Source organism: Streptosporangium sp. NPDC048886 (assembly GCF_055586905.1).
Map to the genome: position 1 here is coordinate 1 of NZ_JBVJHH010000047.1, position 57,151 is coordinate 57,151.

Below are 57,151 nucleotides of genomic sequence, written 5' to 3' on the forward strand. Positions count from 1 at the left end.
TTGATGTAGGTGTCCATCGGATCGCCGGCAGGACAGGGGGCGCCCCCGAGGGTGCACTCGTACCAGTCGTCGTCGACGGCGGCCATGGCCACCGGGAACGTCGTCGCCGGGTCGGCGAGGAAGACCGGGTCGGGGCTGTAGACCAGCGCCGAGCCGTCCAGGCTCACCTGTGCCCTGCCGACCCGGACGGCGCCGAGGTCGGCGTCCGCGTCGGCCGCGGCCGCGTCCAGCAGCGCCGCGGGCCGGATGTCGAGGCTGTGCTTGCCGTTGTCGCTCTTCAGCGCCGGCTGTCCCTTGGCGTTCTTGCCGAAGGAGATGCCCTTGGGCAGATCCACGGGGATGCGGAAGGTCACCGGTCCGGCGGGGCGTTCCCGGATGACGATCTGCTGGCGGAACCCGGTCGCGGTGGCGGTGACGACCAGATCGACGCCCTTGCCGTACACGGAGGAGTAGGTGGCGGCGGGGTCTTGGGGGTGGGAGAGGCGGGAGGGGTGGTGGGGGGTGGCGTGGGGCCCTGGGCGGTCGCGGGTGCGCTCATCAGCGAGAGCGGCATGGTCAGGGCCGCGATCAGGGCAGCGCGGCGGCGCGTCCGGCTGGATGGGCCGGACGCTGTTCGTGATGGGTTCACTCGAGCCTTTCGAACGTATGTGGCAAAACGGAGTGATCATCACACGTGTTGCGATCTTGAGTAAAGATCCTTTTTCGGTAACGGGAAGAGTGGGTTCCGTCACCGCCGGATCTGTGGAGCCGGTAGGGGGTTTGCGGCGTGGTCACTGACCTGGGGCCGGTGTATCTCCACGACCCGCGCCGTTCCTGATGCTCCAGTGACATTTCGCGATCATGGTTCGGATCTGCGCCGGTAGTGGCAGTATCGGGCGGCGGCTTGGTGCCGACGGCGCCAGTCCGACCAGCGCAGGGCATCGGTGAGCGAGTGGTGCCGGGTCAGCAGCAGGGTGGCCGGCAGCCGGCGGATCTCGGACAGTGTCAGCGGGATGCGATCGTCTGTGGTGCTGGGCGGCGGCGACGGCCGCCAGCAGGGTCAGGGCGAGCCGGTCAGGATGATGTGCCGGCGCCCGGCCGTCCAGCCGCGTACCTGGTAGTGGTCCAGTCCGACCTGGCCCTTGGCTGCCTGGAAGGACTCCTCGACCACCCATCGAATTCCGGCGATCTTGACCAGAGCCATCAGAGGAACACGCCGATCCGGCAGTTCTCGATCCGGCCCGCGGTGCCGCTGTATTGCCGCTGCACCCCGGCCGAACCGGCCGGCGATCCGGGCCATCGACTCGTTGAAGATGACCATCCAGCCACCAGGATCCACGCTGTGGTCCGCGGCCACCGCGTGATCTTTCGTTGTCCTCACAGACTCCGAATGATCACGCGATGGCCGTTGTCATGTGCTCCCAACGCCTCAAGATCGTGACCTGTCACTGAAGTACTAGCCCAGCGCGTTGAGGTAGCGGCGCATCCGGCGCTTGGCCCGGTAGCCGACGCGCAGCACGTTGGGCGGGACCTCCACGCGCAGCCGGGCGCGGCGCCGGGCGGCGGCGTGCTGGGGGCCGTCGAGCAGGGACCGGGCGGGGGCCAGGCGTCCCGTCCGGACCTGGGCGACCAGCGTGACCAGCTGGGACACCCAGTCGCTCGCGCCGCGCGGATGGAAGTAGTTGGCCCGGCGCCAGCTCTCCTCCGGGGTGCGCAGCCGCCCCTCGGACAGCTCCTCCAGGGTGCCCAGCAGCCCGCTGCCCTCGAAGACCAGGTTGATCATCTCGGCGCTGACCCCGAAGTCCGACAGCACCAGCAGGGGCACCGACTGGGCGATCGCCTCCAGCGCGGCGGTCGAGCTGACCGTGACGAAACCGGCCGCGTGGGCCAGGTGCTCGTGCATGGGCCCCACGGCGAAGCGCACGGCGCCGGGGCGGACCCGGCCGTCGTCGGCCAGCGACTGCCACAGGCGCTGGTAGTGGTGGCGCTCGTTGTGGGTCTGCCGCTCGGTGTCCAGGGCGCGGAGCTTGACCACCACGTCGAGGTCCGGCCGCCGCTCGGCCAGCCCGGCCAGCGCGAGCAGGATCCGCTCGCGCTCCTCCCTGCGCCTGGGCACCTTGGCCTGGGTGGCGAACACCAGCCGGTCACGCGGCCCGGTGACGGGGACCTCCTGGGCGCCGTGCAGGAACGGCAGCCGGGCCAGGCCCACCGCCCCGCCCCCGCCCAGCTCCCGGCCGATCGCCGAGAACTCCTCGACCTCCCGCTCGCTGTGCAGGACGAACAGGTCGCATCCGCTGCGGAACACCCACGCCTTCTGGGTGGCCGGGACGGAGATCCCCGGCAGTCCGGAGACGAACACCGGTCTCGGGGTCAGGCCGGCGAGCACCTCGCTGACCAGCACGTCCACCACCGGTCCGGTGCAGGCGACCAGCACCACGTCGGGTCCGAGCCGCTCGGCTGCCCGGCGCAGCGCCCGGGCCGACAGCACGGGCGGGTCGGCGGCCGCGTCCGGGACGGCCGCGTGGATCTGGGCCGGGGAGGGCGTGATGGGCGTGCGGATCACCGTCAGCTCCGCCGTACAGCTCGAAGGCAGGTCCGCGAGCAGGTAGGCGGCCCACTTCAGGTAGGAATCCGAGTCGGCCACGGCCAGGATCTTCACCCGGTGACTCCAGTGTCGTGATGGGCGAACATTGACAGATGGGAACGGAGTGAGGGGGCCGCCTGGGCGGTCCACCACTCGTCGGGGACCTCCACCGTCTCCACGGTCACGCCCCGGGCCGACAGCAGGACCCGCAGGGAGGTGACCGCGGTGGACGGCAGGCTCAGCACCCGCTGTTCGGCGGCCAGCCCCCGCAGGGTCATCTCGGCGGGGATCCCGCCGTCGTAGACGGTGATCCCGGGCTGCTCCCCGACCCGGGCGAGATCGTGGGGGTCCTCCCTGCGGTGCGGGAAGTAGGCCACCGGCCCGGACGAGCCGAGCCCGGCCAGCCAGGTGAAGTAACGGTCACGGTGGATCAGGCCGTTGCGGACCAGCGAGGTGCCGAGCACGACGGTGCGCTCCTCGGGGCGCGGCCTGCGCAGGGGCTGTGACCGGAGCCAGGCGAAGTCGTGGGTGACCAGCTCGGCCCCCCTGTCCCGTACGGCCCGCGCCAGCTCGGCGGGGACGGGCAGCGCCGTGAAGATCGACAGCCGGCCGGACCGGGCCGCGGCGCGCAGCCGCAGGCCGGCCGCCGTCCCCAGCGCGCTCCTGAGCCCGGCCCTGAGCGGGCCGGCGGTGGCGCGGGCCCGCAGCAGCGGCGTCCAGATCCGCCCGGCGAGCAGCTCCAGGAGCCTGATGGTGGCCAGGCCGTCGTCGACGATCACGATGCGTCCCGGCAGGGCGGTCAGCCAGCCGGCCTGCACCCTGCCGGAGAACGCGTCGCCGACCGCCCATGTGGTGCCCCGGCGGGGCCTGGGCATCTCGGGCCCGGGGGCGGCCAGCTCCAGCCCGTCGGGAGGGCCGAGCCGGGAGATCTCGCGGCGGGTGAGGACGAGCGGTCGCAGCCCGGCGCGGGGCACCACCCGGGCACGGGCGCCGAGCAGCCCGGCGTGGTGGGCCTCCACGGCGCAGAGCATCTGCAGCGGGGACTCCACCCAGGCTATGGCCGAACCCTGCTCCCGCGCGTGGTCTCGACCGTGCTCCACGCCGGGCGATGACCCGTTCACGACGGCCTCAACCTAACCCGGATGTCTTACATGGCCGGGAACTGCGGGTGAACACCTGAATATGCCCACTTGCGCACTCCGCGGAGACAGATCTACCGTGGTGTACGGAACCGTTTCGTACACTCAGCCGCACCCCAGAGGAGCGAACATGTGGACTCCCGACGACATCCCCGACCTGACCGGCTCCACCGCCGTGGTCACCGGGGCCGGCGGCGGCATCGGGCTGCCGACCGCGGCGCAACTGGCCAGGCACGGCGCCCGGGTCGTCATGACCGTCCGCGACCTCACCCGGGGCGAGGCCGCGGCGGAGACGGTCCGGTCGCAGGCGCCGGGCGCGCGGGTCGAGCTGAGCCGGCTGGACCTGGCCGACCTGGGCTCGGTGCGGGACTTCGCCGCCGCCTTCGACGGGCCCCTCGACATACTGGTCAACAACGCGGGGGTCGGCATGATCCCCCGGCAGACCACCGCCGACGGCTTCGAGATGCAGTTCGGCACCAATCACCTGGGACACTTCGCCCTGACCGGGCTGCTGCTGCCGCACCTGCTGGCCCGGCCCGGCGCCCGGGTCGTCACGGTCTCCAGCGACGCGCACAGCCTGGGCCGGATCGACTTCGACGACCTGGGGCTCGAACGCCACTACGGGCGCTTCACGGCCTACGGCAGGTCGAAGCTGGCCAACCTGATGTTCACGCTGGAGCTGCAGCGCCGGGCGGGGGGACGGTTGCTCAGCGTGGCCGCGCACCCCGGCGCGACGGCCACCGGCATCATGAAGCTGGGCGTGCTCACCAGGCCGGTCAACACTCTCATGCGGCTGGCGATCCAGTCTCCGGACAAGGGTGCGGTCCCCTCCCTTTACGCCGCCACCTCTCCCGAGGTGGCCGGGGGCCTGTTCGTCGGCCCCGGCCCGCGACCGCTGACCCCCTCGCCCAAGGCGCTGGACGAAAGTGTGGCCCGGCGACTGTGGGAGACGTCGGAGGAGCTCACGGGCGTACGATTCAAGGCGATCACACAGCACTCGTGACCCACCGGAGGCACCTTGCGTCTCGACCCCAGGCGAGAGCGGGCGATTCTCGACGCGACCGTGGAACTGCTCTCCGAAGTCGGGTTCGACCGCATGTCCGTCGACCAGATCGCCAGGCGGGCCAGCGCGAGCAAGGCCACGATCTACCGCCGCTGGCCGGGCAAGGAGGCCCTGGTGGTGGACCTGGTCCGCAACCATCTGGAGATCGACGTCGCGCCGCCGCCCGACACCGGGTCGATGCGCGGTGACCTCGTGGCGGTGGTGGCCGGGTTCTGCCGGATCCTGGAGCAGCAGCACAGCCTGGTCTTCGGGCTGGTGCCCGCCCTGCTCACCACCCCCGCCCTGGCGGCCGCCCTGCGCGAGCACGTGCCGCGGCCCGACATCACCGGCACCACCCCGCTGCTCGACCGCGCCCGCGAGCGGGGCGAGCTGCCGGGGCCGGTCGATCCCGGCGAGATAAGGACGGTCACCGAGGCCCTGGTCTGGCACCGGCTGCTCATCACCGGCAAGCCGCTGGACGAGGGCTTCGTCGAGGAGACGGTCGACCGGGTGCTGATGCCGCTGATCCACGCCTGGGCCGGCCCGAAATAATGATCAAAAAGGGTGTTTTCGCAGGTAAAGCGGCCCTCTTTTAAAAGATCTACGATGATGGTGGAGCCCTGGGGCGGAGCGGGGACGGCACGGCGGCCCGCCGGCGGCGCCGCCGCCCGCGAACGCCTGTCACACAGGCGTTTCCCGCTCCGCGCCGGCCGGCGGGCGCGGGCTGGTCGATCTTGAGGATGACCAAGTCTTCCCCCCCGGATCGGGCGTATTCCCAAGTCAAGGCAATGTGCCGCACTTGTAATCGTTTGTCCGGTTCACGTAGCTTCTACTCATTCCTGGTGAACGCCTAGGTCAACCGAGGCCTACACGTTGCCATCACATTGCCCGACCGTGCTCCATCGGAACGGATCACTCCGCCGGTGAGCACGGCCGCCGAATCCGCGAATCTCGCGGAACCGGGGAACCACGTTCTTGGGGTGAATCGGCGCCTCCGCGCGCCGTAGGGCACTTCCCAGCCCGAACCCGTCAGCTAACCCGGTAGGCGGCATGAGAAGCGAAGCAAGGAGTTACACCCCCGCATGGCCAAGAACCGCCTCACCCCCAAGACCCGTCACCTGGCCCGCATCGTTCTGGGCGCCTCCATCGCCCTGGGCGGCACCGTCGTAGCAGTCCCCGCCGCCCTGGCGGACACCCCCGGGCAGGCCCCCGTCGCCGCCCCTCCGGTCGAGGCCTCCAAGACCGCCAAGACCTCCAGGACTCCCCTCCAGGTCCAGGCCGAGCGCCTGCCGAAGGTCACCGCCGCGCAGGTCCTGCACATCGCCGCCAAGCAGGTCGGCGTCTCGGAGAACGCCCAGGGCGGCGGGACGAAGTTCCAGTCCTGGTACGTCTCCTCCGTCCGCGCCAAGGAGACCGTCGCCCGTGACGGCGGCAACGTGCGGGCCTACGCCAACGCCCCCTGGTGCGCGATGTTCGTCTCCTGGGTCGGCGAGCAGGCCGGCATCCGGCCCACCATGGGCTGGGACGCCTACACCGTCGCCCACGCCCAGTGGTTCAAGGACAACAAGCACTGGGGCACCGTCGCCAAGCCCGGCGCCGTCGTCTACTTCGACTGGAACGGCGGCAAGCGCATCAGCGGGATCGACCACGTCGGCTTCGTGAAGAAGGACAACGGCGACGGCACGATCAGCACGATCGAGGGCAACACCGGCAACGGCAAGGTCGAGCAGCGCGTCCGGCCCAAGTCCCAGGTCGTCGGCTACGGCTACCCGGTCTACAGCGGCTGACACGACAGACGCGCAGGCCGTTCCACGGCCACGGGTTCACAGCCACGGGAAGGGGCCCGGCTCATTCGAGCCGGGCCCCTTCCGGCGTCCGCCCACCCCGGCGGCGAGGCCCGCCGAAGCCACCGGATCCGCCGGCGCCCAGGACCCGTCGGGCCGGCCCCACCGTTGATCATCTCAGCGCGCGGTGGGACACCGCCCGCCCGCCGGCGAGGCGGCCTCCCGCACGAAATGTCCTGACGTGTCACCATTTGATGGGAGCGCTCCCAAACAGCTATCTGGGGAGATTGTGAACTACATGCCTGTTCATCCCCCCTGAGCGGCCCAGATGTAACGGTTGAGTTTCGGCATATTGACGTCCCGGTTGCCTATCGTCCACTCTTCGTGGGAGCGCTCCCAAAACGCATTGAGGAAACACCCCATCGCCGGCCGCGTTTGTCGGGGACCGGTCCGCGATGTCACCTCCCACCGATTCGGGCGACCACCTGAGAGGGGTCCGGAATGTTGAACAACAAGCGGCAGGGCAAGCTCGCCGCGGTCGCGGTCATGGCGGCCACCGCCCTGGCGATCACTTCCTGCGGTTCGAGTGAGCCCGCCAAGCCCGCGGCCGGCGGCGGCAGCTCCGCGCCGGCCGCCGAGCCGGTGACCATCACCGTGCACACCTTCGGCGGCGGCGAGAACTTCGGCTACGACAAGGCCGTGGAGACGTGGAACGCCGCGCACCCGAACATCCAGGTCAAGTACCAGAACCTGACGGACCGCTTCGAGGACGTCTACCTGCCCCAGCTGCTCCAGCGCCTGCAGGCCGGCAGCGGCGCGGCCGACATCATCGCCCTGGACGAGGGCGCCATGGGCCTCATGAAGGCCCGCCCGCAGTTCTTCACCGACCTGGCCGAGTACGGGCTGGACAGCCGCAAGGCCGACTTCCCCGCGGCGAAGTGGGACAACGGCATCAACGCCGACAACAAGCTGTTCGCCCTCGGCACCGACATCGGCGGCATGACCATGTGCTACCGCACGGACCTGTTCAAGAAGGCCGGGCTGCCCACCGACCGCGAGGAGGTCGGCAAGCTCTGGCCGGACTGGAACGCCTTCATGGAGGTCGGCAAGAAGTTCCAGGCCGCCAACCCCGGCAAGGGCGACCCCAAGTTCCTCGACGGCCCGAACACCCTCTACAACGTGATCCTGTCGCAGGAGGCGCCGAAGAACGGCAACGTCTCCTACTTCGACAAGGGCAACCAGCTCGTCATCGAGAGCAACCCGGCCATCAAGACCTCCTTCGACACGGTGAAGAGCTTCAGCGAGGCGGGCCTGACCGCCAAGCTCGCCTCCTTCACCCCGCCGTGGAACGCCGCCATCAAGAAGGGCGGGTTCGCCACGATGGGCTGCCCGTCGTGGATGCTCGGCGTGGTCTCCGGCGCGGCCGGTGACGCCGGCAAGGGCAAGTGGGACGTCGCCGCGGTGCCCGGCGGCGCCGGCAACTGGGGCGGCTCCTACCTCGCGGTGCCCAAGCAGAGCAAGCACCCCAAGGAGGCCGCCGAGGTCCTGAACTACCTCACCGGCAAGGAGGGCCACGTGATGGCCTTCCAGGAGGCCGCGGCCTTCCCGAGCTCCATCCCCGCCCAGCAGGATCCGGCGGTCAGCGAGCTGAAGAACCCCTTCTTCAACGACGCGCCCACCGGCCAGATCTTCGGCGCCTCCGTCAAGGATCTGCTCCCCACCTTCCTGGGTGAGAAGCACGCCCAGGTGAAGACGTCGGTGGAGAAGGTCCTGGAGGGCATGGACCAGGGCTCGATCCCCTACGGCGAGGCCTGGACGAAGTTCACCGAGGCCGGCGTCAAGGCAGCGGGCTGATCCCCGGCCCGATCCGTACGGGCCCGGCGGCGGCGACCCCGCGGCCGGGCCCGTCGCCTGCCCTTGAGCTGAAAGGCTGATCCATGACCCTGCACGTCGACACCCCGGCTCCGGCCCGGCCCGGGGCCGGTCGGCCGTCCGGCCACCGGGGCCCGGGACGGGGCGGCGGGCTCGCCAGGTTCGACCTCCGGGCGACCCCCTACTTCCTCGTCTCCCCCTACTTCCTCCTCTTCGCCGTCTTCGGCGTTTTCCCCCTGGGCTACACCCTCTGGGTGTCACTGCACGACTGGGAGCTCGCCGGGGACAAGAGCTTCGCCGGACTCGACAACTACATCGACCTGATCACCGACGAGGCCTTCTGGAACGCGGTGGTCAACACGCTCGGGATGTTCGTCATCTCGACGGTCCCGCAGCTCGTCCTCGCCCTGGTCCTGGCCAACGCGCTCAACAAGCGCATCCGGGGCCGGCTCTTCTTCCGTCTCGGCGTGCTGCTGCCGCTGATCACCTCCGTCGTCGCCGTCGCCGTCGTCTTCACCCAGCTCTACGGGCGCGACTACGGCATGGTCAACTGGTTCCTCGGACTCTTCGGGGTCGACGCGATCAACTGGCAGAACGAGAAGTGGTCCTCGTGGGTCGCCATCTCCACGATGATCGACTGGCGCTGGACCGGCTACAACGCGATCATCCTGCTCGCCGCCATGCAGACCATCCCCAAGGACCTCTACGAGGCCGCCGCCATCGACGGCGCCACGGCCCGGCGGCAGTTCTGGCAGATCACCATCCCGATGCTGCGCCCGACGATCATCTTCACGGTGTTCATCTCGACCATCGGCGGCCTGACGCTGTTCACCGAACCGGTCATGTTCGACGGCAACCCGACGATGGCCGGCGGCACCGACGGCCAGTACCAGACCGTGGCGATGTTCATCGTCAAGGAGGCGTTCCGCGACTTCGACTTCGGCTACGCCGCGGCCGCCGCGTGGCTGCTGTTCGCGCTGATCCTCATCGGCACGCTCATCAACTACTCCTTCACCCGCCGTATCGGGGGTTCCAAGTGACGGCGATCCAGACCCGGCGCTCCGCACGGCCGGAGGCCCGTAACCGCATCTGGGACGCCGGCCCGCTGACGAAGGTCGTCCTGGCCCTCGCCCTCGTGCTGTCGGCCTTCCCGATCTACTACATGTTCATCATGGCCACGCGGACCAACGAGGAGGCGATCGACGTCCCGCCGCCGATGCTGCCCGGCGGGCACCTCGGCGAGAACATCGAGCGGCTGCTGGCCACCGAGGACGCCTACTTCCTCACCGGCCTGGTCAACTCGGCCGTCGTCGCGGTCACCGTGACCCTGTCGGTGGTGCTCATCTCCACGCTGGCCGGCTTCGCCTTCGCCAAGCTGCGCTTCAGGGGCAGCAAGATCCTGCTGGGCCTGATCCTGGTGACGATGATGGTGCCGCTCCAGCAGATGGGCGTGGTGCCGCTGTACGAGCTCATGGTCACCCTCGGCTGGACCGGCCAGCTCAAGGCGGTGATCCTGCCCTTCCTGGTCAACGGGTTCGGGGTCTTCATGATGACCCAGTACGCCACCCAGGCGGTGCCGGACGAGCTGGTCGAGGCGGCCCGCGTCGACGGCGCCTCCACCATGCGGATCTACGCCAACGTCATCCTGCCCGCGCTCCGTCCCGGCATGGCCGTGCTGGCGCTGCTCGTCTTCATGCAGACCTGGAACGAGTTCATGTGGCCGTTGATCGTCCTGAACCCGGACAACCCGGTGGTGCAGACCTCGATCGCCGCGCTCAACCAGGCCCACGGCACCGACTACGTCATGCTGTTCACCGGCACAGCGGCCTCGGTCCTCCCCCTTTTCGTTGTTTTCGTCGCGTTCGGTCGTCAGATCGTCGGCGGCCTCATGGAAGGTGCGGTCAAGGCGTGACCACGCAAGAGACGCAGATTCAGACTCCGGATCTGGTATTCCCGACAGACTTCGTCTGGGGCGCGGCCACCTCCGCCTACCAGATCGAAGGCGCCGTCTCCGAGGACGGCCGCGGCCGGTCCATCTGGGACACCTTCGTCCGGCAGCCCGGCCGGGTGGTCAACGGCGAGAACGCCGACGTCGCCATCGACCATTACCACCGTTACCGCGACGACGTGCGGATGATGGCCGGTCTCGGCCTCGGCGCCTACCGCTTCTCCATCTCCTGGCCCCGGGTCCAGCCCGACGGCAGCGGCGCGATCAACGCCAAGGGCCTCGACTTCTACAGCCGGCTGGTCGACGAGCTGCTCGCCCAGGGCATCGACCCGTGGGTGACGCTCTACCACTGGGACCTGCCCCAGGCCCTGGAGGACGCGGGCGGCTGGCCGGCACGTGACACGTCGAAGCGCTTCGCCGACTACGCGGCGGCCGTACACGGCGCGCTCGGCGACCGGGTCCGCAACTGGAGCACGGTCAACGAGCCGTGGTGCGCGGCGTTCCTGGGATACGCCTCCGGTGAGCACGCCCCCGGCCGGCGCGAGCCGGCACAGGCGGTGCACGCCGCCCACCACCTCCTCCTCGCGCACGGCCTGGCCGCCTCGGCCATGCGCGCCCAGCGGCCCGGCAACAGGATCGGCGGCTGCGTCAACCTCTACGCGATCTCCCCGCAGACCGACTCCGAGGCCGACCGGGACGCCGCCCGCCGCATCGACGGCCTGCAGAACCGCTTCTTCCTGGACGCCCTGCTGAAGGGCGAGTACCCGGCCGACGTCCTGGAGGACCTGGCCGAGGTGACCGGATTCGTCCAGGACGGGGACATGGAGCTCATCTCCGCCCCGCTGGACATGCTCCTGGTCAACTACTACAGCCGCTTCACCGTCTCCGGCACCCCGGGCGGCGCGGCGTCGGCGGCGGCGGCTCCCACCGGGAGCGGTTCCCCGTGGGTCGGCAGCGAGCACGTGTCGTTCGTCGAGGGCGGGCGGCCGGTCACCGCCATGGGCTGGGAGATCGACGACACGGGTCTGCACGAGCTCCTGCTGCGGGTGGCCCGGGAGTACCCGCCGGTCCCGCTGGTCATCTCCGAGAACGGCGCGGCCTTCGACGACGTCGTGGCGGCCGACGGGGTGGTGCACGACCGCGACCGCCTGGACTACATCGACGCCCACCTGCGCACCTGCCACGCCGCGATCGAGGCCGGGGTGCCGCTGGAGGGCTACTTCGCCTGGTCGCTGATGGACAACTTCGAGTGGGCCTGGGGGTACGGCAAGCGTTTCGGGCTGGTGCGCGTCGACTACGAGACCCAGCGCAGAGTTCCAAAAGAGAGCGCTCTCTGGTATGCCGGGACAATCAGGCGTGGAGGCCTGAGCGGTCCGGCAGAATAAGAGGCCGACGGATCTTTTATGGGGGCGAAGAACATGAACGGCGACCGTCGTCCGACGCTTGAGGCGGTCGCGGCCCTGGCCGGCGTCGGCCGCGGCACGGTGTCGCGGGTCATCAACGGCTCGCCGAAGGTGAGCGAGAAGGCCCGCGACGCGGTGCAGCAGGCGATCCAGGAGCTGGGCTATGTCCCCAACCGGGCGGCCCGCGCGCTGGTCACCCGGCGCACCGACACGGTCGCGCTGGTGGTCTCGGAGTCGGAGCTGCGCGTCTTCGACGAACCCTACTTCGCCGGGACCATCCGTGGCATCGGCTCGGCCCTGTCCGAGACCGGTCTGCAACTCATCCTGGCGATGGCCCAGTCGAAGCAGGACCACGAACGGCTGGAGCACTACCTGACCGGGCAGCACGTCGACGGCGTGCTGCTCATCTCGCTGCACGGCGCCGACCCGCTGCCGGGGCGGCTGGAGGCGATGGGCGTGCCGACCGTCATCGGCGGCCGCCCCGTCGGCCTGACCCCCTACAGCTACGTCGACGTGGACAACCGGGCCGGCGCCCGGCAGGCGGTCAAATACCTGCTGGGCAAGGGTCGCCGGCGGATCGCCACCATCGCGGGCCCGCAGGACATGGGGGTGGGCGTGGACCGGCTCGCCGGCTACCGCGACGCGCTGCTGGCGACCGGGATGACCGAGATCGTGGCCTACGGCGACTTCAGCGAGGAGAGCGGCATCACCGCCATGCGCAAGCTCCTGGCCGAGCACCCCGGCCTCGACGCGGTGTTCACCGCCTCCGACCCGATGGCGCTGGGCGCGATGCGGGTGCTGCGGGAGGAGGGCAGGACGATCCCCGAGGACGTCGCGGTGATCGGCTTCGACGACTCGCCCGCGGGGGCGCACTCCTCCCCCACGCTCACCACCGTGCACCAGCCGACCGAGGCGATGGGCCGCCAGATGGCCCATCTCCTCATCGCCCGCATCAACGGCGAGCATCTGGAGCAGCCCGTGGTGATACTGGACACCCACCTGGTGGAGCGGGCCTCCGCCTGACGGGGGCGGCCCGCCTGTGTACCTTCGAGCTGTTGACCTTCCCCTACCTCTACCTCCCTCCCCCGGCGAAAGGACTCTCGTGTCCCGGCAGTTCACCCTCCGCAGCGGCGTCATGCACGCCGAGATCACCGAGCGGGCCGCGGCCCTGCGCGTGCTCCGTCACGGTGAGCGCGACCTGGTGACCAGCTGGCCGGCAGAAGGGCCGATCCCCTACTACAGCGGCACCCTGCTCGCCCCCTGGCCCAACCGGGTCGCCGGCGCCTCCTACACCTTCGGCGGCCGGACCCACCGGCTCGTGGTGAACGAGGAGGACAGGGGCAACGCCCTGCACGGGCTGGTCGCCCAGGCCGGCTGGGAGGCGGTGGAATGGCTCGCCGTGGAGGACGAGCACGGCTTCGTACGGCTGGCGCAGACCATCGCCCCGTCCCCCGGCTACCCGTTCACCCTCGCCCTGCAGGTCCTCTACTCCCTCACCTCCGGCGGGCTGACCACCACGCTGACCGCCGAGAACATCGGCGACGGCCCCGCCCCCTACGGCTGCGGCCCGCACCCCTGGCTGCTGGCGGGCGACTCCGTCGAGGACTACGAGCTGCACCTGCCCGCGACCAGGGTGCTGCTGGTGGACGACCGGCTGCTGCCGCGCTCCCTGGAGGACGTCTCGGGCACGCCGTACGACTTCACGGCCGCGCGCACGGTCGGCGGCACCGCCGTGGACCACGCCTTCACCGGCCTCGTCCCGGACGCCGACGGGCTGGTCCGGGTGCGGGTGAGCGGCCCGGACGGCGGGGTCGAGATCAGCTGGGACGCCGCGGCGCTGCCCTGGGCCCAGGTGTGCACCGGGACCGGGCTCGGCCACCGCGGGCTGGCCGTCGAGCCGATGACCTGCCCGCCGGACGCCTTCAACTCCGGCACCGACCTGGTCGTGCTCCAGCCCGGAGACAAGATCGAGACCTCCTGGACGATCTCCGCCATCTGAGGTGCCGCGATGGACAGCAGGACCAAGCGCCCGCTCACTGCCACCGAGCTCGACGCGCTGGCGCGGCGGGCCCTGGGCAGCGGGGTCACCGCCTCCGCGGAGCTGACCGACGGCTTCGCCAACGCCGTGTGGCGGCTGACGCTGGAGGACGGCCGCGAGGTGGTGCTCAAGCTGTCGCCCCCGCCGGAGCTGGAGCAGCTCCGCTACGAACGCAACCTCCTGCGCACCGAGGCGATGGTCTACGCCCTGGCCGGACCGGCCGGGGTGCCGGGTCCGGAGCTGCTGTGCGCCGGGTTCGACGATCCGGTGCTGGGCGGCGACTACCTCATCCTGTCCGCCCTCGGCGGCGTGCCGTGGAACCGGGTCAGCCCGGCGGAGGCCGACCAGCGCGCGCTCCGCCGGGAGCTCGGCGGCCATCTGGCCCGGCTGAACGCGGTCACCGGCGACGTCTACGGCTACCCGCACGCCGGTCTGACCGGCGGCACCTGGCGGGCCGCCTTCCTGACGATGACCGGCGCGATCCTGGCCGACGCGCGCCGTTACGCGACGCCGCTGCCGAGGCCGGCCGCCGAGATCTCGGCGGTGATCGAGGCGAACGCGGGCGTGCTGGAGGAGGTGACGGCGCCGTCCCTGGTCCACTTCGACGTGTGGCCGGGCAACGTCTTCCTGACTCCCGGCGACGCCCCGCGCATCCAGGCCATCATCGACCACGAGCGGGCGTTCTGGGGCGACCCGCTGGCCGACTTCGTCACTCCGACGATCTTCGGTGAGCTGGACGAGGCCGACGAGATCGTGGCGGGATACCGGGAGGCGGGCGGCGTGGTGGAGTTCACCGACTCCGCCCGGGCCCGGCTGGCCCTCTACCGCCTCTACCTCGCGCTGATCATTCTGGTGGAGAACGGTCCCCGCCAGTATCCGGAGGCGGACTACGCCCCCCTCCGCGACCGGAGCACCGCCTCCCTGGTCAGGGCGCTGGAGCAACTGTCCGGCTAGCCCGTGCGGACGGCGGCGCCGGGCGGGACGGGCCCCGTCCGGCCGACGGCCCGCGGGACGGGCCGGCACCTGGCCGGGGCCCGGCCCCGGAGGTCAGGGCTCCCGAGAGAGCCGGAACATCTCCGACTCCAGGTCGAAGAAGCGCCGGGTCCGGCCGAGGGCGGTCATGCCGAGTCGGCGGCAGACGGCCATGGACGTCGTGTTGTCCGGCATCGTCAGGGCATAGACCTCCTCCAGCCCGGAGGCGAAACCGCGCTCGACCGCGCCCCGGGCCGCCTCGGTCGCGTAGCCGTTCCCCCAGGAGTCGGGGTGGAAGTGCCAGCCCACCTCGACCTCTCCCTCTCCTCCGGGGATCGGCCGGAACAGCACGGTCCCGGCGGCCACCCCGGTGTCGCGGACCTCGACCGCCCAGGAGCCGAAGCGGCGGTCCCGCTCGTGGAAGGCGCGCCAGCCGTCCACCGCCGGTGCCGCCTCGAAGCTGAAGAAGGGCGGCAGCCACCGGGTGACCTCCCGGCGGGAGTAGAGGTCGGTCATCCGGTCGAGGTCGCTCTGGTCGTGGGTCCACAGGCGGACGGTCAGCCGCTCGGTCTCGTAAACGGTCATGGGGCCAACTCTCGCCCAGCCGGGCCGCCGGGCGCATCACCCGTCAGGCGGACCCGGCGGGGCCGGCGACGAGCGGGAACCGGTGTGCCGATCAGCTCAGCTCGTGTCCTGTGGTGGCGTCGACGTGGCCGGGGACGGGTCCGTGCCTGTCGCCGACGCTCATCGTGCCGGCCGGTTCGAACATCAGGATCGAGGCTCCCTCCGGGGAGAAGGGTCTGTGCTCGACGCCGCGCGGCACCACGAACACCGCTCCCGCGGGCAGCGTGACGACCCGCTCTCCGGCCGCCGCGCGCAGGGCGATGCGCAACTCGCCGTCCAGTACGAGGAAGAACTCGTCGGTCTCGTCGTGGGCGTGCCAGATGTGCTCGCCCGCCACCTTGGCGATCCGGACGTCGTAGTCGTTGACACGGGTGACGATCCGCGGGCTCCAGAGGGCGTCGAAGGCACTCAGCGCGGTCGTCAGGTCGATGGGTTCGCTGGTCACATGCCCATCGTCGGGGCTGGCGGCCGGCCCGCGCGAGTGCTAGGAATCGCATATGCCGCATGAATCCTCGCATCCGAGCCACCGGGTCGTGGTGATCGCCGACGAGGGTTCCAACCCCTTCGAGCTGGGGGTGGCCACCGAGCTGTTCGGGCTGCGCCGCCCGGAGCTGGACCGCCCCTGGTACGACTTCACGGTCTGCACCCCGCGGCCCGGCGTCCGGATGCACGGCGGCATGTTCACGCTGTCCGGCACCGCCGGACTGGAGGCGGCGGACGACGCCGACACGGTGATCGTGCCCAACCGCCCCGACCCGGAGACGGAGCCCTCACCAGCCGTGGTCGAGGCCGTACGGCGGGCGGCCGGGCGTGGAGCGCGGCTGGTGAGCTTCTGCACCGGGGCGTTCACGCTGGCGGCGGCCGGCGTCCTCGACGGCCGCCCGGCCGCCACGCACTGGCGCTGGGCCGAGCTGTTCGCCGCCCGCCACCCCGCGGTGCTGCTGCGGCCGGACGTCCTGTTCGTCGACGACGGGGACGTGCTGACGGCCGCGGGGAGCGCGGCCGCGCTGGATCTGGGCCTGCACCTGATCCGCCGCGACCACGGCGCCGAGGTGGCCAACTCCGTCAGCCGCCGCCTGGTGTTCGCCGCCCACCGTGACGGCGGCCAGCGCCAGTTCGTCGAACGCCCGGTGCCCGCCGTGCCCGACACCTCGCTCGCACCCGTTCTCGCCTGGGCCCTGGGGCGGCTGAACCGGCCGCTGACCGTGGCGGGGCTGGCCGCCCACGCCGCGGTCAGCCCGGCCACCCTGCACCGGCGCTTCCAGGCCGAGCTCGGCACCACCCCGCTGGCCTGGCTGAGCGCCGAACGGGTGGCGCTGGCCTGCAGGCTCATCGAGCGCGGCGAGCTGCGGCTGGACGCGGTCGCGCGGGCCAGCGGCCTGGGGACGGCCTCGAACCTGCGGGCCCAGATGCGGCGGCGGACAGGGCTCAGCCCCACCGCCTACCGCCGCCGGTTCGGACCGGCCGGCAGGTGAACGACCTACCGCCGCCGGTTCGGACCGCCGGCAGGCGAACGGCCCCCGTCAGGCGCGGGGCAGCTCGGCGAGCATGATGGGCGTGGTGGTGGGCTGCTCGGAGCCGCCCGCCGGTTCGACGGTCAGGCCGACCCGGTCGTCGCCCCGGAGCGGAGTGGCGGTGACCGGGACCGTGACACCGCCCGCGGCCCGCTCCAGCAGGCCGGCCGGCCGGACGCCGTCGGGCCCCATCAGCCACAGCTGGTAGACCCGGGAGGCGGGCAGCGGGGGGAGCCCCGTGGCGGTGAACACCATCTTCCCCTCGGAAGGTGACATCACCGTCGTGCCGGTGCCGCCGGAGGAGACGGGGTGCCTGACCGTCCTGGCGTCGGGTGCGGCCATCACGGCCACGACCTGCCGGAGCGTGTCGCGCTCCCGCCGGGCGTCGACGGCGACGACGCCGAGAACCACCGCGGCGGCGCTCGCCACCGCGACCAGGGCCACCGCGACGCGCCCCCGCCAGGCGGGGCGGGACTCAAGCCGTATCACCTCGCGGGGCCGCGGCCCGGTGCCGGCCGCCGGCAGCGGCGGCTCCTGGCGGACCTCGGCGATCTGCGCCATGACGCGGGCGCGCAGCGTGGCGGGCGGGGCCTCGGCGGCGGCCACGGCCAGCCGCGCTGCGGTCTCCGACAGGCCGCGCACCTCTATGGCGCAGGCCTCGCACCTGGCCATGTGGTCCTCGAAGAGCGCGACCTCCCGCTCGGGCAGCGCGTGCAGCGCGTAGGCGCCGGACAGGGTGTGGAGGTCCTCGTTCATCGTTCCACCCCCATGCAGTCGCGGAGCCGGACGAGCCCGTCGCGCATCCTGGTCTTGATCGTGCCCAGTGGCACCCGGAGCAGCCCCGCCACCTCCGGATAGCTGTAGCCACCGTAGTAGGCGAGGGTCACGGCCTGCCGCTGGAGCTCGGTCAGGCCGCCGAGGCAGCGGCGCACCCGCTCCCCCTCCAGCCGGGTGGTGACCGCCTCGGAGACCTGGTCGTAGGCGACCTCCCCGGACATCCTGGAGGCCTTCTCCTCCCGGTCGGTCGCGGCCTGCGCGGACCGGACCCGGTCCACCGCGCGGTGGTGGGCCATGGTCATCACCCACGACAGCGCGCTGCCGCGCGCCCGGTCGTAGCGGGAGGCGGTCCGCCACACCTCGACCAGGACCTCCTGCGTCACCTCCTCGGCCTGGGCCCGGTCGCGCACCACCCGCCGGGCGACGCCGAAGACCGGACCGGCCAGCAGGTCGTAGAGCTGCTCGAAGGCCCGCTCGTGCCCCAGCGCCACCTGGGCGAGGAGGTCCTCCAAGCCAGGTCCCCCGCCGGGGGCCGGCGCCCCCGAGGGCTCACGTTCTGTCCTCACACCCGCCTATTCGACACCGGGCAGGGATCGGATTGCCGGAAAACCTGTTCACTTCGAGAACTCTGTGCCAGTATTTCATTAGGTGATGAATTATGGATGAGAACACATGCGTGATCGCCGGGGGCGGCCCGGCGGGAGCCGTGCTCGCCCTGCTGCTGGCACGGTCCGGCGTCCAGGTGACGCTGCTGGAGAAACACGGCGACTTCCTGCGCGACTTCAGAGGGGACACCATCCACCCCTCGACCCTGCAGGTCCTCGACGAGCTGGGCCTGGCCGGGGAGTTCGGCCGACTGCCCCACCGCAAGGCGCACACCATGTCCCTGCAGACCGACGAGGCCACGGTGCCGATCGCCGACCTGTCCAGGCTCCCGGGCAGATACAACTACATCGCGTTCGTGCCGCAGTGGGACTTCCTCAACCTGGTGACCGGCGCCGCCAAGCGGTATCCCACCTTCCGCCTCGTCATGAACGCCGAGGTGGTCGGCGTGATCCGCGAGGGAAACGCGGTGCGCGGGGTCCGCTACCGCGACGCCGGCGGCGAGCACGAGCTGCGCGCGGCGCTCACCGTGGCCGCCGACGGCCGCCACTCCGACGTGCGCCGGGCCGCCGGGCTCGTCCCGGTGGAGCACGGCGCGCCGATGGACGTGCTGTGGTTCCGGCTGCCGCGCGAGCCGGCCGATCCCGCCCAGCCGTTCCTGCGGGTCTCCGCCGGCCACATGATGGTGGCGATCAACCGCGAGACCTACTGGCAGCTCGCCTACCTGATCCCCAAGGGGGGCTTCGACGCCCTGCGGGCCCGGGACATCGACGCGCTGCGCGCGCCGGTCGCCGAGCTGCTGCCCTTCCTCAAGGAACGGGTCGGGCTGCTGTCGGGCTTCGACGACGTGAGCATGCTGTCGGTCGCGCTCAACCGGCTGCGCCGCTGGCACCGTCCGGGCCTGCTGGTCATCGGTGACGCGGCGCACGCGATGTCACCCGTCTTCGGCGTCGGCATCAACCTGGCCGTGCAGGACGCGGTGGCCGCGGCCAACCTGCTGGCCGGGCCGCTCCTGGCCGGGGCCGGGATCCCCGAGTCCCTGCTCGCCGCGGTCCAGCGCCGCCGTACCCCGCCCACCGTGGTCACCCAGTTCGCCCAGCGCGCGGTGCAGGCCCGGCTGATCCGTCCCGCCCTGTCCGGGGACGCCGGTCCGGTGCGGGTGCCGCGCGACATCTCCCGCATCCCGGTGATCGGGGCCCTGGCCCGCCGTTTCATCGGTTTCGGCGTGCTTCCCGAGCATGTCAGGACTCCGGCGGTGTCTCAGCATTCATAAAGTCCTTCTCAGTCCGTGGACAATCGGGTCGGTCCGCACAGCCGGTTGCAATAGCCTGGTATGTCGTGAGCATCAACCTCGATTCCTGGCGGCAGCTGCCTGCGGCGCAGCAGCCCGAGTGGCCCGACCGCGGCGAGCTGGACAAGGTCGTCGCCGAACTGCAGGGGCTTCCCCCCCTGGTCTTCGCGGGGGAGTGTGACAACCTCAAGGCCGACCTGGCGGCCGTGGCGCGGGGCGAGGCCTTCGTTCTGCAGGGCGGTGACTGCGCCGAGACGTTCGCCGGAGCCACCGCCGACGACGTGCGCAACAAGCTGAAGACGCTGCTGCAGATGGCGATCGTGCTCACCTACGCGGCGAAGGTGCCGGTCGTGAAGATCGGCCGGATGGCCGGGCAGTTCGCCAAGCCGCGTTCCAAGGGCACCGAGACCCGCGACGGCGTGGAGCTGCCCGCCTACCGGGGCGACATGGTCAACGGCTTCGACTTCACCCCCGAGTCCCGCGTCCCCGACCCGTGGCGGCTGCTGCGCGCCTACCACTCCTCCGCGGTGACACTGAACCTGGCCCGCGCCTTCACCAAGGGCGGCTACGCCGACCTGCGCCAGGTGCACGCCTGGAACCAGGACTTCGTGATCGAGTCCCCGGCCGGCAAGCGTTACGAGCAGCTCGCCCGGGAGATCGACCAGGCGCTGGCGTTCATGCGCGCCTGCGGCGCCGAGCCGGAGGAGTTCCACAGCGTGGAGTTCTACTCCTCCCACGAGGCGCTGATCCTGGACTACGACCGGGCGCTCACCAGGATCGACTCCCGGACCGGCGAGCCGTACGACGTGTCGGCGCACATGGTCTGGATCGGCGAGCGCACCCGCCAGCTCGACAGCGCGCACGTGGAGTTCTTCTCCCGGATCCGCAACCCGATCGGCGTGAAGCTCGGCCCGACGACCACGCCGGAGGACGCCCTCGCGCTGATCGAGAAGCTGAACCCGGACAACGAGGCCGGGCGGCTGACGTTCATCACCCGGATGGGCGCGTCGAAGATCCGTCAGCACCTCCCCGAGCTGGTGGAGAAGGTCACCGCCAGCGGCGCCCAGGTGGCGTGGATCTGCGACCCCATGCACGGCAACACCTTCGAGGCGCCCAGCGGGCACAAGACCCGCCGCCTGGACGACGTCCTGAACGAGGTGGCGGGCTTCTTCGACGTCCACCGCGAGCTCGGCACCCACCCCGGCGGCATCCACATCGAGTTCACCGGCGACGACGTGACCGAGTGCGTGGGCGGCGGCGCGGAGATCGTCGAAGACGACCTGGCGCTGCGCTACGAGACGGCGTGCGATCCGCGCCTCAACCGGAGCCAGTCGCTCGACCTGGCCTTCCGGGTGGCCGAACTCTACCGCTCGGTCTGAGCCTCCCGCCGGACCTCTCCGAGGGCTCACATGCGAAAGCCCCGCGCCGTCACCGGTTGCGGGGCTTTTCTGGCTCGGGTGTCAGTTCTTCTGCACGCCCATCTCGTTCGCGAGCTCGGTCCGGATCGCGTCCATGTCGAGCGCGCGGACCTGGCCGATCAGGTCCTCGAGGGCGGCCTCGGGCAGCGCGCCGGGCTGGGCGAAGACGACGATGCCGTCGCGGATGGCCATGATCGTCGGAATCGAGGTGATCTCGAAACCCTGGGCCAGCGCCTGCTCCGCCTCAGTGTCGATCTTGCCGAACTTGATGTCGCCGTGCTTCTCCGACGACTTCTCGAAAATCGGCCCGAACGTGCGGCACGGCCCGCACCAGGCCGCCCAGAAGTCCAGCAGGACGATCCCCTCGTCGGCGATCTCGTTGAAGTTCTTCTCGGTTACCTCGATGGTCGCCACCGTTGGCTCCTCTTGTCTCGTCCGCCGCTTGTCTACGGCTTTCCTGTCGCGTCCGTACGGCTCGCATAACCACTTACCCCCGCCCGGCATTCCATCCACCCCCACGGCCCCCCAGACCTCTCCGGCGACGCGAACAGGGAACGCACTTTTTACGTGTTCATTCAAACGTGATAGATGTTAGGAACCTGATCGATCGCCACCGGGGCCGGGGCGGGACGGTCTCACTGCCGTACCGACTGGGGAGTCCTCGTGAAATGGGTTGTTTTCGGCTACGCCGGGGTCATCAGCTTCCCGCCGCCCGAGCACGCCGGCGCTCTGCTGCCGCAGACCGTCGACGTCGCGCCGGAGCGGTTCTGGCCCGCCTACTGGGAGGACCGGCGGGCCTACGAACTCGGCGCGGTGGACGCCCGCCACTTCTGGGCCGGGGTGTGCGCGCGGCTGGGCAGGACCGCCGACCTGGATCTCATCGAGGTGCTGTCCGCCCTCGACCTCAGGGCGTGGACCCATCTCAACCCGGACACCATGACGCTCGTGAAGGAGCTGGCCCGCCGGAACGTCCCGCTCGCGCTGCTGTCGAACACCCCGGTGGAGCTGGCCCGCCTGATCGACGGCCGGCCCTGGGCCCGCCTGTTCCGGCACCGGTTCTTCAGCGCCGACCTGCGGCGGGTCAAACCCGACCCGCAGGCGTTCCGGCAGATGTGCGAACGGCTCGGCGCGCAACCGGGCGATCTGCTGCTCGTCGACGACAGGCCGGAGAACGTCGCCGCGGCCGAGGCCGTCGGGATCGAGTCCGTGCTGTTCACCGACGCCCTCCGGCTCCGTTCCGACCTCGCCCGGACGCCGGCCGCGGGGGCCGCTCGGTGAACCACCGGAGGCAGCCGCCCGGGCCGGCCGGGGCTCAGCCGGCCTCGACGCGCAGCACAGTGATGGCGTACTGGGCCGCGATCTTCTCGAAGGGCATGATCACCAGGGTGCCGTTCCGGTAGCGGACGCGGGCCTGGCTGCTCTCCCCACCGGCTTTCTGCCACAGGTCGGCGACCGGCGTGGCCTTCCCCGTCGTGGGGTCGAGCCTGGTGAGCCGGGGGACGGGCTCGTTCCTTCCGCCCGCCTCCATGACCAGCGCCCCCTTGTCGTCGGCGTCGACGAAGGTGAGCATGTTGGCGCCGGTGCCCGAGGACTTCCACAGCTGCCTGCCGCTCGCCAGGTCGAAGGCCAGCACCTCGTCACGGCTGATCCCGCCCCCCTCCGTGTTCTCCGGGAAGGTGGCCATGTAGAGCACACCGCCGCGCACCAGGGCGCGGAACTCCTTGTAGCCGCCGTCGATGTAGATCGTGTCGTTCAGCCGCAGGAGATCGGCCTTGGTCCCGGTGTCGAACTCGCGGAGCTTCCTGCCCTTCTCGTCCAGCACGAGGATGTAGGACTTGTCGCCGCCTCCCCACGCCGCCACCACCGGGTCGGCCGAGAGCAGGTGCTCCGGCCCCCCGTCGTCGTCGGTGATCCGGTGCTCCCCCTTGAGGGCGCCGGTCTTCCCGTCGAGCACGACGACGCTGTCACCGCCCCGGTAGCAGTTCAGGTTGGCCACCACCTGCTTGGGCGAGGCGACGACCTCGGTGACCGTGCAGACCTCCGAGGCCTTCGACGTCCACTCCTTCTTCCCGTCGGAGAGCCGGTAGGCCGACACCTCCTTGTCGGTCCGCACGACCGCCAGGTCGCCGGCGAGCGCGAGGCCGGGAGCGTGGAGGCTCCGGGTCCGGTCGTCCTGCGACGCCGGCCCCGGGATCCTGACCTTCCAGAGCACTTTGCCGGACTTGGCGTCGACGCCCGCCAGGCGGTCGCAGACCTTCGTGGTGCCGTAGGCGAAGGCGCCCCTGCCGCCCGCGATCTCGGGGGTCGCCGCGCACAGCTGCTCCCCCGGCGACGGCGTGCCCCAGACCCGCTTGCCGGTCTTGAGGTCGTAGGCGAGCACGCCGTCCTTCTGCACCCGGATCGCGGCGGTCTCGCTCACCCAGGCGCCGAAGGCGATCGAGTTGTCGGTGCCGATGACCTCGGTGTCGGCGGTGGTGAACGGCACCTGCCAGTCGCCGTCGCCCCCGCCGGACCCGCCGAACCCCCCGGAGACGACCCAGGCGGTACCGCCGCCGAGGCCGGCCAGCAGGACGAGGGCCAGCGCCACGAAGAGCACCGTCCTGCCGGTCCTCCGCTTCGCGGGGGGCTGCTCGGGCCGCCCGCCGTGCTGCCCGGGCGGCTGCGGCGGGTACTGCTGCGCCCCCGGCGGGTACGGCTGCTGCTGCCCTGGCGGGTGGGGCTGCTGTCCGGGCGCCCCCTGCGGGTAGGGCTGGCCCGCCTGCGGGTACGGCTGCTGCCCAGGCGCCCCCTGCGGGTACGGCTGCTGACCCTGCGGGTACGGCTGGGATCCCTGCGGGTAGGGCTGGCCCGCCTGCGGGTACGGCTGCTGACCCTGCGGATACGGCTGCGGCCCCGGCGGGTACGGCTGTCCCGCCTGCGGATGGGGCTGCGGCCCCGGCGGCGCCTGGTGGGGCTGGGGATATCCCTGGGGAGGGAGGTTGTGCGGGTCTGTCATCTCGTCTCTTCCCCGATCAGCCGAGCTGGGCCCGGACGTAGTCCGCCCATTGCCTCTGGAACTGGGCCTCGCTGACGCCCAGGACCTTCCGCAGGGCATCTGCGCTCTCGTCACCCCGGTAGTGCGCGGCGACGAAGTCGACCAGCTTCCGCTCGCCGTACCTCTCCTCGATCAGCCGCATCGCCAGGTGCCCCATCAGGTAGTTGACGCCGGTCATGCCCTGCACGTCCCAGAAGATGTTGTTCGGGATCCTGCCCCTGAACGGCTCGGGGAGCTGCCCGGCCAGGTAGGCGCGGCCCTGGTCGTAGCGGATGTTGGCGCTGATGGCGCTGCCGCGGTTGGCGACGTACTCGGCGAACCCCTCGACGACCCAGTTGTCGAGTCCCAGCAGGTCGAATTTGCCGCTGTCGAGGCTGGCCATCGCCGAGTGCGCGAACTCGTGCCGGAAGATCTCCGCGATGCCCTCGGAGGTGTCGAAGAACGGTGAGGTGGTGTCCATCACGACCCGGCTCGCGCCGATCTTCACCCCGGTCGCGGACCTGCTCCAGGTGGGCATCGGGATGGAGACCCCGGCCTCGGTGGCCTTCGTCTGGCGGAACAGGTTGCCGAGCTGCCCCTTGCCCTTGGCCAGCGCGACCACGAAGCCCTTGGGCACCGCCTCGCCCCGCTGGCCGTTCTCCGCCACGAAGTTCAGGTCGTTCACCGCCGCCCGCTCGGCGATCGGGGCGATCCTCTCCGCCTGGGCGGCCATGGACGGGTGGGCCAGCACGATGGCGCGCTCGGTCTTGACGACCGCGACGCTCGGCCAGATGTCCCATGGTCCCGGGTAGTAGACGGTCTTGGACTCGCCCAGCGGCGCCGGTGCCCCGCCGACCTTGGTGACCCTGAGCGGGGCGTCGACTCCGCTCTTGGTGATGGTCCAGCGGTACCACTCCGAGACCGGGCGCAGGTCGACCCCCTCGAACTGGTGGACGAAGGCGACGTCGAGGGTGAAGGTCACCCCGCGGCCGAAGCTGTCCTGCGTGCGCCCCTGCTGCTGCAGGGTCTGGTAGGACATCTGGGTGAGCGGCAGCTTGCGCAGATTGTTGAAGACCCTGGTCTGCTGCTGGATCAGCCCCGCGGTCTTGCTCTCGAAGATCGCCGTGTACGCCTTGAGGTCCCCGGCGTTCAGCGCTTCGGTGTGCCCCCGCAGGAGCTCCTGCAGGTCTTTCTTGGTCACCACCACCGAGTTCGGGTCGGCGGCGACCGCCTCCTCCCCGAACGGATCGGGGCGTTTGTCCGAGTTCAGCACCAGCCCCACCACGGTCCCGGCCCCCACGGTCAGCACCACGGCGAGGACTCCGAGGGTGATCCAGAGCCCGGTCCTGCGACGCCGGGGCGGGGGGGACGGCGGAGGTGGCGGCTGCTGCTGCCACTGCGGCTGGTATGGCGGTGGCTGCTGCCACTGAGATTGCTGCGGTGGCTGCTGCCACTGAGGTTGTGGCGGATACTGCCCACCGGCCGGCCCCGAAGTCACCCGTGCCCCACAAGTACCAGGAGTTACAGAACGCCCAAACCATACCGTCCAACCCGGAACCCGGAAGAAAGCCGGGCCGGCGGCCCCGAGGCCGCCGGCCCGCGCCGGATGAGTCCCCAGGTCAGCCCCTGCCCCCCGGCAGGGTCAGCCCGATGACCACGGGGTCGTGGTCGGAGGAGCGGAACGCGTCGGGCCGGTAGAGACCCGGCGGGTTGTACTCGGTGTTGTAGTCGAGGATCCGGCTCTCGTCGGAGTTGATGTGCCAGATCGTCGCGCTGGTCACCCGCTTGAGCAGGTCCGCGCCGGCCATGGCGTGGTCCAGCTCGCCGCTCTGGCCGTCGAAGAGGTAGCTGTAGCGCAGCGGCGCGGGGACGAACTTCTTGGTCACGCTGGTCAGGCCGCCGGCCTCCAGGGTGTCGATCGGGTCCTCCTCGCCGTAGGCGTTGAGGTCGCCCAGCACCAGCGGGTTGGGCAGCTCGAGGCTGTCGATCAGGCCCAGCGTCGCCTCCGCCTGGCGGACCCGCTCACCGTTGTAGCAGCTCTGGCCGTCGCCCTGGTCGGCGTCGGGGCCGGTGGCGTCGGCGTCGCAGCCCTTCGACTTGTAGTGGTTGACGATCATCGTGAACGGCTGGCCGCCCTGGACCCGGCGGAAGGTCTGGATCAACGGGGGCCGCCGGAAGACCGGGTCGGTGGACGACTGGGCGGCCCCGACGAGCTGGAGCCTGCCGGGCTTGTAGATCATCGCCACGTGGATCAGGTCCGTGCCGGGATAGGGGTGGGCGAGCGCCGCGTAGGTGCCCGCGCCCACCTCGGCGTTGAGCGCGTCGACCAGGGCCTGGACCGCGGTCTGGCCGTTGTTCTGGACCTCCATCAGGCCGACGACGTCGGCGTTCATGCCCTTGAGCGCGGCGACCAGCTTGGCGAGCTGGCGCTGCTGCTCGGCGGGGTTGCTCGCGCCGCGCGAGCCCAGGGTGGTGAACCAGTTGAGGGTGTTGAAGCTGGCCACCTTGACGTTGCCGAGCACCGGGAACGGGGCGGACAGGCGGGGGTTGGTCCGCAGGAAGTCGACCGGCCTGGTCGGCTGGAGCCGATACTTGCCGAAGCCGTACCCCAGCACGCCGGTGACGCCGAAGGCGGTGTCGCCCAGCCGGACGGTGCGCGGGTCGGTGTGGGGGATGACAGCGGGGTTCTCCCTGGTCGAGCCGTCGTCCACGAGCAGGCTGCGGCGCGCGTTCCGGGCGGCGTCCACGCCGGAGCGGTCGGTGGGCTGGAAGACGCGGCCCTCGGAGGAGAGGGTGAGCTCCCCGTAGCGGCCCAGGTTGTAGTGGTCGCTGACGGTGAGCGGCTCGGGGAAGGTGACGAGCATGCTCTCGACCGGCTCGAAGGTCGCGCCCTCGGCGCGGGGCAGGCTCTGCCGCGCCGGGGGGACGGTGCCGGCGCCGCAGACGTCCACAGCGGTGACCGGCGACAGCTCCGTCCAGCCGTTGAACTCGACGACCTTGCCGGTGACCAGTACCCGGTCGCCGGCCTTGACGTCCTTGAACGAGCTGCGGGCGAAGGCGAACAGGCCCTCGGAGGTGGCCGGGTCGGCGTCCGGGGTCGGGTCCTGGAAGAAGAACCCGCTGAGCTGGTCCGTCCCCTGGAAGTCGCCGGTCACGACACCCTCGACGCGGACGGTCTGGCCGGCCAGCGGGCTGACGTCACCGCCGCCCTGCACCTGGGCGATCTGGTGGGTGGCCGGGGTCTCACACGGGTCCCCCGGTGACGTGGGGGTCGGCGTGGGCGTGGGCGTCGGCTCCACGGTGGGCGTCGGCTCCACGGTGGGCGTCGGGGTGGGGGTGGGCTCGACGTCGCCGCAGGGCGCCGGGGTGGTGGCCCGGTTGCGCGGCGCGGGGGCCGCGGCCTCCACGTCCGCGCCGTTGACGTCGGTGTCGGCGCAGCCGTGGTCCTTGCGCAGCCCGGCCGTGGTGCCGGAGAGGGCCGGGGCGGCGGTGCCCTCGAAGTAGTTCGCGGTGCCGTATCCGACGAGGTCGGCGATCAGCGCCGTCTGCTCCGCCGTACAGGGGGTGGAGCCGCCGTTGCAGGCCAGTCCCTCGGCCGAGCGGACCAGGACGACCTTGCCCGCGGTGCCGCTCATGTTGATGGCGCCGGTGCTGTCCGGCGCGGGCAGCGGGGCTCCGTTGGCGCCGCCGGCCAGCTGCACCAGGTGGTACTGGCCGGGTGCCAGCGTGCCGGACAGGGGCACGACCGGGTTGGCGCCGAAGTTGCCGGTCCCGGTGGCGCTGCCGTACTGGAGCGACCACCCGTCCAGCGCGACGGGGGTGGAGGCGCGGTTGAACAGCTCGACGAAGTCGTTGGCGAGCGGCGCGCCGCTGTTGCCGCCACCGCCGTAGACCTGGCTGATGACGACGGTGCCCGGCCCGGCCAGGGCGGGGGCTGAGGTGAGGGCCGTAACGCCGGCGGCGGCGACTCCGAGGGCCACGAGGGCGGCGGACGCCCTGGATAAAGCACGCATGACCGGGAGCGTAGAGCTCCATGGAACGGCGGACACTTACCTATAAGTGGATAGAGGATGAAATCGGTAAATCTTGACACTTCATGTCGATCGGACGGCATCAGTTATGGCTTGCCTTGACCTAGATCTCGCTTCGCGGCCGTCTGTGGGTATCACTCGTTCATGACGACTCTCGACGTGGGCTGGGTGACCTGCGCTGCCTTCCCGAAATGTGCCGGTTCGGCGCGGCAGCCGTACGGGCGGTGCCTGGCCCACCTCGACGGCGGCGAGCTCGACGAGGTCATCCGGGGCCTGTCCCCCGGCTCCGCGATCGACCTGCGGGGCACCACCGTCGGCGGGCAGTTGCTGGAGCGGATCCTGGCCGCCGCGCACGGCCGCCTGGGCCGGGCCAGGTTCGATCGGGCGATCTTCCCCGAGGAGGTCAGGTTCGGCGGCGTCGTGTTCGGCGGGGACGTCTCCTTCGACCACGCCCGCTTCCACCGGCTCGCCTCGTTCCTCGACGCGCGTTTCGCGGGGAACGTCTCCTTCCGGGAGGTCCGCTTCTCCCGGGAGCTGTCCCTGCACGGTGTGAGCGTCCTCGGGCACGCCGCCTTCGACCGGGTCTCCGCCGGCCGGGACGCGCTGTTCGGCGCGGCCCGCTTCGGGCGGACCGTCTCCTTCGAGAGCGCGGAGTTCCACGGCTTCGCCACCTTCGACGGCACCCGGTTCACCGGTGACGCGACCTTCCGGGGATGCCGGTTCGGCCGTGCGGCCTCCTTCCGCAGGGCCGAGTTCGGCGGGCTCGCCGGATTCGACGCGGCACGGTTCTGGGCGGGCTGCTCCCTGACCCCGGCCGCGGTCGGCCGCCGGCTGAGCCTCGCCGGGGCGTGGGCGGGCAGCGGTCTCGACGTGGCGGCCCGCGACTGCGCGGTGGACCTGCGGCGGCTGCGGGTGACCGGCAGGCTGACCGTGCGCCTCGACGGCGCGGACGCCGACCTGGAGGACGCGGCGCTGCGCGGCCCCGCCACGGTCAGCGGGCGGGGCGCGGCGCGGGTGACCTCGCTGCGCGGGGTGGACTCCGAGGAACTGGAGCTGACCTGCGTGGACCTCAGCGTCTGCGGCTTCACCGGGATCCGCCATCCCGAGCGGCTCCGGCTGACCGGCTGCGCGTTCGCCACCACCCCGCGCGGCGTGCGGTTCGCGCTGCGCTGGCCGCCGCTGCGCTGGTGGACCCGGCGGCGCACCCTCGCCGACGAGCACGACTGGCGCGGCTGGTCGGGGCCCGGCGTCGACGAGCACGACTGGCGCGGCCGGTCGGGGCCCGACGCCGACCCGCCGGCCCCGCACCGCCTGGCCGTCCTCTACTCCAGGCTCCGTACCGGGGTCGACGACAAGGCCACCGCCGCCGACTTCGCCTTCGGCGCGATGGAGATGCGCCGGGCCACCAGCCGCTCCTCCGGCCGCTGGCTGCTGTCGCTCTACTGGATCCTGTGCGGGTACGGCCTGCGGATGGGCCGCGTCCTGGGATGGTCGGCCCTGGTCGTGGCCCTCACCGCGGCGAGCCTCCTGATGAGCTCCGCCTCTCACGCCGCCCGCCGCCCGGCCGCTCCCCGGGCGCCCTCCCCGTCGATCCACCTGTCGCCCTGAGCCGTTCCCACGGCGAGCGGCCGTCGGCGGCCGCGCCGCCTCCGGGACGGCCTCAGGAGGGGACGACCGCCAGGGAGGGCGACAGGGCGATGCGGTGGACGGCGCCGTCGGGCCAGGTCAGGGTGGCGTGGTCGGCGCGCACGTCCAGGACGGGTGCGGCCCCCTCCCCCACCGGGTCCGGGCCGAGGACCGCCGCGCACGCGAGGATGGCGCTCTCGCCGGAGGTCACGGCCTCCAGCACGGGGATGCGGGCCGGGGCGCCGAAGACGGTGCCGGCGGGCGAGACGAGGGGCTCGGCCTCGGCGAAACCGGCGACGCCGAGCAGGGCGCTGGTCAGGCCGTCGCCGGGGACCACGGCCCAGCCGGTCTGGCGGACGGGGGTCCCGGCTGGGGCGGTGACGCGGTGGACGCGGGCCTCGACCGGGCCGTGGACGACGCTCAGCGACTCGATCAGGGCGCCGGGGGCGGGGCGGTGGGAGGAGGCGGCCCAGTCCGGTCCGGCGCCCAGCGGGGTGAGACGGCCGCGGGAGGTGATCCGGCCGTCGAGGACGAGGCCGACGTGGTTGTCGGGCACGTCGAGGCTGGGGCCGGTCCGGGTGGAGTAGGCGGAGCGGGCGTAGAGGGGGTCGTCGGGGAGCGCGTCACCGTCGAGGGGCTGGTGGTCGGTGCCGTGGTTGACCAGCCGGACGACACCGCCGTGCCGGTGGACCAGCAGGCCGGGGCCGGGCAGGCCGGCCGCGCCGTCGCCCGGGCCGGGCTCCTCCACCGCCGTCCAGACCGGATGGTCGGCCGGCAGCAGCAGGCCGGCGAACCCCTTGGCGGCCCAGTACGGCGAGGCGGAGCCGGAGTAGTCCTGCAGGGAGGGCCCGTGCGGGCCGTGCCAGCCCAGGGAGAGCAGGCCGTCGGTGAGCGCGCCGTTGTCGAGGAAGTGGCGCAGGGCCCCGCTGGCCAGGCGGCGGGTGGCACCGGGGGTCAGCGGGGAGACGCCGAGCATCGCGCCGAGCCAGAGCGGGGCGGCGGCGGCGAACCGGTAGGTGACGGAGCGGCCCTGGTAGACGGGGGAGCCGTTGACGTCGAAGGCGCTGCCGTACCCGGACAGGAACTCCCGCAGGCGCGAGCCGTACGGCTCGGCGGGGGCCCCGGTCAGCCAGACGTGCAGGGCGGGGTAGAGGTGCATGGCCCAGCCGTTGTAGTGGTCGAGGTTGCGGGCGGGGCCGTCGGTGTACCAGCCGTCGCCGAGATACCACCGCTCGATCCTGGCCAGGCCGCGCTCGACGGCCGCGCCGGCCGCCTCCTCGTCCCGGCCCGCCGAGCGCAGGAAGTCCCCGACGGCGACGGGGAACAGCCACCAGTTGTTGTCCACCGGCGCGTGCCGCAGCGCGCCGCCGAGCCACCCGGCCACCGAGTCCCGCACGCCCGGGGAGAGCCGCTCCCACAGGTGCTCCCGGGTGAGCTGGAGCCCGATGGCGATCGAGGCCGCCTCGACCATGGGCTGGGTCCGGTCGGCTATCGGCCGCCAGGCCTCCGCGTGCCCGGGGTCGGCACCGGCCGCCATGCCCTCGCCGTAGGGCGCCAGCAGCGCGGGGTCTCCCCCGCCCGCCACCCGGAAGGCCGCGAGCAGGAACGTGCGGGCGAAGCCCTCCAGGCCGTCGCAGTCCGACCAGCTCGCCCGCCCGGGGAGCCTGATCTGGGCCCTCGCCGGGGAGAAGTGGGGACCGACCCCGGCGAGGAGGCCGTCGGCGACCGCCTCCCAATGGGCGCGGGTCCATCCGGTATGGGGGCTGAGCACCCGGTCTTCCGGAGGGAGCGGCATGGTCATCTACGGAAACCTCCGGAAAAATGGTCTGCTGTCCGGCAGTGACGCTAGGACGCTCATCCGGTCCCAGTCAAGCATGAAATGATCGAACGATCGAAAACGTGCAGAAACGAACGCGGGCCATTAGGCTGGATCCGGGATCACACCGGTTACGAAGGAGACACCCCATGCTGGCCACGGAGCGGCACGACCTCATCCTGCGCGAGGTCCGGGCGCGGGGACTCGTCCGGCTGGCCGAGCTGGCCGACCGGCTCGGCGTCTCGCCGGTCACCGTGCGGCGGGACGTGGCCGACTTGGAGGATCAGGGCCTGGTCACGCGGGTGCACGGCGGCGTCGCCCCGCCCCGCGGCCACGCCAGGCCCCAGAGGGCCGACGGCGCGGGCGCCGGGGCGCCGGACGGCACGCAGGCCGTCCCCCGCGCCGGGGGCTCCACCCCACAGGGGGCGGGCGAGTCCCTCACGCTGGGCATGCTGGTCCCCTCCGCCACCTACTACTACCCCGAGGTGATCAGGGGGGCCAGGGCGGCCGCCGCGCGGCTGGGGGCCAGGCTGGTGCTCGGCATCTCGCGCTACGAGCCGGCCGAGGAGCGCGCCCAGGTGGAGCAGCTGCTCGCCGGCGGGGTGGACGGGCTGCTCGTCACCCCGTGCCGGGCGCTGGACGCCCCCGAGCAGAACCTCACCTGGCTCGCCGACCTGGACGTGCCGGCCGTGCTGGTGGAGCGGGTGGCCGCCCTCGGCAGCGGTCTGGAGCACCTGGACCACGTCGCGACCGACCACGCCCACGGCGGCTACCTGGCCGTCCGCCACCTGGCCGCCCTCGGCCACCGGGACATCCTCTTCGTGGCCAGGCGCGACAGTCCCACCACCCCGCGGGTGCGGGCCGGCTACCAGTCGGGGCTGCGCTCGCTCGGCCTGCTGGGCGGGCCGCCGATGATCGAGACGCTCGCCTTCGAGCACGACCCCGAGGCCTTCGGCGCCTCCATCGACCCGGCGGTCGCCACGATCCTGGAGGGCGGCGCCACGGCCGTCGTCGTCCACAACGACCAGGACGCGCTCGTCCTGGTGCAGAAGCTCAGGTCGAGCGGGCTCCGCCTGCCCGGCGACGTCTCCGTGGTGGCCTACGACGACGAGGTCGCGGCGCTCGCCGACCCCCCGCTGACCGCGGTGGCCCCGCCCAAGCACGCCGTCGGCCGGGCCGCGGTGGAGCTCCTCGTGGCCCGGGTGACCGAGGGCGAGGAGCGGCCGCGCCACCACCTGGACCTGCTCCCCCACCTCCGCCTGCGCGAGTCCTGTGGGACTCTAGGATGATCTGACCGGTTTATGCACTTTCGCCCGTGTCGTAGTGTTACGCAATCATTTCGTTACTGATCAATTGAACGCTTCCTCTAGAAATCCGTTCATCGATGAACGAATGATGTCCTATCGATCGAATGAACATGAGGAGCGATCCGATGGAGCGTAAGACGTCTCGGGCCACAGCCGGACTCGCCGGCCTGCTGGCCTCGGTCGCGCTGCTGACCGCCTGCGCGAGCGGGGGCGAGGCGGGCAGGGCGACCTCCGGCGACGCCGCGCAGGCCGTCACCGAGGTGACCTTCTGGGGCTGGGCCAAGGGCACCAAGGATGTCGTGGACGAGTTCAACAGGAGCCACACCGCCATCAAGATCAAGTTTGAGGAGATCCCCTCCGGGGTGGCCGGCGGCTACGCCAAGTTCTCCAACGCCGTCAAGGCGGCCAACGCCCCCGACATCATGTCGATCGAGTACGCGCAGCTGCCCGACTTCGTCAACCAGGGCGCCGTGGAGGACATCTCCGCCGAGGTCGCCGACGTCAAGGCCAAGTATCCGGCGAACGTGCTCAGCACGGTCGAGCTCGGCGGCAAGACCTGGGCGCTGCCGATGGACGCCGCCCCGCAGGTCTTCTACTACCGCAAGGACCTGTTCGAGAAGTGGGGCATCGAGGCCCCCACGACCTGGGAGGAGTTCCGCGCCGCCGCGGAGAAGGTCAAGAAGGCCGACAAGAAGGCGCGCATCGCGACGTTCTTCCCCGACGACGGACCGGTCCTGGCCGCGCTCGCCTGGCAGGCGGGCGCCAGGTGGTTCGGCACCGAAGGCGACGCCTGGAAGGTCGCGGTCGACGACGCGGCCGGCAAGAAGGTCGCCGAATACTGGCAGGGCCTGGTCAAGGACGGGCTGGTCCACTCCCACGGCGCCTTCAGCCAGGAGTGGAACGCCTCGCTGGAGAGCGGCGAGACCGTCGGCTACGTCGGCGCCTCCTGGGGCGCGGGCGTCATGAAGGGCAACCACGCCGGGCAGTCCGGCAAGTGGGCCGTCGCACCCGTCCCGCACTGGGGCACCCCCGCCAGCGGCATGCTCGGCGGCACCAGCTTCGTGGCCGGCAAGGGCACCAAGAAGCTCAAGGCGGCGGCCGAGGTCATCAAGTGGCTGACCACCTCCGAGGCGGCCTGGACCTCCCGCCTGGCCTCCGGCACCTCCAGCGGCTTCCCCGCCGCGCCCGACCTGGTGCCGGTGGCGGCCAAGAGCTTCGACACCGCCTACTACGGCGGCCAGGACATCTACGCGCTGTTCGCGGAGTCCTACAAGACCATCCAGCCCGGCTGGACCTGGGGCCCGAGCATGACCCAGGTGTTCACCTCGCTGAAGGACCAGATGGGCAAGGTGCCCAGCGGCGGCACCACGCTGCCGCAGGCCCTCGACGCGGCGCAGGGCGCGACGCTCGCCGAGCTGAAGGGCCGCGGCCTGAACGTGGCGGGCTGACCCGCCCGCCGGCGCCTCGCGGGGCCTCCCCGCGAGGCGCGGCCCGGGCACCCGTAGAAGACGCACTCCACCACAGGCTCACCTCCGGGAGACCTTGAGAAAGGCGGGAAGGGGCACGATGTCCTCCCTCACCACCCTCGACCGGCCGGCCGCCGGGCCGGCCGGCGGCGGCCGTACCGGCCAGGGGTCCCTGAAACGCGAGGCCCGGCGGCGGCGCGGGGCGATCACGCTGTTCCTGGCGCCCTTCTTCGTGCTGTTCGCGGCGGTGCTGGTCGCGCCGCTGGGGTACGCGGTCTGGCTCAGCCTGTTCAGCGAGAAGTCCTCGGGGCTCGGGTTCGGCGGTTCGCAGACCGTCTTCGCCGGGCTGGACAACTACCTCGACACCCTCGCCGACCCGGCCTTCCGCGACGGCTTCGCGGTCATCGCCGGCTACTGCGCGCTGTACATCCCGCTGATGATCGGCGGCGCGCTGCTGCTGGCCCTGCTGCTGGACTCCGGCCTCGCCCGCGTCCGCCGGTTCTTCCAGCTCGTGCTCTTCCTGCCGCACGTCGTGCCGGGCATCATCGCCGCGCTCATCTGGATGTATCTCTACCTGCCGGGCGTCAGCCCCGTCGTCGGCGCGCTGGAGTCCGGCGGGATCCGGTGGGACTTCCTGTCCTCCGACAAGGTCCTGGGCTCGGTGGTCAACATCGCGCTGTGGGAGTGGATCGGCTACAACATGATCATTTATTTCGCCGCGCTGCAGGCCATCCCGCGCGAGGTGATCGAGGCCTCCACGGTCGACGGCGCCGGGCCGGTCCGCACGGCGCTGCGCGTCAAGCTCCCGATGATCCGGGGCGCGGTCGTGATGACGATGCTGTTCACGATCATCGGGTCGCTCCAGCTGTTCACCGAGCCGATGATCCTGGCCGACGCCAGCGCCGGCGTGGTCAGCACCTGGACCCCCAACATGTTCGCCTACACCGAGGCGTTCTCCAAGAACGACTACGGCCAGGCCGCCGCCGCCTCGCTGCTGCTGGCCGCCCTCGCCGCCGGCCTGTCCTACGCGGTCACCCGGTTCGGCGCGAGGAGGGGCGCGTGAGCAGGCCCGCCTCCCTGTCCCGGGGCGTCGTCAACGTCCTGCTGGCCGTCGCGACGGTCTACACGCTGCTGCCGCTCACCTGGCTGCTGTTCGCCTCGACCAAGACCCTGAACGACCTCTACTCCAGCCCGGGGTTCGCCTTCGCCGACTTCAACCTCGGCGCGAACCTCTCCGCCGTCGCGGAGGAGGGTGGCGGGATCTTCTTCCGCTGGTATCTCAACAGCGTCCTGTACGCGGGCGGCGGGGCCCTGCTCGGCACGCTCATCAGCGTGATGGCGGGTTACTGCTTCGACAAGTACGGCTTCCGCGGCAAGGAGAAGCTGTTCGGCGCCGTGCTGCTCGGCGTCCTGGTGCCCGGCACCGCCACCGCCCTGCCGCTGTATCTCCTGGCCTCCAAGGTGGGTGTGGTCAACACCTTCTGGGCGGTGTTCGTCCCGGTCCTGGTCAACCCCTTCGGCGTCTATCTCGCCCGGGTGCTCTCCTCCGGCTACGTGCCCGGCGAGGTGCTGGAGGCCGCCCGGTCCGACGGCGCGGGCGACCTGCGCACCTTCGTCTCGATCGCGCTGCCCATGCTGAAGCCCGCCTTCGTGACGATCTTCCTGTTCCAGTTCACGTCGGTGTGGAACAACTTCTTCCTGCCGCTGGTGATGCTCTCCGACCACAACCTGTTCCCGCTCAGCCTGGGCCTGTTCTCGTGGAACAACCAGGGGACCGCCTTCCCCGAGTTCCACACACTGGTGATCACCGGCTCGCTGCTGTCGGTGGTCCCGCTGCTGGTCGTGTTCGTCTTCCTGCAGCGTTTCTGGCGGGCGGGCATGACGGCGGGCAGCATCAAGTGATCACAACATCGGGGGGATCGATGTCTCGTCGGCCGCGGGCCGCCGTCGCGATGTCCGCGGACGTCGCCGCGCGGCTGCTGGACGGTCCGGTACGGCGGCGCCTGGCGGAGCTGGCCGAGGTGGACACCTCGCTGGTGGTCACCGACTTCACCGCGCCCGAGGCGCGCAGCGCGCTGGCCGGGGCCGAGGTCCTCTACACCTGCTGGGGCTGCCCGCCCCTGACCGCCGAGGTGCTCGCCGGCGCGCCGCGGCTGCGGGCCGTCGTGCACGCCGCCGGCTCGGTCAAGCACCACATCACCGACGCCTGCTGGGAGCGTGGCCTGCGCGTCTCCTCGGCGGCGATCGCCAACGCGCTGCCCGTCGCGGAGTTCACCCTCGCCGCGATCCTGTTCGCGGGCAAACGCGTGCTGGAGATCGCCCACCTCTACCGGCGCGACCGTGCCGCGCTCGACTGGGACCGGCGCTTCCCGGGCTTCGGCAACTACCGCCGCACGGTCGGGATCGTCGGTGCCTCCACGATCGGCCGCCGGGTGATCGAGCTGCTCCGGCCGTTCGACCTCGACGTCCTGGTCAGCGACCCCTATCTGGACGCCGCCGAGGCGGCCCGGCTGGGCGTGCGGTCCGTCGAGCTGGACGAGCTGGTCGCCGGGAGCGACGTGGTGAGCCTGCACGCCCCCGACCTGCCCTCGACCCGCCACATGATCGACGGCCGCCGCCTGGCGCTGATGCGCGACGGCGCCACGCTGATCAACACCGCCCGGGGCGCGCTGGTCGACCAGGCCGCCCTGACCGGCGAGCTGCTGTCCGGGCGGCTGCACGCGGTCATCGACGTGACCGAGCCCGAGGTGCCGCCCGCCTCCTCACCGCTCTACGACCTGCCCAACGTGCTGCTCACCCCGCACATCGCGGGCTCGCTCGGCGGCGAGCTGCGCCGCATGGCCGACGTGGCGCTCGAGGAGCTGGAGCGCTACGCCCACGGCCTGCCGTTCCGCTACGGCGTGGTCCCGGAGGCGCTCACCCGCTCCGCCTGACCCCCTGCCCCCTGCTCTCCCCCGATCTCCCCTGGTCCCCCGGACCGAGGTCCTGCCTGCCTTCTGGTCTCCCCCCAACCGAAAAGGAGCAGTCGAATGCGGTTACTCCGTCCGACCGTGATCGCCGCGGTGGCCCTGGCCTGCGCCGGCGCACTCGCGCCACCCGCACAGGCCGCGGCCGCGGCCCGCAACTTCTTCGTGGACTGCACTGCGCCGCCCGGCGGCTCGGGACGCGCCGCCGCCGAGCCGCTGACCAGCCTGGCGGAGGTCAACGCCCTCCGGCTGCAGGCCAAGGACAAGGTGAGATTCAGGGCCGGCACCGTCTGCGCCGGCCGCCTGGAGCCGGTGGGATCCGGCGCTCCCGGCCGGCCGATCACCTTCACCTCCTACGGCGAGGGCCCCAAGCCGATCATCCAGGGCGACGGCGGCGAATGGACCGTCCACCTCGTCGACAACAGCCACATCACCATCGAGAAGCTGCACATCACCAACCCCGCCGCCACCACGGCCAAGCGGACCGGCGTCCAGTACAACTCCACGACGTTCGAGCCCAAGGCCGGGCTGGTCCTGCGCGACCTGGAGATCTCCGACGTCGCCGGCTGGGGTGACAAGACCGGCGCCAACTCCGGCTGGTTCGCCTACTCGGCCGGCATCAGCGTCCAGGCCCTGCCCGAGGGCAAGGTCGGCTACATCGACGGCATCACCATCACCGGCAACCACGTCCACGACACCGGCGGCGGCGGAATCAAGATCAGCCGCAAGGGCACCGACTACCACAGGAACGTCTACATCGCCCGCAACACCATCCGCAGCGTCGGCGGCGACGGCATCGTCGTGCACGCCGCCGACCGCCCACTGGTGGAGCACAACCTGTTCGACGACGGCGGCGGCGGCAAATACCCCTACGTCAACGGCAACTTCGCCGGGATGTGGCCGATCAACTCCGTCGACCCGGTCTTCCAGTACAACGAGGTCACCCGGCAGCGGCCGACCATCTTCGACTCCACGGCCTGGGACTGCGACGGCGGGATCAAGGGCACCTGCGTCTACCAGTACAACTTCTCCCACGCCAACGCCGGCGGCTTCTACCTCGGCTGCCAGAGCTGCACCGAGTTCCCGAACTACCGGGCGACGGCGATCCTGCGCTTCAACATCGCCCAGGACGACTGCCGCATCGCCGGCAACGCGGCCGGGGACAACAGCAGCCCGCTGTGGATCCACAACAACACCTTCTTCTGCGCGAGCGAGAAGCTGAACGTCGCGGTGCCCAGCGGCCCGTCGGCGGGCACGAAGATCGTCAACAACATCTTCCACGCGGCCCAGGGGACGCTGCCCACCGGCCAGAACGTCACCTACGACTCCAACGTCTACTACGGCGGCGTCACCGCGCCCGCCGGCGACGCCGCCGCGATCACCGCCGATCCCGGCCTGGCCGCCCCCGGCACCGCCACCGGGTACGGCGACGCCTCCGGATACCGGCTGGTGGCCGGCTCCCCCGCGCTCGGCACCGGGGCCCTCGTGGAGGGCGTGGGCGGGCGCGACTACTTCGGCAACCCCGTCGGCACGAACGTCTCCCGCGGCGCCTACTCCGGGCCCGCCGTCAGCCCGGTGGTCCACGGGTCGGTGCGGGCCGCCTACAACAACGTGGGCGTCAGCTCCGACCGCAACCCCAACGTCGGCGGCCTGTCCACCTCCGGCCGCAGCTACTCCGGTCAGGGGCTGGAGGCGGCCGGGCTCCGTCCGGGGCAGACCGTGACCGCCTTCGGCGCCGATCTCACCTGGCATCCCGGCGCCTACGGCACGCTGGACAACGTCAAGGCGGCCGGCCAGACCATCGAGCTCCCCGGCCGGGGGAGCAGGCTCGTCCTGCTCGGCACCGGCGTCTTCAAGGTCCGCTCGGGTGTCTTCAAGGTGACCTACACCGACGGCACGGTGGAGGACAAGACCGTCCGCTTCGGGGACTTCTGGGACGCCACCGCCCCGGAGGGGACCGTCGTGGTCGCCCGGTCGGCCTATCACAACATCACTCAGACCGACCACCGCAACCCCGCCAGCGGCCAGACCCGGGAGTCCGGGGTGTCGGTGTTCGCCCACGCCGTCCCGCTGGACCCGGCCCGGACCGTCGCGTCCGTGACCCTGCCCGGCGGCAGCCCCCTCGCCGACGCGGGCCTCCACGTGTTCGACATGAAGATCGCCTCCTGAGATGAGAGGACCCGTCCCGGCCGCCCGCCCTCCCCTCCCCCGGCCGCGGGGAGGGCCCGTCCCGGCCGCCCGCTCGCCCCTCGCCCGGCCGCGGGTGTGGGGTGCCGTGATCGGCTGCCTGCTGGCGGCCGGGGCGGTCCTCCTCTCCCAGCTCTCCCCGCAGGTCTCCGGCGCGCCGGGGGCCGCCGGCCTCTCGGCGTCCGCCGTCCCCGCTCAGGTCCTCGGCCTCACGCCGCGGGAGACGGTGACGGAGGTGGCGGGTGAGCCGGTGGTCGGCGCCGAGGTCCTGCGGGCCGCCGACGTGCTGCGGGCCGAGGTGATCGCGGAGTTCACCGGCGCCGGCGTCCCGGCCGGGCCGGGGTTCTGGGACCGGCCGCGGGCCGGGGTCACGGCCCGCGACCGGCTGCGAGAGCGGGCGCTGGCGGCGGCTGTGCGGGACAAGACGCGCCGGATCTGGGCCCGGGAGGCGGGGCTGGTCGCCGAGGTGAGCGAGGCGGCGTTCCAGCGGGCGCTCGCGCTGGAGAACGGGCGGCGGGAGGCGGCCCGGCGGGCCGGGCGGCCGCTGCCCGGCGTGCCGGAGTACGACGAGTACACCTACGCCCAGGTGAGCGCCGCCGAGCTCGACCACGCGCTGAGCGAGCGGCTCGCCGGAGAGCTGGAGCTGTCGGAGGAGCGGCTCCGGGCCCACTACGGGAAGCTGGCCCGGCCGGGCGCGCCCTCCTTCGCCGAGGCCCGCGACAACGTGCGCCGCTCGCTGGTGAGCGAGGAGTACGCCCGGGCCCTGGACCGCAGGGTCGCCGCCCTGCTCGGCGGCCCCGCGCCGGGGTCCGGGACGGGCCCGGGGGCCGGCGCCCGCCGTACGGCGCCGCCCGCGGCCCACGGCGGAGGGTAGCCGAGACTCCGGGTCTTCTCAGGGGAGTCCCCGATGCGCCGATCTTCCGCCGGCACCAGGATGGGGGGCGACTATCCTGAGGGGGACCACGCGACTGGAGAGAACATGGCGAGCACCGGAGTCATCGACGACTACGTGACCGGGCTCAGCCGCACTCTCAAAGGCCCCAGGGGACCGAAGCTCGACATGGTCACCGAGGCGCGCGACAGCCTGCTCGACACCGCCGACGCGCTGGAGGACGGCGGGCTGGACCGGGCCGAGGCAGAGCGCGTCGCGGTCGAGGAGTTCGGCTCGATCAGCGAGATCGCACCGGGCTACCAGGAAGAACTGGCCGTCTCGGCGGGCCGCAGGCTGGCCGCCCTGCTCTTCGTCAGCGTGCCGCTGACCGCGCTCATGTGGGCCGTGATCTGGCAGATCTTCCCCATGGAGGCGACCGACCACGCCGTCAGGCCGGGCTGGTTCACTCCGGTCGCCCGCGGCCTGGACATCCTCCAGATGCTCACCGGCGTGCTGGGCGGACTCGCGCTGCTCGCGCTCGGACGGGGACTGCGCCGGATCCGGCGGCCCCGGATCGTCACCCGGTCGCTGGCCGTGCTCGTCTGGGCCATGCTGCCGGTCACGATCACGCTGAGCATGGCGCTGGTGTACGGCTCGCAGGGCCCGGTCGGCTTCTCCGGCTACCCGCCGGGCGTGGCCGTCGCGCTGGTGAGCGACGCGTTCCTGCTCATGCAGCTGTACAGCGCGGGCCGGTGCCTCAGCGTCACCGCCCGCCGGCGCCTCACCGCGTAGAACGCGGCTCCAGGACACTGCCGATCACGCCGGCGAACTCCCGCCAGGCGGAGCGCTCCCCGGCCAGAGCCGCGCGGCCCGATGAGGTCAGCCGGTAGGTGCGCCGCTTTCGCCCGCCCACCGTGGCCCACTCGCTGGCCAGGTATCCCGCCTGCTCCAGCCGGCGCAGCGCCGGGTAGACGGTGCCGGTCGGCACGTTCAGCGCGCCGCCGCTGCGCTCCTGCAGCGCCTCGATGATCGCGTATCCGTGCAGGGGGTCGTGCTCCAGCACCGACAGCAGCAGGGCGTCCATGTGCCCCCGGAGCGCGTCGGTGTTCACCCGGCCTCCCGTGCCGGGCGCGCGGGCGCCGTTCCGCCGGCCCGTTCGCTTCGCTCACTCACGGTGTCACCCTACCTCTCCTATAGACACTCTACATGTAGGTGACCTACATGTAGAGTGTCTACGCGTAGACAGACATAACAACGGAGGTGACACCATGGACGTGCTCGACCTGGCCCGGACGCAGTTCGCGGTGACGGGGAGTCTCCACTTCCTGTTCGTCGTGCTGACCCTGGGCCTGGCCCCCCTCGTCGCGATCATGCACACCCGCCACGCCGTGACCGGCAGGCCCGTCCACGAGCGGGCGACCCGCTTCTGGGGCCAGATCTACGTGATCAACTACGCGCTCGGCATCGTCACCGGACTGGTGATGGAGTTCCAGTTCGGCATGGGCTGGAGCGGCCTGTCCCACTACGCCGGAGACATCTTCGGCGCGCCGCTGGCCATCGAGACGCTCGTGGCCTTCTTCCTGGAGTCCACCTTCCTGGGACTGTGGATCTTCGGCTGGCACCGGCTGCCCAAGTGGCTCCACCTGGCGTGCATCTGGCTGGTGACGCTGACCGCCTACGCCTCCGCCTTCTGGATCATGGTGGCCAACTCGTTCCTGCAGAACCCGGCCGGGGCCGTGGAGCGGGGCGGCCGGCTGGTGCTGACCGACTTCGGCGCCCTGCTGACCAACCCCACCCTGGTCATGGCGCTCCCCCACGTGCTCGGCGCGGGCCTGTGGGTCGGGGGCTCCGTGCTGATGGGCGCCAGCGCCTACCACCTGTTCAAGCGCACCGCCGAGCGGGAGTTCTTCACGGGGTCGCTCCGCCTGGGGGTGATCACCGCCTTCGTCGGCTCGCTGGTCACCGTCGGCTCCGGCTACGCCCAGTTCGGCGCCATCTCCCAGGTCCAGCCGGGCAAGTTCAGCGATGAGCCGCTGGCCGGGACCGGGCTCAGCATGATGATCATGATCGGGCAGCTGCTCCAGCTCTTCGTCATGTTCGTGCTGCTGCCCACCGTTTACTGGCTGCCGCGCTGGCGCTGGGCGCAGTCGATCCTCATGCTCATCACCCCGCTGCCCTTCCTGACCGCGATCTTCGGCTGGCTGGCCCGCGAGGTCGGCCGCCAGCCGTGGCTGATCAACGGCAGGCTCACCGTCGCCGACGCGATGTCCCCCGGACTCACCAAGGGGATGGTCACCCTCTCCTTCCTCGGCTTCATCGGCGTGCTCGGCCTGCTCGCGGCCGTCGACTACCTCCTGATCGCCCGCACCGTCCAGCGCGGGCCCGCCGCCGCCACCCTCGGCGTGGACGGCCCCGCCGACCTCGCCGAACGCCCGCACGCGCTCAACCTGTAGGGAGACGACCATGGACATCCTCTGGACGGGCGTGTTCGCCCTCCTGCTGATCGGTTACTCCGCCCTGGAGGGCTTCGACATCGGCCTGGGCATGCTGCTGCCCGTGCTCGGCAGGACCCAGCGGGACCGTGACCGCGTCGTCGCCGCGATGGCGCCGTTCGTCCTGGCCAACGAGGTCTGGCTGGTGGCCGTGGCGGGCGTGCTGTTCGGCGCCTTCCCCTCGGTCGAAGGAGAGGTCCTGTACGGCCTCTACCCGCTGGTCGTCATCCTGCTCGTCTCATGGATCCTGCGCGACGCCGGTCTGTGGTTCCGCCGCCGCCTCGACGGCCCCGCCTGGCGGGCGGGCTGGGACTGGGTGATCTGCGCCGGCTCCTACGGCCTGGCGCTGAGCTGGGGCATGGCGCTGGCCGCGGTGGCCGGCGGCCTGTCCGGGCCGCCGCTCAGCCTGGCCGGCCTCGGCGGAGGGCTGCTGGTCGCCGCGGCGTTCGCCTTCCACGGCTGGACCTTCCTCTCCTGGCGGCTGCCCGGGCAGGTGACCGGGGCACGCCGGAGCGGCGGGGCGCTGCTGGTCTCGGCCTGCGTCGCGGCCGCGCCCGTCACCGCGCTGCTGGCCGCGCTCACCCCGTGGCTGCTGGAGCACACCGCGCCCGCCTCGACGCTAAGTGTGTTGAGTTTCATGATTGTGCCGTTCGCGCCCCTCATGGTGGGCGCGCAAGTATGGGTATGGCACACGTTCGGTCCCCGGCGTGCGGCCGATCGGATCCCGTCGTTCTTCTGAGGCTTTTCAAAGGTTCGCATGCACAAGGATCTCCTACGGCTCGCCCGGAGCGAACGTGCCGTCCGCCGTCACCTCGCCCTCTGCCTGGCCGCCGCGGTCGTCGCCGGCCTGCTCGTCCTGGTCCAGGCGGAACTGCTGGCGGGTGTGCTGTCCGGGCGGTTCGCGGCCTCGGCCCTGGTCCTGCTGGCGCTGGTCGTCGGCGTCCGGGCGGCGCTGGGCCTGCTGCAGGGCGTCGCCGCCGGCCGTACGACCACCGGCGTGAAGTCCGCGCTGCGTCACCGGCTGCTGTCGCGGCTGCAGGAGCTGGGCCCGGCCCGGCTGACCTCGCACCGCTCCGGCGAGCTGGTGACGCTGACCGGCCGGGGCCTGGACGCCCTCGACCCCTACCTGTCGGGATACCTCCCGTCGGTCGCGGTCGCGGGAGCCGTGCCGATCGCCGTGCTCGTCCGGCTGTCGGTCGCCGACCTGGCCAGCGCGGTGATCGTGCTGGTCACGCTGCCGCTCATCCCGATCTTCGGCGCGCTGGTCGGCATGCACACCAAGGCCGTCACCGAACGGCAGTGGCGGGCCCTGGCCCGCCTCGGCGGCCACTTCCTCGACGTGGTCCGGGGCCTGCCCACGCTGCGCGCCTTCGGCCGGGCCCACTTCCAGACCGGAGTGATCCGGCAGGTCGCCGACGCCCACCGCACCGCGACGATGCGCACGCTGCGGGTGGCGTTCCTGTCGTCGCTGGTGCTGGAGCTGGCCGCCTCGCTGTCGCTGGCGCTGGTCGCCGTGCCGGTGGGGCTGCGGCTGCTGTCCGGGTCGCTCGACCTGTCGACCGCGCTGCTGGTGCTGCTGCTCGCCCCCGAGGCATACCTGCCGCTGCGCAACATGGGCAACAAGTTCCACGCGGCGATGGAGGGGGTCGCGGCGGCCGACCATGCCTTCGCCGTACTGGACGGGCAGGCGGAGCCGCAGGCGCGGGACGGGCGGGCGTCCGCGGCGGGCACCGACCCGGGCGCGGCGCCGGGTGCCGCGCCGGAGATCCGGCTGGAGAACGTCACCGTGCGCTACCCCGGCCGGGAGGAGGCCGCGCTGGAGGACGTCTCGCTGGTGATCGCGCCCGGCGAGCGGGTCGCGCTGGTCGGCGAGAGCGGCGCGGGCAAGAGCACGCTGCTCCACCTGCTGCTCGGCTTCGTCACCCCCGCCGCCGGCAGGGTCCTGATCGACGGCGTCGAGCTCACCGACCTCGACCGGTGGCGCGGGCGGCTGGCGTTCGTGCCGCAGCGCCCCCATCTTTTCGCCACCTCGGTGGCCGACAACATCAGGCTCGGCGCCCCCGGCGCGACGGCCGGCCAGGTCGAGGCGGCGGCACGGGCCGCGCACGCCGACGAGTTCGTGCGGGCGCTGCCGGAGGGATACGACACGGTGCTCGGCGAGCGCGGCGCGGACCTGTCGGCCGGACAGCGGCAGCGGGTCGCGCTCGCCCGCGCCTTCTGCCGCCCGTCGACCGACGTCCTGCTGCTCGACGAGCCCACCGCCCGGCTCGACGGCCGCAGTGAGGGCGCGGTCGTGACCGCCACCCGCGACCTCGCCGACGGCCGCACCTCCGTGATCGTGGCCCACCGGCCCGCGATGATCGACCTGGCCGACCGGGTGATCCGGATCTCCGACGGCCGTGTGGTGTCCGACCGGGCAGCCGCCCGAGGACCCGGCCCGGCCGGCGGCGCCGTTCCTGCGGAGAAGACCGGGAGGTCCCTGTGAAGCGGATGGGTGGACGGCTGGCGCTGGCCGCCGGGGCGGGGGCGGCGGCCGAGCTGGCCGGGCTCGGGCTGATCGGGTCGGCGGCATGGTTGATCACCAGGGCCGCCGAGCAGCCCCCGCTGGCGGCGCTGAGCGTGGCGATCGTCGGGGTCCGGGCGTTCGCGACGAGCAAGGGCGTCTTCCGCTACGGCGAGCGCCTGACCGGGCACGACGTGGCGCTGCGCGCCCAGGCCACGACCCGGGAGCGGCTGTATGAGGCGCTCGTCCCGGCCGGTCCGCTGAACCACCGGGGAGCCGACCTGCTCAGCCGGATGGTCGACGACACCGACGCGGCGCAGGACCTGCTGGTCCGCTGCCTGCTGCCGGCGGTCGCGGCGCTGGTCACCGGCGTGGCCGCGGTCGTGATCGCGCTGTTCCTGCTCCCGGCGGCGGCGCTGACGCTGCTGGCCGGGCTGGTGGTGGCCGGGGTGCTGATCCCGGCCGGCGCGGCCGCCGCCGCCCGGCGCTGGTCGGCGCGGATCGCGCCCGCCCGGGCCGACCTGGCCGCCCGGGTCGCCGACCTGGTGCACGGCTCGGCCGACCTGGCCGCCTACGGGGCCGGCGACCGGGCGCTGGCGGCCTGCGCCGAGGCCGACGCCCGGCTGGCCGCGCTGGAGCGCCGGCAGGCCCGGGCGAACGCGGTGGCCACCGCGCTGGGCGCGCTCACCCAGGGCCTGACCGTGCTGGCGGTCGTCCTGGTCGCCCGCGACGCCGGAGCGGGCGCGGTCGCCACGGCGGTGCTCGCGCTGACCTCGCTGGTGTCGTTCGAGCCGGTGCTGCCGATGGCCGCGGCCGGAGAGCGGCTGACCGGGGTGCTGGCCGCCCTCCGTCGGCTGCGGGAGGTCCGCGCGACCCCGCCCGCCGTGACCGAGCCCGCCGCTCCCGTCGCCGTCCCCGACGGCCCGCCGACCGTCGAGGTCGACAACCTGGTGGTCCGGCACGGCCCCGGCCGCGCCCCCGCCCTCAACGGCGTCAGCCTCACCCTCACCCCCGGCCGCCGCGTCGCCCTGGTCGGCCCCAGCGGGGCCGGCAAGAGCACCCTGCTGTCGGCCCTGATGCGCCTGGTCGAGCCCGAGTCCGGCACGATCCGGCTGAGCGGGGTGGAGATCGGAGAGCTGTCGGCCGACGACGCCCGGCGGATGATGACGGGGCTGACCCAGGACCCCTACGTGTTCCAGGCGTCGTTGCGGGACAACCTGCGGCTGGCCGGCCCGGAGGCCGACGAGGACGCGCTGGCGGAGGCCGTACGGCGGGCCCGGCTGGAGCGGTGGGTGGAGCGGACCGGCTGGGACACCGTGCTCGGCGAGGACGGGCGGACGGTGTCCGGGGGGCAGTTGCAGCGGCTGGCCCTGGCCCGGGCGCTGCTGAACGACCCGCCGGTGCTGCTGCTGGACGAGCCCGCCGAGGCGCTGGACGAGGAGACCGCCGACGCGCTCATGGCCGACCTGCTGGACGCCACCCACGGCCACACGACGCTGCTGGTCACCCACCGCCTGCGCGGGCTGGAGCAGGTGGACGAGATCGTGGTGCTGGAGAACGGCTCGGTGGTCCAGCGGGGCACCCACGCGGAGCTGGTGGAGGCCCCCGGCTACTACCGCGACCTGTGGCGCTCGGAGGCACTGGTGGCCCGGCGGTAGTCCCGGACAGCCGGGAGCCGCGCCACGACACGCCACCGGGTCCGAAAAGGATGTGCCGCCGGGTCCGCAGCGACCCCGGCGGCACATCCGTCTGTGAAGACTACTCCCCGGCCTTCTCGACGAGGGTCACAGTGGCGGTCTGGGTCTGGCCGTCGCGGACGTAGGTGACGGTCACCTTCTGCCCCGGCTTGAAGCCGCGGACCGCGCCGACCACGGTGGTGCCGTCCTCGACCACGGTTTCGTTGATCTTGGTGATCAGGTCGCCCTGCTTGATCCCGGCCCGGGCGGCGGGGCTGTCCTCGACCACCTGGCTGACCAGGGCTCCGCCCGCGTCGCCGGTGACAGGGGCGAGGTTCACGCCGAGGAAGGCGTGGGTGACCTTGCCCTTGTCGATGAGCTGCTGGGCGACCTGCTTGGCGGTGTTGATCGGGATGGCGAAGCCGACGCCGATGTTGCCCTCGCCGCCGTTGGTGGCGATGGCGGTGTTGATGCCGACCAGCTCCCCGGAGGCGTTGACCAGCGCGCCGCCGGAGTTGCCCGGGTTGATCGCCGCGTCGGTCTGGATGGCGCCGCCGATGGCGGTGGGCGCGCTGCCGCCCTGCTGCCCGCCGCCCCAGCCGGGCGGGAGCTGTTGCTGCTGCTGGCCGCCGACGGTCAGCGTGCGGTTCAGCGCGCTGACGATCCCGGCGGTGACCGAGCCGGACAGGCCGAGCGGGCTGCCGATGGCGAGCACGGAGTCGCCCACCTTGAGCCGGTCGCTGTCGCCGATCGAGGCCGCGGTGAGGCCGGAGACGCCTTCGGCCCTGATGACCGCGAGGTCGGTGGCGGGGTCGGTGCCGACGACCTTGGCGGTGGCCGACTTGCCGTCGCTGAACTTGACGCTCACCTGGGCGCCCTGGCCCAGCCCGCCGGCCTCCACCACGTGGTTGTTGGTCAGGATCAGGCCGTCGGCCGACAGCACCACTCCGGACCCCTCGCCGCCCCCGTTGGCGGTCTTGACCTGGATGGACACCACCGCGGGCTGGACGGCCTTGGCGACGTCGGCGACCGTGGTCACGTTGCTGACCTGGCTGACGACCGGGCTGGTGGAGGAGCCGATCGTGGTGGTGGTGCCGCCGAAGGAGGCCACGGCGAAGGCCCCCGCCACCCCGCCGCCGACGGCCATCGCGGCCAGTGCCAGCCCCGCGCCCAGCTTCTGCGCGGCGGTGAGCGGGACCCGCTGCGCGGGGACCGGGGGCGGCGTCTCGGCCGCGTACGGTCCCGGCACCGGGTGGATCAGCGTCGGCTCCGGCCCGGCATCCCCGCCCGGGGCGTACTCTCCCGCACGCGGTGGCACCTTGCCGAACTGAGTCCAGCCGTCGTTGCCGGGGGTCGTCTCGGCCGGGGTGCCGTCCTGCTCATTCTTGTTCGGATCCATGTCTTCCCCCAACTCCTGCGTCCGCCCGTGGGTTGCCGGGCGGCGACCGGTCCTCCCGGTGACTGAAACGATGCCTCAGCCCGCGTAAGCGCAGGTTAAGAGGATGATCTCGGTTGTTCGAATCCTCTGACAGCCTGCTTATAGCGGCTGGTCAAAGCAGGCCGAACAGCCCGGAAACCGCGTGATCCCGAGGTGATCACTCCGCGGACGGGCCCGGGGGAGCAGGTCCATCCGGGCCTACCCGTCTAGAACGTGAAGCCGTGGTCGGTCTCGCCGCCCTGTACGGCCTCCAGCTCGGCCTCCAGGCCGGGCAGCAGGCGCTGGAGGGCTTCGTGCCATTCACGGTGACGCCCGGGGTGTTCCACCATCGCTCCGCACGTCCTGCACATGGGTGGCTGGGGTTGCGTCATACCGAGATCCCTCCGGTGGGCGATCGACGACACCGATCCGCGACGGGTGGAGCACCTCCCGTCCGGCACCGCCTGCCCTGACAGACGGATCCGGAACCACATTTCGCGGACCGGTCTCCCGGTGGCCGGCTCTCCGCCGTCGCGGCGTGTCTCTCGGGCCCCGCCAGGCCCGCCCGCCTCGCCCGGCCCCACCCCGTCCCGTCCGGGCGCAAGGGGCCGGGGGCTCAGGGGACGTCGGGCCAGTACTCGTCGCGCAGGAGACGCTTGTAGAGCTTTCCCGTGGGATGGCGGGGCAGTTCCGCACGGAAGTCGACGGACTTGGGGCACTTGTAGGGCGCGAGCCGGGAGCGGCAGTAACCGATCAGCTCGGCCTCCAGCCCAGGACCGGCCAGATCCATGGAGCTCGGCTGGACGACGGCCTTGACCTGCTCGCCCATCTCCTCGTCCGGGACGCCGAAGACCGCCACATCCGCCACCTTCGGATGCAAGGACAGGACGTTCTCGGCCTCCTGCGGATAGATGTTCACCCCGCCGGAGATGATCATGTAGGAGCGGCGGTCGGTGAGGTAGAGGAAACCCTCCTCGTCGAGGTAGCCGATGTCGCCGAGAGTGGTCCAGCCCCGGCCCAGCGGGTCCTGTGCGGATCTCGTCTTCTCCTCGTCTCCGTGGTAGACGAAGCGCGGACCGTCGGAGAAGTAGACCGTGCCGTGCTCACGCGGCGGCAGCTCGTTGCCGTCCTCGTCGCAGATGTGCACCACGCCGAGCAGCGGGCGGCCGACTGTTCCTTTGTGCTTGAGCCAGTCGTCCGGGCCGACGTAGAGGAAACCGTTGCCCTCGGTCCCCGCGTAGTATTCGTGGACGATCGGCCCCCACCATTCGATCATCCGCTCCTTGACCGGGACCGGGCAGGGCGCGGCGGCGTGGATCGCGCACCTCAGCGACGAGAGGTCATAGCGCGCCCGGGTCGCCTCCGGCAGCTTGAGCATCTTGATGAACATGGTCGGCACCCACTGCGAGTGCGTGACCCCGTACTTGTCGATCAGCGCGAGCGCCTGCTCGGGGTCGAACCGCTCCATCACCACGAGCGTCGCGCCCAGGCGCTGGAAGCTCATGCAGTAGCGCAGCGGGGCGGCGTGGTACAGCGGCGCCGGGGAGAGGTAGACGCTGTCGGCCGATGGCGCGAACAGGAACTGGATGAGCTGCAGCAGCGCTCCCGGCGTGTCCAGCGGGGCCCTGGACAGGGTGGGTTTGACACCCTTGGGCCGGCCGGTCGTGCCGGAGGAGTAGAGCATGTCCATGCCCTGGCACTCGTCCTCGACGGGCGTGGCGGGCTGGAAGGCCACCGCCTCCTCGTAGGAGGCGAAGCCGGGGGCGACGCCGTCCAGCATGAGCCTGAGCTCGACCTTCGGCGTCGCGGCGGTGATCGAGGTGGCGACCTCCGCCAGCTTGGCGGAGGAGACGAACACCCGCGCCCCGCAGTTGTCCACGATGTAGGCGAGCTCGTCGGGCGTCAGCCGCGAGCTGATGGCCGTGTAGTACAGGCCCGAGCGGTGCGCGGCCCAGGCGACGGCCAGGAACAGCGGATGGTTCTCCAGCATGAAGGCCACGTGGTCGCCGGGCCGGAGTCCGGTGGCGCGGAAGAGGTGGGCGAGCCGGTTGGACTCCTCATCCAGCTCGCGGAAGGTCACGACCCGTCCTGAGTCCGCCATGATCACAGCGGGCTTGTCCGGCGAGACTGCGGCGATGGCTCCCGGGTGCATGAAACCGAACATTACTCGGTTCGGTGTTCGGTGAGAAGGCGTGGCGGGGCCGTGGCTCCCGGCTGCGCGGGGGCCACGGCCCGGTGACCGGCCTCAGGCGGCGGGGGTGACGGCCCCCTTGTAGGTCTGCTCGATGAACTGCTTCACCTCGGGGCCGGCGAGCAGCTTGGCCAGCTTCGCCACGCGCGGGTCCTGCTCGTCGCCGGCGGCCACGACCAGGCCGTTGGCGTAGGGGTTGCCCTCCGCCTTCTCCAGCACCAGCGCGTTCTCGGCCGGCTTGAGACCGCCCTCCAGCGCGTAGTTGCCGTTGATGACGGCCGCGTCCACGTCCTCCAGCGCGCGGGGAAGCTGGGCGGCCTCCAGCGGCTGGAACGTGAGGTTCTTGGGGTTGCCGGTCACGTCACGCTCGGTGGCCGCGGTGCCGACCCCCTCCTTGAGGGTGACCAGGCCGTTGTCGGCGAGCAGCTTCAGCGCCCGCCCCAGGTTGGTGGCGTCGTTGGGCACGGCGACGGTCGCGCCCGCAGCCAGCCCGGCGACGTCGGTGACCTTCCTGGAGTAGAGGCCCAGCGGCTCCAGGTGGACCGGCTGGACGAGGCTCAGCTTGGTGCCCTTGGAGGCGTTGAAGTCGTCCAGGTAGGGCCTGTGCTGGAAGTAGTTGGCGTCGAGCTGGCCGTCGTCGAGCTGCACGTTCGGCTGGACGTAGTCGGTGAACTCGACGATCTCCAGGTTCAGGCCCTCCTTGGCGGCGAGCTTGTCCTTGACGAACTTCAGGATCTGCGCGTGCGGGACGGGGCTCGCGCCGACCTTGAGCACCTCCGACGCCGACTCCTTGCCCGCGGCGCCCGCGGCGGTGGTGGGCTCGGTCGAGCCGCAGGCCGTCAGCGCGACGGCCAGGGCGACGATCGCGGACGCGATCGCAGGGAACTTACGCATGATGCACTCCTTTTGGGCATGGGAGACCACAGGCCGCCGCTTGTGGCGGGGCCCGGGGGAAGGGAAGGGGTCAGTGCCGGGCGAGACGGCGGGCGACGGTGTCGCCCAGGGTCTGCACGAGCTGGACGATGACGATCAGCACGACGACGGTGACCACCATCAGCGTGGTCTCGAAACGCTGGTAGCCGTAGCGGATGGCCAGGTCGCCCAGCCCGCCGCCGCCGATCGCCCCGGCCATGGCCGAGTAGGAGATCAGCGCGACCACGGTCACGGTGAGCCCCGCGACCAGGCCGGCCATCGCCTCGGGCAGCAGGACCTTGCCGACGATGGTGGCCCCGCCGGCCCCCATGGCCTGGGCCGCCTGCACCTTGTCCCGGCCGACCTCACGCAGCGCGGTCTCCACCAGCCGGGCGAAGAACGGCGCGGCGCCGAGGGTGAGGGGGACCACCGAGGCGACGGTGCCGATGGTCGTCCCCACGATCAGCCGGGTCAGCGGGATCACCGCGATCATCAGAACGATGAACGGCAGCGAGCGGCCGATGTTGACCACGAGCCCGAGCACCCGGTTCAGCGTCCAGGACGGGAACAGGCCGTCGCGGTCGGTGACGATCAGCGCCACACCGAGCGGCAGCCCGATCAGCACGGTGAACAGCGTGGACCACAGGACCATCTGGGCGGTCTGCCAGGTCGACTCCCACAGCAGGGGAGCCATCTCATCCCACGTCATACGTCACCCTCCGTCGGCCGCAGCCCCTCGCCACCGTGTCCGCTCACTCGCCCGCTCACCGGCTCTCCTCCACCAGCAGGCCGCGCCCGGACAGGTAGGCGAGGGCGGCCTCACGCTCGTCACCGGTGAGGCGCAGGCGCAGGCGTCCGGCGGAGACGCCGGCCACCTCCTCCAGCGCCCCGCCGAGGATGTTGACGTCCACGTCGAACTTGCGGACCACCTCCGACACCACGGGCTCGTCGGCCTGTCCGGTGAAGGTGATCGTGACGGTGCCGGGGTCCGGCGCGGGGAGGGGGAACAGCTCCGCGGTGAGCCGGGACCCGGGCCTGGCGATCAGCTCCGGGATGGCCCCGGACTCCTCGATCAGGCCGTTGCGCATGATGGCGGCCGAGTCGCAGATCGACTTGACGACGTTCATCTCGTGCGTGATCAGCAGGATGGTCAGCCCGAGCTCCCGGTTCAGGCTCCTGAGCAGGGCCAGGATCGACTGCGTGGTGGCCGGGTCGAGCGCCGAGGTGGCCTCGTCCGACAGCAGCACCGAGGGACTGCCGGCCAGCGCTCGGGCGATGCCGACCCGCTGCTTCTGCCCGCCGGACAGCTGCGCGGGATGCGCCTTGGCCTTGTCCGCCAGTCCGACCAGCTCCAGCAGCTCGGCGACCCGCCTGGTCCGTTCGGTCTGCCCGACCCCCATGACCTCGAGCGGGAAGGCCACGTTCCCGGCGACGGTGCGGGAGGACAGCAGCGCGAAATGCTGGTGGATCATCCCGATCCGCTGCCGGGCCCTGCGCAGCTCGGCCTGCCCCAGCGTGGTCAGCTCCTGCCCGGCCACGGTGACGGTGCCCTCGGTGGGCCGTTCCAGGAGGTTCACGCAGCGCAGCAGGGTGCTCTTGCCGGCGCCGCTCTGCCCGAGCACGCCGAAGATCTCCCCCTCGCGGACGTGGAGGTCGACGCCGTCGATGGCGACCACCTCACGGTCCCGATCTCGATAGACCTTACGCAGGCCCGACACATCAATCACAACTGTTCCCCACCATCAGAACGGATCGTCGAAAAGATCTCAGAGCGGGGGAAGAGCTAGCGCGTGCCGGGATGGAAGGGGAGATGGCTCAGACGGCGCAGGACGAGGTCGTCCGCGGGGCAGCTCATGGTTCTCAGGGCCTTCGTGAAGGGAACGGGCGAGTGCGGGCTTTCAGTGCATGAGGCACATGCGGCGCATGGCCCGCATGGGAGAGGCCTGACACATGCGCATGCCACAACACATGACCCGGCCCTGCGGGGTCATGCGTTCACGATGCGCCACGTTCACGTGTGCGTCAACGTGGCCCCGCTTCCCCCGATTCCCGACAGGTCATGTGACTTCGATCACGCCGTGCCGGGGACCGCCGTAAATTCTGATCTTGTCCGGCGGCCCGGGACCCGCCCTCCGGGCAAGGCCCTCCGGAGAAAGCACGGGGCCCGCCCTCCGGAGAGGACGGGCCCCGTGCGGACGGCGGGTCAGGCCGCGGCGTGCTCGGCGACCTTGGCCGGGGTGAGCGCGATCTCCAGGACCTCCCGCACGTCGCTCACCGTGTGGATGGTGAGCTCGTTGCGGACGGCCTCGGGGACGTCGTCCAGGTCGGGCTCGTTGCGGGCCGGGATCAGCACGGTGGTGATGCCCGCCCGGTGGGCGGCCAGCAGCTTCTGCTTGACCCCGCCGATCGGCAGCACCCGGCCGGTGAGGGAGATCTCACCGGTCATGGCCACGTCGTTCCTGACCGTACGGCCCGACAGCAGCGAGGCCAGGGCCGTGGTCAGGGTGACGCCGGCGGACGGGCCGTCCTTGGGGACCGCGCCCGCGGGGAAGTGGATGTGCACCGAGCGGTCCTTGAGGGAGGCCACCGGCAGCTCCAGCTCCGCGCCGCGCGAGCGCAGGTAGGACAGGGCGATCCTGGCCGACTCCTTCATGACGTCGCCGAGCTGGCCGGTCAGGGTCAGGCCGGTGTCGCCGGTCTCCGGGTCGGCCAGCGACGCCTCCACGTAGAGGACGTCGCCGCCGGCGCCGGTGACCGCGAGGCCGGTCGCCACGCCCGGCACCGCCGTACGCTGGCGGGACTCCGGCAGCGAGGACTCCGGCACGTGGCGCGGGCGGCCGAGGTAGGGGACCAGGTCTCCCACCGTCACGGGCAGCTCGCCCTCGCCGAGCGCGACGTTGGCGGTCACCTTGCGCAGGACCCTGGCGATCGAGCGCTCCAGGGACCGGACTCCGGCCTCCCGGGTGTATTCGCCCGCCAGCCTGCGCAGCGCGTCTTCCTCGACGGTGACGTCCTCGGCGGTGAGGCCGGCCTTGTCGAGCTGACGCGGGAGCAGGTGGTCGCGGGCGATGGCGACCTTCTCGTCCTCGGTGTAGCCGTCGAGCGTGACGATCTCCATGCGGTCCAGCAGCGGGCCGGGGATGGCCTCCAGCACGTTGGCGGTCGCCAGGAACAGCACGTCGCTGAGGTCGAGCTCGACCTCCAGGTAGTGGTCGCGGAAGGTGTGGTTCTGCGCCGGGTCGAGCACCTCCAGCAGCGCGGCCGTCGGGTCGCCCCGGTAGTCGGAGCCGACCTTGTCGACCTCGTCGAGCAGCACGACCGGGTTCATCGAACCGGCCTCGCGGACGGCCCGGACGATCCGGCCGGACTGGGCGCCGACGTAGGTGCGCCGGTGGCCGCGGATCTCGGCCTCGTCGCGGACGCCGCCGAGGGCGACGCGGACGAACTTGCGGCCCATCGCGCGGGCGACGGACTCGCCCAGCGAGGTCTTGCCGACTCCGGGAGGGCCGGCCAGCGCGAGCACGGCGCCGCTGCGGCGCCCGCCGACCACGCCGAGCCCCTTCTCGGCCCGGCGCCCGCGGACGGCGAGGTATTCGATGATGCGGTCCTTGACGTCTTCGAGGCCGGTGTGGTCGGCGTCGAGGACGGCGCGGGCCGCGGCGATGTCGTAGGAGTCCTCGGTCCGCTCGTTCCACGGGATGTCGAGGACGGTGTCGAGCCAGGTGCGGATCCAGCCGGTCTCGGGAGACTGGTCGGAGGTCCGCTCCAGCTTGTCGACCTCCTTGAGCGCGGCCTCGCGCACCTTCTCGGGCAGGTCGGCCGCCTCGACGCGGGCGCGGTAGTCCTCCTCCTCGGTCTCCGGGGAGGAGCCGTTGAGCTCCGACAGCTCCTTGCGGACCGCGGCGAGCTGCTGGCGGAGCAGGAACTCGCGCTGCTGCTTCTCCATGCCCTCCTGGACGTCCTTGCGGATCGTCTCGGCCACGTCGAGCTCCGCCAGGTGCTCGCGCGACCACTCGACCAGCTTCTCCAGCCGGTCGGCGGGGTCGGGGGTCTCAAGGATCTCGGCCTTGCGCGGGGTGCTCAGCCAGGGGGCGTAGCCGGAGTTGTCGGCGAGGATCGACGGGTCGTCCATCTGGTTGACCGCGTCGACGACCTGCCACGCGCCCCGCTTCTGCAGGATGGTGGTGGCCAGCGCCTTGTACTCCTTGGCCAGCTCCTCGGCGCGCTCGCCCGCCCGGACGGCCTCGATCAAGGTGGCCTGCACCCATAGGGCGGCGCCGGGGCCGGTCGTGCCGGAACCCACGCGGACGCGGTCTACGCCGCGCACCACCGCCGCGGGCTCGCCCCCGGGCAGCCGGCCCACCTGCTCGACGACGGCACGGACGCCCACGGAACCGTATCGCCCGTCGATGCGGGGAACGAGCAGCACCTCTGGCTTGTTGTCGTCGAGAGCCTGAGCCGCGTCGATCGCGGCCCGGACCTCGTTCTCCGACAGGTCCAGCGGAACCACCATGCCCGGCAGCACGACCTCGTCGTCGAGCGGAAGGACCGGGAGGATCAAGCTCTCACTCATGCGAACTCCAAAGGTTGAGTTACATCGACTCAATTAATGGGAGCCTTGAAATGTTCCCGAGGTTGAGCGTGTTCGCTGTGAGCGATCGTAATCGTGTAATCGTCCCTCTTGGGAGGGACTGATCCGGATCACCCCGGGGTGTGACGCCGGGCCGTACCGGAGCTGTCTACGCTGGGCCGATGCTCTTGCGCGACGGCCTCCTGCGGCTGACACAGCCGGTCACCCACGCCCTGGTGAGCGGGAGCGCCGGTCCGCCGTTCCCCCGCTCGCGCCGCCTGGGACCGCGCATGCCCGCCTTCCTGGGCCTGCTGCCGTTCCGGACCATCGACCTGGTCCTGCTGGCCGACGCCCTGATCGCCTGGTCCCTGTTCAGTAACGGGTTCCCGGACCTCACGCACGACCAAGAACAGATGTTGCGTGCCGGCGATCTCATGGAGCGGTTCCCCGAGCCGTTGCTCTGGCTCGCCGCCGCGGCGCCCTCGTTCCCCCTGCTGCTGCGTAACCGGTGGCCGCTCGCGGCCTGGCGGCTGGCCACGCTGGGCATGTTCCTGGCCGCCCCGATCGTGCGCGCGCTGACCACCGTGCCCTACTCCACGGCGGGGGTCGTCACCTATCCGCTGATCGTCTACGCCGTCGCGGTCCGCTGCGAACGGACGACCACCCTGGGCGCGTGGATCGTCTCGATGCTCGCCGTGGCGGCCACCAACTCCGCGAACCACGCGGAGATCCTGACGGCCGCGCTCCTGCTGGGCGTCGCCGCGCTCCTCGGCTACAACGTGCGGGCCAGGCGGCTGGCCACCCACCGCCTGGCGCAGGAGGAACGGCGCAGCAAGCAGGCGCTGGCCTGGCAGGCCGTGCTGGAGGAACGGGCCAGGATCGCCAGGGAACTGCACGACGTCGTCGCCCACCACATGTCGGTGATCGCCATCCAGGCGGAGGCCGTACCGCTGCAGGCGGCCGGGGACGCCGGGCGCCTGGAGGAGGGGCTGCGGGAGATCCGCGCGCTCTCACTCGCGGCCATGACCGAGATGCGCCGGGTGCTGGGCGTGCTCAGGGACGAGGACGGGCGCACCGACACCGCGCCGCAGCCGGGCCTGGGCCGTCTGGAGGAGCTCG

The 57,151-nt window shown here is 71.8% G+C and carries 48 protein-coding genes, 1 pseudogene and 1 riboswitch (1 of these 50 cut by a window edge); of the genes and pseudogenes, 28 read left to right on the forward strand and 21 right to left on the reverse strand.

Features of this window, described 5'->3' with window-relative positions:
• From ACZ6R6_RS40200 to ACZ6R6_RS40215, 4 genes and pseudogenes are all read right to left on the reverse strand, one after another.
• A partial coding sequence (locus ACZ6R6_RS40200; RefSeq protein WP_470102182.1) for a hypothetical protein occupies positions 1-443 on the reverse strand: 443 nt, incomplete at its 3' end.
• Between the two features lie 395 nt (positions 444-838).
• Positions 839-1,192 (reverse strand): annotated as a pseudogene (locus tag ACZ6R6_RS40205) (IS701 family transposase); the annotation flags it as partial.
• 243 nt (positions 1,193-1,435) lie between these two features.
• Positions 1,436-2,638, reverse strand: coding sequence for a DUF6716 putative glycosyltransferase (locus ACZ6R6_RS40210; protein WP_470102183.1), 1,203 nt, complete (start codon positions 2,636-2,638; stop codon positions 1,436-1,438).
• A complete protein-coding gene (locus ACZ6R6_RS40215) occupies positions 2,635-3,684 on the reverse strand; it encodes a hypothetical protein (protein ID WP_470102184.1) in 1,050 nt (349 codons plus the stop codon). Before ACZ6R6_RS40215 ends, ACZ6R6_RS40210 begins: the two co-directional genes overlap by 4 nt.
• Before the next feature lie 148 nt (positions 3,685-3,832).
• On the opposite strand from ACZ6R6_RS40215, the gene ACZ6R6_RS40220 reads away from it, so the two are divergent.
• The 10 genes from ACZ6R6_RS40220 to ACZ6R6_RS40265 all read left to right on the forward strand — a co-directional run bounded on the left by ACZ6R6_RS40220 (position 3,833) and on the right by ACZ6R6_RS40265 (position 14,743).
• The gene (locus ACZ6R6_RS40220) at positions 3,833-4,705 is read left to right on the forward strand and encodes an oxidoreductase (protein ID WP_470102185.1); all 873 of its coding nucleotides are present in this window, start codon (positions 3,833-3,835) and stop codon (positions 4,703-4,705) included.
• A 15-nt stretch (positions 4,706-4,720) separates the two neighbouring features.
• Entirely contained in the window at positions 4,721-5,296 is a 576-nt protein-coding gene (locus ACZ6R6_RS40225; RefSeq protein WP_470102186.1) for a TetR/AcrR family transcriptional regulator, read from the forward strand.
• Positions 5,297-5,668: 372 nt separating this feature from the next.
• A riboswitch (cyclic di-AMP (ydaO/yuaA leader) is annotated at positions 5,669-5,806 on the forward strand.
• 20 nt (positions 5,807-5,826) lie between these two features.
• Positions 5,827-6,531, forward strand: a complete 705-nt coding sequence (locus ACZ6R6_RS40230) for a CHAP domain-containing protein (protein ID WP_470102187.1) — start codon at positions 5,827-5,829, stop codon at positions 6,529-6,531.
• A gap of 498 nt (positions 6,532-7,029) precedes the next feature.
• Positions 7,030-8,382 carry an ABC transporter substrate-binding protein gene (locus tag ACZ6R6_RS40235; protein WP_470102188.1) on the forward strand — a complete coding sequence of 451 codons (1,353 nt, stop codon included), beginning with the start codon at positions 7,030-7,032 and terminating at the stop codon, positions 8,380-8,382.
• A gap of 83 nt (positions 8,383-8,465) precedes the next feature.
• The gene (locus ACZ6R6_RS40240; RefSeq protein ID WP_470102189.1) at positions 8,466-9,440 is read left to right on the forward strand and encodes a carbohydrate ABC transporter permease; all 975 of its coding nucleotides are present in this window, start codon (positions 8,466-8,468) and stop codon (positions 9,438-9,440) included.
• On the forward strand, positions 9,437-10,312 hold the full coding sequence (locus ACZ6R6_RS40245; protein WP_470102190.1) for a carbohydrate ABC transporter permease: 876 nt from the start codon (positions 9,437-9,439) through the stop codon (positions 10,310-10,312). Before ACZ6R6_RS40240 ends, ACZ6R6_RS40245 begins: the two co-directional genes overlap by 4 nt.
• Complete coding sequence (locus ACZ6R6_RS40250; RefSeq protein ID WP_470102191.1) at positions 10,309-11,733, forward strand: GH1 family beta-glucosidase; 1,425 nt, start codon at positions 10,309-10,311, stop codon at positions 11,731-11,733. Before ACZ6R6_RS40245 ends, ACZ6R6_RS40250 begins: the two co-directional genes overlap by 4 nt.
• A 33-nt stretch (positions 11,734-11,766) precedes the next feature.
• Entirely contained in the window at positions 11,767-12,774 is a 1,008-nt protein-coding gene (locus ACZ6R6_RS40255) for a LacI family DNA-binding transcriptional regulator (protein WP_470102241.1), read from the forward strand.
• A gap of 79 nt (positions 12,775-12,853) precedes the next feature.
• Positions 12,854-13,750 carry an aldose 1-epimerase family protein gene (locus ACZ6R6_RS40260; protein ID WP_470102192.1) on the forward strand — a complete coding sequence of 299 codons (897 nt, stop codon included), beginning with the start codon at positions 12,854-12,856 and terminating at the stop codon, positions 13,748-13,750.
• Positions 13,751-13,759: 9 nt separating this feature from the next.
• Complete coding sequence (locus tag ACZ6R6_RS40265) at positions 13,760-14,743, forward strand: phosphotransferase family protein (RefSeq protein ID WP_470102193.1); 984 nt, start codon at positions 13,760-13,762, stop codon at positions 14,741-14,743.
• Between the two features lie 93 nt (positions 14,744-14,836).
• On the opposite strand, the gene ACZ6R6_RS40270 is transcribed toward ACZ6R6_RS40265, so the two are convergent.
• Together ACZ6R6_RS40270 and ACZ6R6_RS40275 are read right to left on the reverse strand one after the other, a co-directional pair.
• Positions 14,837-15,346, reverse strand: coding sequence for a GNAT family N-acetyltransferase (locus tag ACZ6R6_RS40270; protein WP_470102194.1), 510 nt, complete (start codon positions 15,344-15,346; stop codon positions 14,837-14,839).
• A 91-nt stretch (positions 15,347-15,437) separates the two neighbouring features.
• Positions 15,438-15,830, reverse strand: coding sequence for a cupin domain-containing protein (locus tag ACZ6R6_RS40275; protein ID WP_470102195.1), 393 nt, complete (start codon positions 15,828-15,830; stop codon positions 15,438-15,440).
• 52 nt (positions 15,831-15,882) lie between these two features.
• Between ACZ6R6_RS40275 and ACZ6R6_RS40280 the strand changes: the two genes are divergently transcribed.
• On the forward strand, positions 15,883-16,860 hold the full coding sequence (locus ACZ6R6_RS40280) for a helix-turn-helix domain-containing protein (RefSeq protein ID WP_470102196.1): 978 nt from the start codon (positions 15,883-15,885) through the stop codon (positions 16,858-16,860).
• A 48-nt stretch (positions 16,861-16,908) separates the two neighbouring features.
• Here ACZ6R6_RS40280 and ACZ6R6_RS40285 read toward each other — a convergent pair whose 3' ends face one another.
• Together ACZ6R6_RS40285 and sigK are read right to left on the reverse strand one after the other, a co-directional pair.
• Positions 16,909-17,655: an anti-sigma factor gene (locus tag ACZ6R6_RS40285; RefSeq protein WP_470102197.1), complete on the reverse strand. Its 747-nt coding sequence runs from the start codon at positions 17,653-17,655 to the stop codon at positions 16,909-16,911.
• Complete coding sequence (gene sigK / locus ACZ6R6_RS40290) at positions 17,652-18,188, reverse strand: ECF RNA polymerase sigma factor SigK (protein ID WP_470102198.1); 537 nt, start codon at positions 18,186-18,188, stop codon at positions 17,652-17,654. Before sigK ends, ACZ6R6_RS40285 begins: the two co-directional genes overlap by 4 nt.
• A 146-nt stretch (positions 18,189-18,334) precedes the next feature.
• Here sigK and ACZ6R6_RS40295 point away from each other — a divergent pair, with 146 nt between their 5' ends.
• Both ACZ6R6_RS40295 and ACZ6R6_RS40300 read left to right on the forward strand, forming a co-directional pair.
• Positions 18,335-19,552 carry an FAD-dependent oxidoreductase gene (locus ACZ6R6_RS40295; protein ID WP_470102199.1) on the forward strand — a complete coding sequence of 406 codons (1,218 nt, stop codon included), beginning with the start codon at positions 18,335-18,337 and terminating at the stop codon, positions 19,550-19,552.
• A gap of 65 nt (positions 19,553-19,617) precedes the next feature.
• Positions 19,618-20,949, forward strand: a complete 1,332-nt coding sequence (locus tag ACZ6R6_RS40300; RefSeq protein ID WP_306858239.1) for a class II 3-deoxy-7-phosphoheptulonate synthase — start codon at positions 19,618-19,620, stop codon at positions 20,947-20,949.
• Between the two features lie 81 nt (positions 20,950-21,030).
• Here ACZ6R6_RS40300 and trxA read toward each other — a convergent pair whose 3' ends face one another.
• Positions 21,031-21,402, reverse strand: coding sequence for a thioredoxin (gene trxA, locus ACZ6R6_RS40305; RefSeq protein ID WP_306858238.1), 372 nt, complete (start codon positions 21,400-21,402; stop codon positions 21,031-21,033).
• 249 nt (positions 21,403-21,651) lie between these two features.
• Between trxA and ACZ6R6_RS40310 the strand changes: the two genes are divergently transcribed.
• Positions 21,652-22,266, forward strand: coding sequence for an HAD family hydrolase (locus ACZ6R6_RS40310; protein ID WP_470102200.1), 615 nt, complete (start codon positions 21,652-21,654; stop codon positions 22,264-22,266).
• 34 nt (positions 22,267-22,300) lie between these two features.
• On the opposite strand, the gene ACZ6R6_RS40315 is transcribed toward ACZ6R6_RS40310, so the two are convergent.
• From ACZ6R6_RS40315 to ACZ6R6_RS40325, 3 genes are all read right to left on the reverse strand, one after another.
• On the reverse strand, positions 22,301-23,983 hold the full coding sequence (locus ACZ6R6_RS40315) for an outer membrane protein assembly factor BamB family protein (protein WP_470102201.1): 1,683 nt from the start codon (positions 23,981-23,983) through the stop codon (positions 22,301-22,303).
• 16 nt (positions 23,984-23,999) lie between these two features.
• Complete coding sequence (locus ACZ6R6_RS40320) at positions 24,000-25,313, reverse strand: hypothetical protein (RefSeq protein WP_470102202.1); 1,314 nt, start codon at positions 25,311-25,313, stop codon at positions 24,000-24,002.
• A 307-nt stretch (positions 25,314-25,620) separates the two neighbouring features.
• On the reverse strand, positions 25,621-28,014 hold the full coding sequence (locus ACZ6R6_RS40325) for an ExeM/NucH family extracellular endonuclease (protein ID WP_470102203.1): 2,394 nt from the start codon (positions 28,012-28,014) through the stop codon (positions 25,621-25,623).
• A gap of 162 nt (positions 28,015-28,176) precedes the next feature.
• Here ACZ6R6_RS40325 and ACZ6R6_RS40330 point away from each other — a divergent pair, with 162 nt between their 5' ends.
• Positions 28,177-29,640 (forward strand): pentapeptide repeat-containing protein, encoded by a 1,464-nt coding sequence (locus ACZ6R6_RS40330; protein ID WP_470102204.1) that lies wholly within the window; start codon positions 28,177-28,179, stop codon positions 29,638-29,640.
• Positions 29,641-29,692: 52 nt separating this feature from the next.
• Here the strand turns inward: ACZ6R6_RS40330 and ACZ6R6_RS40335 are convergent, their stop codons facing one another.
• Positions 29,693-31,459 (reverse strand): DUF2264 domain-containing protein, encoded by a 1,767-nt coding sequence (locus ACZ6R6_RS40335; RefSeq protein WP_470102205.1) that lies wholly within the window; start codon positions 31,457-31,459, stop codon positions 29,693-29,695.
• Positions 31,460-31,623: 164 nt separating this feature from the next.
• On the opposite strand from ACZ6R6_RS40335, the gene ACZ6R6_RS40340 reads away from it, so the two are divergent.
• From ACZ6R6_RS40340 to ACZ6R6_RS40375, 8 genes are all read left to right on the forward strand, one after another.
• Positions 31,624-32,763, forward strand: coding sequence for a substrate-binding domain-containing protein (locus tag ACZ6R6_RS40340; RefSeq protein WP_470102206.1), 1,140 nt, complete (start codon positions 31,624-31,626; stop codon positions 32,761-32,763).
• Positions 32,764-32,906: 143 nt separating this feature from the next.
• Entirely contained in the window at positions 32,907-34,229 is a 1,323-nt protein-coding gene (locus ACZ6R6_RS40345; RefSeq protein WP_470102207.1) for an ABC transporter substrate-binding protein, read from the forward strand.
• Between the two features lie 118 nt (positions 34,230-34,347).
• Positions 34,348-35,310, forward strand: a complete 963-nt coding sequence (locus ACZ6R6_RS40350) for a carbohydrate ABC transporter permease (protein ID WP_306858225.1) — start codon at positions 34,348-34,350, stop codon at positions 35,308-35,310.
• The gene (locus ACZ6R6_RS40355; protein ID WP_470102208.1) at positions 35,307-36,149 is read left to right on the forward strand and encodes a carbohydrate ABC transporter permease; all 843 of its coding nucleotides are present in this window, start codon (positions 35,307-35,309) and stop codon (positions 36,147-36,149) included. Before ACZ6R6_RS40350 ends, ACZ6R6_RS40355 begins: the two co-directional genes overlap by 4 nt.
• Before the next feature lie 20 nt (positions 36,150-36,169).
• Positions 36,170-37,180: a hydroxyacid dehydrogenase gene (locus tag ACZ6R6_RS40360; protein ID WP_470102209.1), complete on the forward strand. Its 1,011-nt coding sequence runs from the start codon at positions 36,170-36,172 to the stop codon at positions 37,178-37,180.
• Positions 37,181-37,276: 96 nt separating this feature from the next.
• The gene (locus tag ACZ6R6_RS40365; RefSeq protein WP_470102210.1) at positions 37,277-39,382 is read left to right on the forward strand and encodes a right-handed parallel beta-helix repeat-containing protein; all 2,106 of its coding nucleotides are present in this window, start codon (positions 37,277-37,279) and stop codon (positions 39,380-39,382) included.
• A 1-nt stretch (position 39,383) separates the two neighbouring features.
• Complete coding sequence (locus ACZ6R6_RS40370; RefSeq protein ID WP_470102211.1) at positions 39,384-40,274, forward strand: hypothetical protein; 891 nt, start codon at positions 39,384-39,386, stop codon at positions 40,272-40,274.
• A 105-nt stretch (positions 40,275-40,379) separates the two neighbouring features.
• The gene (locus ACZ6R6_RS40375; RefSeq protein ID WP_470102212.1) at positions 40,380-41,063 is read left to right on the forward strand and encodes a permease prefix domain 1-containing protein; all 684 of its coding nucleotides are present in this window, start codon (positions 40,380-40,382) and stop codon (positions 41,061-41,063) included.
• Here the strand turns inward: ACZ6R6_RS40375 and ACZ6R6_RS40380 are convergent.
• Entirely contained in the window at positions 41,053-41,382 is a 330-nt protein-coding gene (locus tag ACZ6R6_RS40380; RefSeq protein ID WP_306858219.1) for a PadR family transcriptional regulator, read from the reverse strand. The two genes, ACZ6R6_RS40375 and ACZ6R6_RS40380, sit on opposite strands and share 11 nt — an antisense overlap.
• 157 nt (positions 41,383-41,539) lie before the next feature.
• On the opposite strand from ACZ6R6_RS40380, the gene ACZ6R6_RS40385 reads away from it, so the two are divergent.
• Genes ACZ6R6_RS40385 through cydC form a run of 4 tightly spaced genes read left to right on the forward strand, consistent with a single transcriptional unit; the run spans position 41,540 to position 46,924 of the window.
• On the forward strand, positions 41,540-42,724 hold the full coding sequence (locus ACZ6R6_RS40385) for a cytochrome ubiquinol oxidase subunit I (protein WP_470102213.1): 1,185 nt from the start codon (positions 41,540-41,542) through the stop codon (positions 42,722-42,724).
• Between the two features lie 10 nt (positions 42,725-42,734).
• Positions 42,735-43,502 carry a cytochrome d ubiquinol oxidase subunit II gene (locus ACZ6R6_RS40390; RefSeq protein ID WP_470102214.1) on the forward strand — a complete coding sequence of 256 codons (768 nt, stop codon included), beginning with the start codon at positions 42,735-42,737 and terminating at the stop codon, positions 43,500-43,502.
• A gap of 18 nt (positions 43,503-43,520) precedes the next feature.
• Complete coding sequence (cydD, locus tag ACZ6R6_RS40395; RefSeq protein WP_470102215.1) at positions 43,521-45,248, forward strand: thiol reductant ABC exporter subunit CydD; 1,728 nt, start codon at positions 43,521-43,523, stop codon at positions 45,246-45,248.
• Positions 45,249-45,253: 5 nt separating this feature from the next.
• The gene (gene cydC, locus ACZ6R6_RS40400; RefSeq protein WP_470102242.1) at positions 45,254-46,924 is read left to right on the forward strand and encodes a thiol reductant ABC exporter subunit CydC; all 1,671 of its coding nucleotides are present in this window, start codon (positions 45,254-45,256) and stop codon (positions 46,922-46,924) included.
• 100 nt (positions 46,925-47,024) lie between these two features.
• On the opposite strand, the gene ACZ6R6_RS40405 is transcribed toward cydC, so the two are convergent.
• The 7 genes from ACZ6R6_RS40405 to lon all read right to left on the reverse strand — a co-directional run bounded on the left by ACZ6R6_RS40405 (position 47,025) and on the right by lon (position 56,035).
• Positions 47,025-48,341 carry a S1C family serine protease gene (locus ACZ6R6_RS40405; protein WP_470102216.1) on the reverse strand — a complete coding sequence of 439 codons (1,317 nt, stop codon included), beginning with the start codon at positions 48,339-48,341 and terminating at the stop codon, positions 47,025-47,027.
• 245 nt (positions 48,342-48,586) lie between these two features.
• Positions 48,587-48,709 (reverse strand): hypothetical protein, encoded by a 123-nt coding sequence (locus ACZ6R6_RS40410; RefSeq protein WP_470102217.1) that lies wholly within the window; start codon positions 48,707-48,709, stop codon positions 48,587-48,589.
• A 266-nt stretch (positions 48,710-48,975) separates the two neighbouring features.
• Complete coding sequence (locus tag ACZ6R6_RS40415; RefSeq protein WP_470102218.1) at positions 48,976-50,511, reverse strand: acyl-CoA synthetase; 1,536 nt, start codon at positions 50,509-50,511, stop codon at positions 48,976-48,978.
• Positions 50,512-50,604: 93 nt separating this feature from the next.
• Positions 50,605-51,444, reverse strand: a complete 840-nt coding sequence (locus ACZ6R6_RS40420) for a MetQ/NlpA family ABC transporter substrate-binding protein (RefSeq protein WP_470102219.1) — start codon at positions 51,442-51,444, stop codon at positions 50,605-50,607.
• A 70-nt stretch (positions 51,445-51,514) separates the two neighbouring features.
• The gene (locus tag ACZ6R6_RS40425; RefSeq protein ID WP_470102220.1) at positions 51,515-52,171 is read right to left on the reverse strand and encodes a methionine ABC transporter permease; all 657 of its coding nucleotides are present in this window, start codon (positions 52,169-52,171) and stop codon (positions 51,515-51,517) included.
• 55 nt (positions 52,172-52,226) lie between these two features.
• Positions 52,227-53,189, reverse strand: coding sequence for a methionine ABC transporter ATP-binding protein (locus ACZ6R6_RS40430; RefSeq protein ID WP_470102221.1), 963 nt, complete (start codon positions 53,187-53,189; stop codon positions 52,227-52,229).
• Positions 53,190-53,665: 476 nt separating this feature from the next.
• Complete coding sequence (gene lon, locus ACZ6R6_RS40435; protein ID WP_470102222.1) at positions 53,666-56,035, reverse strand: endopeptidase La; 2,370 nt, start codon at positions 56,033-56,035, stop codon at positions 53,666-53,668.
• Between the two features lie 179 nt (positions 56,036-56,214).
• Between lon and ACZ6R6_RS40440 the strand changes: the two genes are divergently transcribed.
• On the forward strand, positions 56,215-57,151 hold the 5' portion of the coding sequence (locus tag ACZ6R6_RS40440) for a sensor histidine kinase (RefSeq protein WP_470102223.1). It continues 377 nt past the right edge of the window; 937 of the gene's 1,314 nt are visible here — the first part of the coding sequence; the start codon lies at positions 56,215-56,217; its stop codon lies beyond the right edge, outside the window.

Excerpts from the sequence above, each read along its gene's own strand:
- ACZ6R6_RS40220 (WP_470102185.1), top strand. The coding sequence starts at position 3,833 with ATGTGGACTCCCGACGACATCCCCGACCTGACCGGCTCCACCGCCGTG.
- ACZ6R6_RS40230 (WP_470102187.1), top strand. The coding sequence starts at position 5,827 with ATGGCCAAGAACCGCCTCACCCCCAAGACCCGTCACCTGGCCCGCATC.
- ACZ6R6_RS40235 (WP_470102188.1), top strand. The coding sequence starts at position 7,030 with ATGTTGAACAACAAGCGGCAGGGCAAGCTCGCCGCGGTCGCGGTCATG.
- ACZ6R6_RS40240 (WP_470102189.1), top strand. The coding sequence starts at position 8,466 with ATGACCCTGCACGTCGACACCCCGGCTCCGGCCCGGCCCGGGGCCGGT.
- ACZ6R6_RS40255 (WP_470102241.1), top strand. The coding sequence starts at position 11,767 with ATGAACGGCGACCGTCGTCCGACGCTTGAGGCGGTCGCGGCCCTGGCC.
- ACZ6R6_RS40265 (WP_470102193.1), top strand. The coding sequence starts at position 13,760 with ATGGACAGCAGGACCAAGCGCCCGCTCACTGCCACCGAGCTCGACGCG.
- ACZ6R6_RS40270 (WP_470102194.1), bottom strand. The coding sequence starts at position 15,346 with ATGACCGTTTACGAGACCGAGCGGCTGACCGTCCGCCTGTGGACCCAC.
- ACZ6R6_RS40280 (WP_470102196.1), top strand. The coding sequence starts at position 15,883 with ATGCCGCATGAATCCTCGCATCCGAGCCACCGGGTCGTGGTGATCGCC.
- ACZ6R6_RS40285 (WP_470102197.1), bottom strand. The coding sequence starts at position 17,655 with ATGAACGAGGACCTCCACACCCTGTCCGGCGCCTACGCGCTGCACGCG.
- ACZ6R6_RS40295 (WP_470102199.1), top strand. The coding sequence starts at position 18,335 with ATGGATGAGAACACATGCGTGATCGCCGGGGGCGGCCCGGCGGGAGCC.
- ACZ6R6_RS40315 (WP_470102201.1), bottom strand. The coding sequence starts at position 23,983 with ATGACAGACCCGCACAACCTCCCTCCCCAGGGATATCCCCAGCCCCAC.
- ACZ6R6_RS40325 (WP_470102203.1), bottom strand. The coding sequence starts at position 28,014 with ATGCGTGCTTTATCCAGGGCGTCCGCCGCCCTCGTGGCCCTCGGAGTC.
- ACZ6R6_RS40330 (WP_470102204.1), top strand. The coding sequence starts at position 28,177 with ATGACGACTCTCGACGTGGGCTGGGTGACCTGCGCTGCCTTCCCGAAA.
- ACZ6R6_RS40335 (WP_470102205.1), bottom strand. The coding sequence starts at position 31,459 with ATGACCATGCCGCTCCCTCCGGAAGACCGGGTGCTCAGCCCCCATACC.
- ACZ6R6_RS40340 (WP_470102206.1), top strand. The coding sequence starts at position 31,624 with ATGCTGGCCACGGAGCGGCACGACCTCATCCTGCGCGAGGTCCGGGCG.
- ACZ6R6_RS40345 (WP_470102207.1), top strand. The coding sequence starts at position 32,907 with ATGGAGCGTAAGACGTCTCGGGCCACAGCCGGACTCGCCGGCCTGCTG.
- ACZ6R6_RS40350 (WP_306858225.1), top strand. The coding sequence starts at position 34,348 with ATGTCCTCCCTCACCACCCTCGACCGGCCGGCCGCCGGGCCGGCCGGC.
- ACZ6R6_RS40360 (WP_470102209.1), top strand. The coding sequence starts at position 36,170 with ATGTCTCGTCGGCCGCGGGCCGCCGTCGCGATGTCCGCGGACGTCGCC.
- ACZ6R6_RS40365 (WP_470102210.1), top strand. The coding sequence starts at position 37,277 with ATGCGGTTACTCCGTCCGACCGTGATCGCCGCGGTGGCCCTGGCCTGC.
- ACZ6R6_RS40370 (WP_470102211.1), top strand. The coding sequence starts at position 39,384 with ATGAGAGGACCCGTCCCGGCCGCCCGCCCTCCCCTCCCCCGGCCGCGG.
- ACZ6R6_RS40375 (WP_470102212.1), top strand. The coding sequence starts at position 40,380 with ATGGCGAGCACCGGAGTCATCGACGACTACGTGACCGGGCTCAGCCGC.
- ACZ6R6_RS40385 (WP_470102213.1), top strand. The coding sequence starts at position 41,540 with ATGGACGTGCTCGACCTGGCCCGGACGCAGTTCGCGGTGACGGGGAGT.
- ACZ6R6_RS40390 (WP_470102214.1), top strand. The coding sequence starts at position 42,735 with ATGGACATCCTCTGGACGGGCGTGTTCGCCCTCCTGCTGATCGGTTAC.
- cydD (WP_470102215.1), top strand. The coding sequence starts at position 43,521 with ATGCACAAGGATCTCCTACGGCTCGCCCGGAGCGAACGTGCCGTCCGC.
- cydC (WP_470102242.1), top strand. The coding sequence starts at position 45,254 with ATGGGTGGACGGCTGGCGCTGGCCGCCGGGGCGGGGGCGGCGGCCGAG.
- ACZ6R6_RS40405 (WP_470102216.1), bottom strand. The coding sequence starts at position 48,341 with ATGGATCCGAACAAGAATGAGCAGGACGGCACCCCGGCCGAGACGACC.
- ACZ6R6_RS40410 (WP_470102217.1), bottom strand. The coding sequence starts at position 48,709 with ATGGTGGAACACCCCGGGCGTCACCGTGAATGGCACGAAGCCCTCCAG.
- ACZ6R6_RS40415 (WP_470102218.1), bottom strand. The coding sequence starts at position 50,511 with ATGCACCCGGGAGCCATCGCCGCAGTCTCGCCGGACAAGCCCGCTGTG.
- ACZ6R6_RS40420 (WP_470102219.1), bottom strand. The coding sequence starts at position 51,444 with ATGCGTAAGTTCCCTGCGATCGCGTCCGCGATCGTCGCCCTGGCCGTC.
- ACZ6R6_RS40425 (WP_470102220.1), bottom strand. The coding sequence starts at position 52,171 with ATGACGTGGGATGAGATGGCTCCCCTGCTGTGGGAGTCGACCTGGCAG.
- lon (WP_470102222.1), bottom strand. The coding sequence starts at position 56,035 with ATGAGTGAGAGCTTGATCCTCCCGGTCCTTCCGCTCGACGACGAGGTC.